This window comes from Enterobacter sp. 200527-13 (assembly GCF_027924865.1).
Taxonomy (GTDB): Bacteria; Pseudomonadota; Gammaproteobacteria; order Enterobacterales; family Enterobacteriaceae; genus Enterobacter; species Enterobacter ludwigii.
The window spans coordinates 56,661-114,331 of record NZ_BSCM01000008.1 but is presented as its reverse complement, the minus strand read 5'-3'; the positions used below and the strand labels follow the sequence as shown (position 1 = coordinate 114,331).

General features: G+C 52.4%; 40 protein-coding genes (2 of these 40 cut by a window edge). 10 read left to right on the top strand and 30 right to left on the bottom strand.

Translation table 11 applies throughout. The features are described from left to right. Positions 1-230 carry the 5' end (the start) of a CoA-acylating methylmalonate-semialdehyde dehydrogenase gene (locus QMG44_RS20300; RefSeq protein WP_086532218.1) on the bottom strand. Its footprint begins 1,276 nt before the window's first position, so only the first 230 of its 1,506 coding nucleotides appear in the window; its start codon is at positions 228-230; its stop codon lies beyond the left edge, outside the window. A gap of 278 nt (positions 231-508) precedes the next feature. Between QMG44_RS20300 and QMG44_RS20295 the strand changes: the two genes are divergently transcribed. Beyond that, positions 509-1,339, top strand: coding sequence for a MurR/RpiR family transcriptional regulator (locus QMG44_RS20295; protein WP_020883041.1), 831 nt, complete (start codon positions 509-511; stop codon positions 1,337-1,339). Positions 1,340-2,005: 666 nt separating this feature from the next. Here the strand turns inward: QMG44_RS20295 and QMG44_RS20290 are convergent. Continuing rightward, a complete protein-coding gene (locus tag QMG44_RS20290; RefSeq protein WP_281853267.1) occupies positions 2,006-5,878 on the bottom strand; it encodes a hypothetical protein in 3,873 nt (1,290 codons plus the stop codon). A 784-nt stretch (positions 5,879-6,662) separates the two neighbouring features. Between QMG44_RS20290 and QMG44_RS20285 the strand changes: the two genes are divergently transcribed. Next, on the top strand, positions 6,663-7,559 hold the full coding sequence (locus tag QMG44_RS20285; RefSeq protein ID WP_097752539.1) for a hypothetical protein: 897 nt from the start codon (positions 6,663-6,665) through the stop codon (positions 7,557-7,559). Positions 7,560-7,621: 62 nt separating this feature from the next. After that, complete coding sequence (locus tag QMG44_RS20280; RefSeq protein ID WP_281853266.1) at positions 7,622-7,756, top strand: hypothetical protein; 135 nt, start codon at positions 7,622-7,624, stop codon at positions 7,754-7,756. A gap of 292 nt (positions 7,757-8,048) precedes the next feature. Here QMG44_RS20280 and QMG44_RS20275 read toward each other — a convergent pair whose 3' ends face one another. The 11 genes from QMG44_RS20275 to QMG44_RS20225 all read right to left on the bottom strand — a co-directional run bounded on the left by QMG44_RS20275 (position 8,049) and on the right by QMG44_RS20225 (position 23,959). Further along, positions 8,049-12,359, bottom strand: a complete 4,311-nt coding sequence (locus tag QMG44_RS20275; protein ID WP_214282137.1) for a hypothetical protein — start codon at positions 12,357-12,359, stop codon at positions 8,049-8,051. A gap of 336 nt (positions 12,360-12,695) precedes the next feature. Further along, positions 12,696-16,793: a HigA family addiction module antitoxin gene (locus tag QMG44_RS20270; protein ID WP_149858134.1), complete on the bottom strand. Its 4,098-nt coding sequence runs from the start codon at positions 16,791-16,793 to the stop codon at positions 12,696-12,698. Between the two features lie 162 nt (positions 16,794-16,955). Next, a complete protein-coding gene (locus QMG44_RS20265; protein WP_244589700.1) occupies positions 16,956-17,951 on the bottom strand; it encodes a PIN domain-containing protein in 996 nt (331 codons plus the stop codon). Positions 17,952-18,108: 157 nt separating this feature from the next. Then, positions 18,109-18,543, bottom strand: coding sequence for a HigA family addiction module antitoxin (locus QMG44_RS20260; RefSeq protein WP_281853265.1), 435 nt, complete (start codon positions 18,541-18,543; stop codon positions 18,109-18,111). Positions 18,544-18,623: 80 nt separating this feature from the next. Then, positions 18,624-20,015, bottom strand: a complete 1,392-nt coding sequence (gene trbL, locus QMG44_RS20255; protein WP_281853264.1) for a P-type conjugative transfer protein TrbL — start codon at positions 20,013-20,015, stop codon at positions 18,624-18,626. Positions 20,016-20,017: 2 nt separating this feature from the next. Then, positions 20,018-20,191, bottom strand: a complete 174-nt coding sequence (locus QMG44_RS20250; protein WP_172946387.1) for a hypothetical protein — start codon at positions 20,189-20,191, stop codon at positions 20,018-20,020. Positions 20,192-20,202: 11 nt separating this feature from the next. Next, a complete protein-coding gene (gene trbJ / locus QMG44_RS20245) occupies positions 20,203-20,997 on the bottom strand; it encodes a P-type conjugative transfer protein TrbJ (RefSeq protein WP_097752544.1) in 795 nt (264 codons plus the stop codon). Between the two features lie 81 nt (positions 20,998-21,078). Next, on the bottom strand, positions 21,079-21,432 hold the full coding sequence (gene traJ, locus QMG44_RS20240; protein WP_001588179.1) for a conjugal transfer transcriptional regulator TraJ: 354 nt from the start codon (positions 21,430-21,432) through the stop codon (positions 21,079-21,081). Between the two features lie 685 nt (positions 21,433-22,117). After that, entirely contained in the window at positions 22,118-22,879 is a 762-nt protein-coding gene (locus QMG44_RS20235; RefSeq protein WP_097752545.1) for an ABC transporter ATPase, read from the bottom strand. Then, on the bottom strand, positions 22,866-23,723 hold the full coding sequence (locus QMG44_RS20230) for a helicase RepA family protein (RefSeq protein ID WP_149858136.1): 858 nt from the start codon (positions 23,721-23,723) through the stop codon (positions 22,866-22,868). Before QMG44_RS20230 ends, QMG44_RS20235 begins: the two co-directional genes overlap by 14 nt. A 5-nt stretch (positions 23,724-23,728) precedes the next feature. Beyond that, the gene (locus tag QMG44_RS20225; protein ID WP_023308174.1) at positions 23,729-23,959 is read right to left on the bottom strand and encodes an AlpA family transcriptional regulator; all 231 of its coding nucleotides are present in this window, start codon (positions 23,957-23,959) and stop codon (positions 23,729-23,731) included. 77 nt (positions 23,960-24,036) lie between these two features. Between QMG44_RS20225 and QMG44_RS20220 the strand changes: the two genes are divergently transcribed. Further along, positions 24,037-25,008, top strand: a complete 972-nt coding sequence (locus QMG44_RS20220) for a LuxR family transcriptional regulator (protein ID WP_404997244.1) — start codon at positions 24,037-24,039, stop codon at positions 25,006-25,008. A gap of 577 nt (positions 25,009-25,585) precedes the next feature. Here the strand turns inward: QMG44_RS20220 and QMG44_RS20215 are convergent. The 4 genes from QMG44_RS20215 to guaB form a co-directional block, all read right to left on the bottom strand. Beyond that, positions 25,586-26,215 carry a hypothetical protein gene (locus tag QMG44_RS20215; protein ID WP_097752548.1) on the bottom strand — a complete coding sequence of 210 codons (630 nt, stop codon included), beginning with the start codon at positions 26,213-26,215 and terminating at the stop codon, positions 25,586-25,588. Positions 26,216-26,338: 123 nt separating this feature from the next. After that, entirely contained in the window at positions 26,339-27,529 is a 1,191-nt protein-coding gene (locus QMG44_RS20210; RefSeq protein WP_097752549.1) for a site-specific integrase, read from the bottom strand. 307 nt (positions 27,530-27,836) lie between these two features. Beyond that, the gene (guaA, locus tag QMG44_RS20205) at positions 27,837-29,414 is read right to left on the bottom strand and encodes a glutamine-hydrolyzing GMP synthase (RefSeq protein WP_014171154.1); all 1,578 of its coding nucleotides are present in this window, start codon (positions 29,412-29,414) and stop codon (positions 27,837-27,839) included. Positions 29,415-29,481: 67 nt separating this feature from the next. After that, positions 29,482-30,948 (bottom strand): IMP dehydrogenase, encoded by a 1,467-nt coding sequence (guaB, locus tag QMG44_RS20200; protein WP_020883040.1) that lies wholly within the window; start codon positions 30,946-30,948, stop codon positions 29,482-29,484. 162 nt (positions 30,949-31,110) lie between these two features. Between guaB and xseA the strand changes: the two genes are divergently transcribed. The 3 genes from xseA to QMG44_RS20185 all read left to right on the top strand — a co-directional run bounded on the left by xseA (position 31,111) and on the right by QMG44_RS20185 (position 33,927). After that, the gene (xseA, locus tag QMG44_RS20195) at positions 31,111-32,484 is read left to right on the top strand and encodes an exodeoxyribonuclease VII large subunit (protein ID WP_047743070.1); all 1,374 of its coding nucleotides are present in this window, start codon (positions 31,111-31,113) and stop codon (positions 32,482-32,484) included. Positions 32,485-32,556: 72 nt separating this feature from the next. Beyond that, positions 32,557-33,576: a M4 family metallopeptidase gene (locus tag QMG44_RS20190; RefSeq protein WP_014171157.1), complete on the top strand. Its 1,020-nt coding sequence runs from the start codon at positions 32,557-32,559 to the stop codon at positions 33,574-33,576. Beyond that, positions 33,577-33,927, top strand: coding sequence for a protealysin inhibitor emfourin (locus QMG44_RS20185; protein ID WP_032678683.1), 351 nt, complete (start codon positions 33,577-33,579; stop codon positions 33,925-33,927). Here QMG44_RS20185 and QMG44_RS20180 read toward each other — a convergent pair. The 13 genes from QMG44_RS20180 to QMG44_RS20120 all read right to left on the bottom strand — a co-directional run bounded on the left by QMG44_RS20180 (position 33,924) and on the right by QMG44_RS20120 (position 53,561). After that, positions 33,924-34,145, bottom strand: coding sequence for a zinc ribbon domain-containing protein (locus tag QMG44_RS20180; RefSeq protein WP_025203470.1), 222 nt, complete (start codon positions 34,143-34,145; stop codon positions 33,924-33,926). The genes QMG44_RS20185 and QMG44_RS20180 overlap by 4 nt on opposite strands. A gap of 52 nt (positions 34,146-34,197) precedes the next feature. Then, positions 34,198-35,232, bottom strand: coding sequence for an oxidoreductase (locus tag QMG44_RS20175; protein WP_040018145.1), 1,035 nt, complete (start codon positions 35,230-35,232; stop codon positions 34,198-34,200). A gap of 65 nt (positions 35,233-35,297) precedes the next feature. After that, the gene (locus QMG44_RS20170) at positions 35,298-36,839 is read right to left on the bottom strand and encodes a peptide MFS transporter (RefSeq protein ID WP_025203468.1); all 1,542 of its coding nucleotides are present in this window, start codon (positions 36,837-36,839) and stop codon (positions 35,298-35,300) included. Between the two features lie 300 nt (positions 36,840-37,139). Then, the gene (gene der / locus QMG44_RS20165; protein ID WP_020883033.1) at positions 37,140-38,612 is read right to left on the bottom strand and encodes a ribosome biogenesis GTPase Der; all 1,473 of its coding nucleotides are present in this window, start codon (positions 38,610-38,612) and stop codon (positions 37,140-37,142) included. A 112-nt stretch (positions 38,613-38,724) separates the two neighbouring features. Then, entirely contained in the window at positions 38,725-39,903 is a 1,179-nt protein-coding gene (gene bamB, locus QMG44_RS20160; protein WP_014171163.1) for an outer membrane protein assembly factor BamB, read from the bottom strand. A gap of 10 nt (positions 39,904-39,913) precedes the next feature. Continuing rightward, on the bottom strand, positions 39,914-40,534 hold the full coding sequence (locus QMG44_RS20155) for a YfgM family protein (RefSeq protein ID WP_020883032.1): 621 nt from the start codon (positions 40,532-40,534) through the stop codon (positions 39,914-39,916). Positions 40,535-40,547: 13 nt separating this feature from the next. Further along, entirely contained in the window at positions 40,548-41,822 is a 1,275-nt protein-coding gene (hisS, locus tag QMG44_RS20150) for a histidine--tRNA ligase (protein ID WP_020883031.1), read from the bottom strand. A gap of 81 nt (positions 41,823-41,903) precedes the next feature. Next, positions 41,904-43,022 carry a flavodoxin-dependent (E)-4-hydroxy-3-methylbut-2-enyl-diphosphate synthase gene (ispG, locus tag QMG44_RS20145; RefSeq protein WP_281853263.1) on the bottom strand — a complete coding sequence of 373 codons (1,119 nt, stop codon included), beginning with the start codon at positions 43,020-43,022 and terminating at the stop codon, positions 41,904-41,906. Positions 43,023-43,048: 26 nt separating this feature from the next. Next, positions 43,049-44,065 carry a cytoskeleton protein RodZ gene (rodZ, locus tag QMG44_RS20140; RefSeq protein WP_049022480.1) on the bottom strand — a complete coding sequence of 339 codons (1,017 nt, stop codon included), beginning with the start codon at positions 44,063-44,065 and terminating at the stop codon, positions 43,049-43,051. A gap of 293 nt (positions 44,066-44,358) precedes the next feature. Further along, a complete protein-coding gene (locus QMG44_RS20135; protein ID WP_014171168.1) occupies positions 44,359-45,525 on the bottom strand; it encodes a bifunctional tRNA (adenosine(37)-C2)-methyltransferase TrmG/ribosomal RNA large subunit methyltransferase RlmN in 1,167 nt (388 codons plus the stop codon). Positions 45,526-45,694: 169 nt separating this feature from the next. Next, positions 45,695-46,126, bottom strand: a complete 432-nt coding sequence (gene ndk, locus QMG44_RS20130; RefSeq protein ID WP_003860625.1) for a nucleoside-diphosphate kinase — start codon at positions 46,124-46,126, stop codon at positions 45,695-45,697. 156 nt (positions 46,127-46,282) lie between these two features. Then, positions 46,283-48,607 carry a peptidoglycan glycosyltransferase PbpC gene (pbpC, locus tag QMG44_RS20125; protein WP_086532217.1) on the bottom strand — a complete coding sequence of 775 codons (2,325 nt, stop codon included), beginning with the start codon at positions 48,605-48,607 and terminating at the stop codon, positions 46,283-46,285. 1 nt (position 48,608) lies between these two features. After that, entirely contained in the window at positions 48,609-53,561 is a 4,953-nt protein-coding gene (locus QMG44_RS20120) for an alpha-2-macroglobulin (protein ID WP_086532216.1), read from the bottom strand. 285 nt (positions 53,562-53,846) lie between these two features. Here QMG44_RS20120 and QMG44_RS20115 point away from each other — a divergent pair, with 285 nt between their 5' ends. From QMG44_RS20115 to sseA, 3 genes are all read left to right on the top strand, one after another. Continuing rightward, positions 53,847-55,391 (top strand): PTS transporter subunit EIIC, encoded by a 1,545-nt coding sequence (locus QMG44_RS20115; protein ID WP_020883028.1) that lies wholly within the window; start codon positions 53,847-53,849, stop codon positions 55,389-55,391. Between the two features lie 12 nt (positions 55,392-55,403). Then, on the top strand, positions 55,404-56,771 hold the full coding sequence (locus QMG44_RS20110) for a 6-phospho-alpha-glucosidase (RefSeq protein WP_014171173.1): 1,368 nt from the start codon (positions 55,404-55,406) through the stop codon (positions 56,769-56,771). Between the two features lie 90 nt (positions 56,772-56,861). Beyond that, a protein-coding gene (gene sseA / locus QMG44_RS20105) for a 3-mercaptopyruvate sulfurtransferase (RefSeq protein ID WP_086532215.1) crosses the window boundary here: on the top strand, positions 56,862-57,671 show its 5' portion. It continues 39 nt past the right edge of the window; the window shows 810 of its 849 coding nt (coding positions 1-810); it begins with the start codon at positions 56,862-56,864; the stop codon falls past the right edge of the window.

The following is a 57,671-nucleotide window of genomic DNA, read 5'->3' as shown; positions in this document are numbered from 1 at the left end:
TCCAGCAGCGCTTTGAAGCGGAACATCACGCGTGCGCGTTTAAGTGGAGAATGACGCGCCCAGCCAGGAAAAGCCTGCTGTGCTGCGGCAATCGCCTGTTCGGTTTCCTGTGCCGTACTCATCACCACCTGGCGGATCTGCTCTCCGGTGGCCGGGTTGAAGATTGCCTGAACGCGCTGGCCTGAACCGGTGACACACTCGCCGTGAATAAAATTCGCTACCGTCTCCATCCTTAACCTCTCACTGTTGATAGGTGACTGTTACGTGAACACTATATATGAAACAAATATTCCATTTTAAGTTGAAATAAAATAAATGATGATTATTGTGATCAAGGATGGATTTTTATGTTAACAGCCACTATCACCGGTGCAGCCTGCGCTATTAAGGCATTTCAGGCGTTGAAATGCGTGAAGCTTCTGTTTCATTTTTGAGGCCAGATGGACGGCCGGCATTTAAAAGACGCGGTTTTGCGTTTAGAATCATAAAACTATGCATAGGGGGTAAAATGACCACAGCAACCAGCCTGAATGAGCTGCAGCAGCAAATCCGCGATCGCTACGATAGCCTGAGCAAGAGGCTGCAGCAGGTCTCCCGCTATGTGCTGGATAATACCAACAGCGTGGCCTTTGATACGGTCGCCGTCATTGCCGAGCGTGCCGATGTGCCGCCGTCAACGCTGATCCGTTTTGCCAATGCTTTTGACTTCACCGGCTTCAACGAGATGAAACAGCTGTTTCGCATGAACCTGGTGGAAGAGACCGCCAGCTACAGTGACCGCGCCCGGCTGTTTCGCGAAATGGAAAGTCAGGCCGTCCCGGAAACCCCGCTCGATATTCTGCAGGAGTTCGCCCGTTCAAATGCGCAGGCCCTCCAGCAGCTGGCCGCCCGCGCCGAGCCGGAGATGCTGGAACGCGCCGTACAACTGCTGGCCGACGCCGACACAATCTATATCGCCGGGTTACGCCGCTCGTTTAGCGTCGCCGCCTATCTGACCTACGCCCTGAGCCACCTGGAGTGCCGCCCTATTCTGCTCGACGGAATGGGGGGGATGCTGCGTGAGCAGATCAACCGCATCAAAGCGCAGGACATTGTGGTATCGATCAGCTTCTCGCCGTATGCGGAAGAGACGGTAATGGTCAGCGAAACCGCCGCCAGCGTCGGCGCGCGGCAGATTGTGATCACCGACAGCCAGATAAGCCCGCTGGCCACCTTCAGCGATCTCTGTTTTGTGGTGAAAGAGGCGCAGGTTGACGCGTTTCGCTCGCAGTCGGCGACGCTGTGCCTCGTGCAGTCGCTGGTGGTAGCGCTGGCATATCGGCTGGGCAGTGGGAAGTAACGGAGAATAAAAAACCCCCTGCGCAAGCAGAGGGTTTGGGGTGATATCAGGGGAAAATCATTCCCACTCAGTTGTAAACAATCATAAATAATCATTATACAACAACATATTGCAAATTAACTTCGATTCAATACCATTAAAAATACCATGCCAAGAAGAATCACATGAGCGCATGAGCGCATGAGCGCATGAGCAGCATCGTAACGGACCGCCGACCGCCTTATGGAGCCCAGTTTCACAATTTCACCAACGACGGGAACTCGGATCTAGGTCCGAATGTCTGGACTAGGCTGATTGCGGCCGTTCATTCAGGAGTCAACAACTGCTGTGATCGAAACCGGACTCTGCACTCATTCGAGCCTACCGCCGACATCTGCCCGACATAATGCGGCAACTAGGTGTGTCACTCGATCTGATTGGTCGATGTCAAACCTCGTGATAGCCAGCAATCGCGTCCGCAGGGATTATCGGCATCACGGCTACGCGGCAGAAAAACGTGAGGCCTGGGTCAGGCTGTAGAACGGATCGAGGGCTACTTGACGATAGAGCCTGCAGCGGCGCTTTCGCAGGCCGGAGTAGATCAGTCCCCATTCCATACAGCGAGCTTGCAAAGGACCCACTCACAAGGCCGGTTTTCATGCTGGTCGCGGTGGCTTCAAGGCCGACTCAGGAGCGACCCTCCCAGTTCTTCAGGGTCTGTCTTAGCCTTGATGGATGATCCTGGGACAGCTCGATAGCACGCGAGCGAAGCTCCTGTATCTTGCTCTTGAAGACGTCATCGGAGAACTTGCCTAGCACCATGAACTTAAGGACGATGTCATACGTCTGCCAGTGCTTCGGGGGATGTTTGTCGAGCATGGCTTCGATCAGCTTCAGCATTTGGAATTTTGCGGTGGCCAGTTCTTCGTCTTCGGCCTCATTCTCCTCGCCTGCATCATCTCCGTCTTGAAGGACGTGCAGCGCCCTGAGAAGGGTCACAGCAAACTTCTCCAGTGCACTGTCGCTTTCGAAATGCGATAGGAACTCTTCACGATGCGACTCGGGAATCCAGCTTTTGTGTTCGTCCAAGGAATCCAGGGCGCTGGGTGCGAGGGCCGCCATCCGGGCAAGCCAATCTGACTTCACGTCTTGACTCACGGGTAGTCCGAAGAGCACGGTCCAGACGTCCAGCATGTACTCGCCCGTCGTGTGCTGTTTGCGCGCGAGCAACAGACCGGCCAAGCGGTCTGCATGTGTGACACCCAGCGCACCTGCTACTTCCGCCAATTCCTCTTCCTGGTCCATTGATGCCACCCATTCCCATGCGACCTCGAACATACTGTGGTCTGGCATGCGCACGATCCTCCGGATCACCTCCTGCCAGTCGATGTTTCTTGATCCGTGTGCGCCAACATAATAGATGATGGGATGGTCGCCAGTGAAGACATGCACACACGCTTCGAGAAGCGAGTCCTGCATCCCAGAGATGATCCCCTCTGGTGCTGAGGCCAATGTGAGCCCAGCAGGCAAAAGCGTCTTCTGGATTTCAGATGGAACGTCACGACGTGTCAACGCTGATGCTTGCAGCCAGATGACATCAAGGTCCGCTGTCGTCAAATGCTTGAGCAGACGCGAGCGTTCCACGTCCGTCAGGTCGTCCCAAGCATTGACCAGGTCCGAGACGACACGAATCCGACTTGCTGTGCCTGGCACTGCAAGCAGGCGTTCGATTCGTGCTCCCCTCTCGCCGGTGTCGCTCGGCACACCTGACATAAGGATGTCCGTGACGCCGAGGATGTAGTCACTTGGGGTGCCAGACAACGCGTACTGATGGACCAACTCTATCCAACGATCAATGATTTCCAGAAGGCTCTGAGTGGAGATGTTCCCGATGGCGTCATCCATCACGTGGTATAGCCGCTCATCCCTGAATGAGGCGCCCAGCGGCAGTTGGCGAAGAACCTCTGGCATCAAAGCTTCAAACAACGGCCAAGGTGTAGTTGCGCCTCCATACTCTTTGCGAGCAATGAGTACTAGACTGTCGATGAGGACCGCGGCGGCGATCGGGGAGTCAGCCATAACCTGCAGTCCTCTTATGAGTGCGGCGCGGCGCGCCTCACCGCAGTCTGGCCACACTTCAAGAACGCCTTGGTATGCGGCCTTGATGACGGATGGGTGCTGCTCATTGAAGATGCGCTGCAGCAGCAGGTGGTCATCGTCCCGAGGGGAACCGAGCCAGAGATGCGCAACTGGCGCACGGATCATAGAGATGTCAAAGCTAAGAAGACGAGACGCCATCTGAAGCGTCAGCTGCCCCGGTGACTGCTGAAGGAACATCACAGCTCTTGCCGCATTGTGTGCGGAGAGAGTGTGCGGCCGCTCACTGTCGAAGAGGGCTAACGCATCCGCCACCTCAGCATGAGAAACCGATACTGGGAAGGCATCGACTTCCAGGAAGTCTCCAAAATTGGCCGACGGGATGCGTGGCTGACCGTCCGCTGTCCATTCGACGGAAGAGAGCTCCATGACGGTCACGCTGCGTACCCATTCAGGCATCTTTTCCTGCTCTTCCACTGACAACGATGTAAGCCTGCGCGCGAGAAACTCGAAACACAGATCACGTACCGCCGGGAAGACCGAACGCAACCCGCGAACCGCTATGTTGATGACGCCTTGCCAACCTTCCTCTGTGTTCAGATTTCGGTACACCCATCCGAGATTGGTGGCCGCCGCACGTGAGGTATCAGAATCGAGCGTGAAGAGCGCCCGCTCCAAAGCGGACAGCGCCGACTCCATTGACCGGGTCGTGGCTGCATCCACAAGCGACTCGGCACTAGCCCGGTAGAACGGGTGGCTGAAGGTGTAACGTCTAGATGCCCGGCTCACCATCCTTCGAAGCTCAAGGCGATCTAAATCACCGATCTGCTGAGCAGATAAAGCCGGGAGTGGTACGTAGCTTAGCGGCGGCGGCGTAGCCGAGACTAATCTAGGCCAAGAGGACATGGTGCCCTTGACGTTAGACTCCCCGGGCCGGTCGCTGCGCTTGTCGTCCAGCACAAACGCCAGCTCCAACTCGGCGCTTCGAAGGGAAGGTGTCGATGCGATCGCGAGCGCGCTCATTAGAGGTGCGAGTTGCTCCTCGCGCAGCGCGTCACCCAAAGATCTCGAGTCCTGACGCGCATGGCTGATAATGTCGGCAAGCTGAGCGTCCGCGCCGACACGGTCGTGGTTGGCCGCAAGGTAGACCAGGCAGCCAGATTCCAAGTCAAGTTGCCCGGTCTCGATGGCCTCTGCAACCAACGTCCCCAGAGCTGGCGGGACGGAATAGTCAGCGGTCAGTGCGCTCCAGAGGCCGCTCAGGAAGTCGTTGGTACCAATGCTCATCTCCACCCAGGGCAAGTTGCCCGTACGGACGGCGGAGACTGACTGGCATCGAGAGATTTGTAGGAGGCGCTCCTGCGCTTGAGAGACGATAAGCCTCCTGCCGTTGGCAAGTTTAGGGATCAAGGCGCCCAGTAGCATTAGCTCACGTGCCGCATTCTCCGCCGCGTGCGCACCTCCAAGTGGGTCGTCGACGAGAGCGGCCCGGTTACCAGTGACAGGTTCGGTCAGATAGCGCTCTGCTTCTGAAATGTCGTTACAGATTCGAACGCTGTAGCCCTGGCTTTGTAGCGAGTACGCCAGGTTGCGAGCGCAGCTCGTCTTTCCTACGCGAGGAGCGCCAGTGAGGAGGAGCGCAGAGTCCAGCGACAGCCGGTCCAGCAAGACGTCCTCCTCCCCTCTGGAAATATATGACGCCGCCACCAACGGGTCTACCGCCGAGCCCCAAGAGATGACCCTGCCCACCTGTGGCAGTACGTCCACCCCAGTCTTTTTCTCCGTCACGACGATCTCTGTGATGCGTCTCGTGGCCTCCTCTACCCGATCTGGAACCACACGGTGAACAGCTTCGAGAGTGTCTCGAATGCGTCTTAAAACCTCGGTCTCGTCGAGTCGTTCAGTGATCACAACCCTTTGAAGTGCTGCCTGCAGTGAAGCAGCTGGTGTGGCAACAAGCCATGCCCCGATGTTCGCCCGACGTCGTTTAGTCAACTTCGAGTCAGTCGATGAAGTGCCGGTCTCGTAGTTATGAAGGCTCTCCCGCATTCCGCACTCCGTGGCGGTTGTCACACTCCCCTTAGGTGTGTGTGTTGTGTGGACCGACAGGGGCACCGCATGGGGGACGACTGCGTCATTGCAGCGGCCGCTGGCAACAAAGAGCACTGATCTGCTGGAGTCGCTCGAAATCCGCTCTAGCAGCGATCCGCTGTCACCGTAGGCTGGATAGTGTGCAAGCCAATCCGCCAATACGTCATGAGTGATGGCGTTGTTTGCGCCCTTCACCTGCACCTCTACCGTTCTGGCAACGCCGCCTTCTGTGGTTTGTAGAAGTGCATCTTCACCATCCTTGGGCTCGATCTGCAGCGAAGCCCCTGGGTTCCCAGAAGAGAGCACAGCCAGAAGTGCGCATACGTGGTCCTGAAAGCGGTACTTCTGTTGACCGATGATTTCTATTGACATGGCTCTTCGTCGAAACGAAGCCTCCTTCTCTGCTATATGGTTGGATGGTTCGAGTATCCATCGGAATGCGCCGCCATGGCAGCCTGCTCACACGAGGACGTCGCGGGTCCAGAGAAGCGCTGCGCGGCCAGGTGATGTACGTCATGAGCCCACTGCAGCTCAGTGCGACGTACAAGTCTGCACCAACCAACTTCGATGTCATGGGCGGCCCCGAAGGTGGAGCCATCGTCAGAGGCAAGCCGATGAACTCGCCTGTCTTCCCGGCCGACTCGCACCACCTTCCGCCAGCGATGAACGACGTTGGCATTAATACCAAGCCAGTTGTGGGATGTGTCCTTGGTATCAGCGCCACCCGACTTGTAACATCTTACTCAACATCATAAAAAATGCCATTGATAAGACAATACGCACCATCAACGGCGCGTGAAATATTATTCCAAAATCAGTTGGTTATAAAAAACCAATTCCCAATCGAATATCAATGAGTGGATATTACCCATAAAAACAGTCAGTTATAATCAAGAGCTTTCTCAATACCACTGCTTATACCATGCACATTATTTTTTTGCTGCTCATCAACGTTTTAGTTAGACTTTGGCACAAGTTGAAGATTCCGTCATCTTGACTCGATACTGTTGTCATTAGTTGACAGGCCTACTTTATGTTATGGCTAACTATGCGCCTAGTATACTATGATATGTTGTGCAGGAAGTGTTTGTATTTTGTGATTCGGTAGCTACAAACCAGCTTGTCTATCAATCGTTTGGCATCACAAGGAGCGAGGATGAAGTTTGAATTTGGAGATCTATATAAATTTATAGTATCTCTGGGTGTAGTATTGATAACTCTATCTATTTTGGCTCCTTGGATGTTTCTTAGGGAGCCTTTCGATCTATTTCGACCAGAATCAGAGATAAACGCACTGTCAGATGTGGCTAAGGCTGTGGTAATTAAAAGGCAGTCCGCAGTTTCGTTTATAGTTAGCTTTATTCCATGGTTCTCCTCTATCGGCTCTGCGGTAGGAATGATATTTATTTTCATTGGTCTGAAAAACTGGAGAAAAAATCAGCTTCATCTTGACGAGCAAACAAGGCTCGATGTCGAAATTAAGAAGCAATCACTTCGCGATGCAACCAAAGATGAAATAGAAGAGAAACAAATATCAGAATACGAGAGTCTTCACGTTGCAGAGTCTAGAAATTCGGATGCCTACATTGTTAATTCTTTTAGATCGCAATACTCAGAAGTAGAAGAACTTGTCTACCGCAAGTTATCGAATGTGTATGGGAATAAGTTTGACGTTAGTCGTAACAAAATGGTGGCCAACGTTGAACTGGATATATTACTTCGTGGTAAAGCATTGTTAACAAAGGACTATATAGTTGAAGTTAAATATATAAGAAAAGGATTTAACTTCGGCTGGCTTCGCGAAGTATATTTAAAAAACATATATGCGAAGAGCGTATATTCTCAAGTTACAAACAGATTACCGAATACACTGCTCCTCATCGTTATTGATTCGGAGGCTTACAAGGAAGAAAAGTACAATCAGTTAATAAATAGACTGTCTGGAGAGACTGAAGGTCGAAAGGGAAAAGACCTAGTTCGCATAATTACGAAACAGGAGCTTATGGGTATTGATGATCAAGCTATTCAAGAAAGGTTGGCTATCCATGCCTAATAAATGTAATCATGCGTAATAATTTCCCGGTACTGCGGGTGTTAACACTCAGGAGTAAATGGATGTTTATTGCAGTATATGCATTAGAAAATAAAAAAAGAAGAGAGGTATCTTTTCGCGAAGCGTGCAAAGCGATTTATCAACATTGCGGTTGTTTTGGTTCTCGATTACACACAACAGATAAATCTAATATTTAAGTTGGTCACGCTCAATGGCCCACTGCCAAAAAAAATAAAAGGCCAGCATGACAATTAACATCACTGCGAAGAAACCAAATACCTCGGCAGCTTTTTGGGGAGAGGGAAGTGAAAATCCATAAAAAAAACCAGTCAGGAACTGACCGGCTTTTCATCTATTTTATAACTTAGCCTACTCCCACTCTGTTTTCATTAGATATAAAAACAAAAAAGTAAAAGGCCATAAAAAACTCCACGTACGGAAATCACCAACTTAAGCAATAAATTTGGTACTCGGAATCTATTTTAGTATTCAAGGCTTTGCCTGGGACTCAATGGGCAACCTAGGACGCAAATCAAGAAGATGTACATGTATATAGGCTCCGCCTCCCAAAGCCTGTTGCACTCTGTCAGCCTCTGCACTCAGCAGCAGTAGTAACTCATCTACTTTGATCATGTGCTTTCCATCTGGATGTTGCCATTGACGGTCTTTTGCAAGAGTCACCAGCAAAGCTCCAGCTTTATTGTATTCTGATGCCATATATTTCCTAACAAGCTGATTTTCTATAGTATCTCGCAAGTCTGTTGCTGTACGCCCATCACCAAGTTTTAGTTCAATCACAGCTTCATGTTTAGAAATAACAGAGCGCAAACGTATATCAGTTTCCTTTTCGTCAGCTGTCACAGCTTCCTGATCCACAGTGTATATCGAGTTCGCGGCATGGCACAGTTCACGCGCAATTTCTCGACGCATGACCCTCTCGTCTGATATTCCTGCCCAAGCCTCTCGCGGTGACGCATCACGGAGAAGAAGGTCGTTTAGATCAGACAGTCTGTCCTTCAAAATCGCAAACATGGCTTCGTTCGTTGAGGCTGGCGCTTCTCCGCTTCGATCAAGCGCCACTGCTTGGGCCTCATCAAATACCTCAGCATCAATCTCTTGCGCCCAACTCTCTTCTGCCATAGTCAAAATGCGATCCTTGAAATGAGCGCACAGGGGATCTGCGGCCATCTCGAGCTTGGCAGCCAAACCCTCCTCGCCTTTCGCGTTGAGTAATGCTGTGACAATGCTATTGCGGGCCTGTTCCGCTTTGTCTCGAGTGTCCGGTGAATAGGATTCTTCGTGGTGAGCATCGTCTTGTATTCGAACATGGCGATAGGCCAAACGAAGAAGCCTCAGTAGTAGTTGCGGCGTGAATCTTTCGTCACCCAAACCAATTCCGTCTTGGCGATCACCAAAGAGGCTGGCCAGCCATGTCACAGCGTCTGATCGCTCAGATGGTTCAACTATCTCAATCTGATCCGCCAGCTTTTCGACACTCATCTGTGGATCTATTCGCATTAAGGTCGACAACCAAACCAGACGCAGCGGAAACGGCAATTGTTGTTCTAATCTTTGTAGTGCCTGTCCTTGAAGTCTCTCAATTTCCGCAGCATCGCCATGCTTCAAGATAACCCGTGTGACTTGCCGAACCCTTTCGGTCATTCCGGTCGTGTTATCGACGCCATTAATAAGGTCCCCACCGTCATCTAGCCAAGATTCCAGTCGGGGCAAAAATAAACTGGCAACCCTCTCAGGCGCATAATCAATTCCTTGAAGTAGGCTCGAATGTCCACGCTCATCTGACGGTTGGTTCAGCTCCCACGACAATTCATTTCCAAGCGTCCGGTCCACTGCGTTTGGATGCGTGTCTACGAGACTCTCAATCCACTGAGGCAAACCGTTCAGTTCAATCGGAGCGTACCTCGCGGCTAGCTCAGCTTCAGCATTGCTGAGTTTTTCTGCCCAGTCGGGAGCCTCTGCTTCGGCATAGATCGCGGCCAGACCAAGTTGCCAACGTACAAGAAACGTATTACGCTCGCCTTCAGGCCTTTCGCTGGCAAAAGTTGGGTGGTCATCACGCCAGATCTTCATCAGCACCCGGCGAAGCTTATCGGCGGTTTCTTGATTAAATTGCTCTTCAATGAATCGCCGGTTCCAGCCTGACGATCGACTGTCAGCACCATAATGACTCATGGCGCGCCACAAGTTCCAAGCAGTGCTCCAACTTTGCTCCGTCGAAAAAGCGTTTTCAGGCTGATTGGCAACTTCTCGCCAGAACAGAATCCAGCTCGCGCGGTTCTTGGCCTTTCGCCGCTCTTCTTGCTTCTTTCTTTCAGCCTGCGTCTTTTCCCAACGATGATGCTCTTTGTCGTGCTTCGATGGCTTCATCCAGTCGTCAAGTCTTTGCACTAATGAAGGTTCATCGACTATGAGAGGCCTAAGTCCCTCAACGTGTTCTTTCGATGTATGACGATCTGGAGGCAGGCGGATTGCTGCCTCCAATAGCATTGCGCGTTCACCCACATCTCGGTTCGTGTCACCAAGAGCTTCATTCACCCATGTAAGATCCCTGTCCGGTCTTAACTGAACAGGTCCATCATGAATAATGATTTCTGCGAGCCGCATCCAGGGATCTTCGATCTCATGGAGCGACTGTAGCAAAGCGTTTTCGATCCAGAAAAGACGCTCATTTTCCACTGCTTTCAGATTGAGCAGCCGTTCACGAAGTGACTTAATTGGCTCTTGGTCGTAATGGTCTACGTGGTGTAATCTCAATGCGATTACACCACCATACAGCCACTGGTCGCCTTGGTTTATATCGAGGCCACGTTCACATGTTGCTGCTAGTATTCCACTGAGATGTGGCCTATCACTCGTTATATGTGGGAACTCATTTCTCCATTTAAGCCCCTCTGATACTAACGTAAGGAGGCCATCACGAAGTTCCTCAAGAACATGGGGAGCAAGGGACGCTGTTGCTATCAGACGTGCAAGTTGCCAATTAAGATTGCCTATGTTCCGCTTCTCTTGTTTTAACCATCGAAGAGTCCGACAAAGCTGCTCAACCGACATGTATTTTGGGAAAAGACTTAGTATGGCACCATGTACTACTCTGCCAAGCCATAGATCATCAGCATCTGCTATGCTGGCAGAAATTATTCCTAATCTCTCGTCAGCAAGGGCTACTAACGCCTCAATAGCCATTATGCGCTCGGTCTCAGTAGCGTCACTGTCTTGAGTGATGTCGAATATGATGTCTGCACATGCTCCTATGCGACCCGCCTCTATAAGACTGATGAGGACTTCCCGCACATCTGGATTTTCAATTCCACTGCGCCAAACCCTGACAATTTCTTCTGCCAACTCGTTCGATGCAAATCGATGGACTTGAATATGAGGCACTTGAAGGCCTCTCCACCCACCAGTGCCGTAACACTCAACATAAGCGCGAAGGGCTTGATTTCGCTGTGTTTGAGTTAGCGACTCTGGGTCGCCCTCATCCAGCAACACAGCAGGCTCATTGTCACGCAAGAGCTCAAATATCCCGTCGTCTTGCAAGGCCAGCCAACCCGCGATAGGTCGCTTGGACGGGCGAACGATTGTTTTACCTTTGGTCTCCGCAAAGATAAGGCGTTTAAGGGCTCGAAACGGCATGCCTTTTCTTCGAAGAGCTATTAGCCGATCCGCAGCAAGAAACTCCGCAACTGAACGATGATGGAAGCGCACCCTGCCATATGAAGCGAAGCCAAATAGCGGACGCTCCAGCAATGCTTTTCTTTCGTTCGGTCGCCAATCTGACAGAATGATCGCGGGATCGAGGGCAGCCTCTCCGCCAATATCGTCGGATGCAGCATTGTGGCGGATGGTTAGGCGACGAGTCATCTGAACGGCAAGGGCTAGTCGGCTAGCTCCTTCGATCGCTTTGTCCAGGGACAATTCCGCTGGCTCAAGTCTGTCCTCGCTCGGAAGCAGTTTCACGCGAACATTCGTAGCAACCTGCTCGCGATGCGTTCGAATGCGCTTGTGCTCACGCCAATCGGCGCATAACTCAATGAGGTCCTGAGGTCTACGTGCGAACTCCAAGGCATTACGACGTCTTAAATCCTCAAAAATAAACTCTGGATCGCTAACGCCTTGATTCCGACAAAAATTAACAATTTGCTCGTCCGATAAAGGCATCAAAGCTACCGACAGCCAATCGGGTGATTGTTTCTTATTTCTATTACCTTGTTGCTCCCGAGACTCACGCATTGCTATGTTCGCAAATATCTCTTCATCAGATTCATTGGATGGTACCGGTGGCACAGGTAGTACGTTTCGGACCACCTTTTCGTCAAAGGGTATCGGCCGTGTTGTGATGACGACCCGCACTCGGTGAAGCTGATTTCCAATACACTTTCTCAATCGTTTGAGCGCGCGCTCGAATGAACCTAACGTCAATTTCAGCTCATCAATTGAGTCTAAGAAAAATGTCGCTACCTCAGACTGCGAGGCAATCCAAGCGTCCAGTCGTGCTTCTTCATCCACATCCAGTAGGCTGCGAAGTTCGTCAGTCGCGAGCGCGGTCAATTCAATAAAGAATGCGGGTTCTCCCGCCGCCCAAAGACGCTTCGACTGTTCACGGCATTCATAGGTTTTCCCCGCACCCGCTTCAGAAATTATCAGTACTCGTTTTGAATGTAGTAAATCATCCCATGTATATCCTCGCGCCCAACCCATACTGACCAAATAAGGTTGTTGACCGGCATCACTAATCTTTCCATCAGGGATGTCTCTAAATGTCCTTGCTATCATTGTCACCAATGCCACCTATAAAACAGATATGGATTAGACTCGAACCAAGCAGTGCTGCTTCGTTACAACCGCTACTTTTTTAGATACAACCTAAATCACCAAGGGCTTAACAGGCACCTCAATACCATTTTTAAAGCTATTAAACAGCCCAAGAATGTCGTCTGAAATGTTATAGATGCCTACAGAGCGTCTGCACCATCCAAGCTCGGGCGCGGAGTTTCGAGTTAAGATTCTTACTCCATTATTAGTAATAACGTCATTTTTATTTAATATAAATAATTGGAAAATACCCAACATCATAGCAAATGTTATGAAGCGCAGATGTTTGCAACATTCTCTCATTCAATGCCTTAATCGACGTCGTATCCCGGCTTCGGTATCCTGTTGTTCGGCTTCCCCTTCATACGTATTGACCATCGACATCAGCAACGATGACGAAACAAAGGGATGCGTGAATTGCAAGGCTTCGGCCCAAGCGCGATACTTGTCTGCAAGCTCTCGCTCTTGACCACCACCTTCCCCACGCCAATGGGCACCGCGCGCGTTGTACAACCCGGTATGTGCCCCGCTGCTGATATCCTCAGACCGCAAGTCCTCCATCACATCGCGAACGGCTTCGTTCGGCCACACGCCATCCTCGCCAGCCGGTGCGTTAGAAAATAGCTTTCCAATGCACACATCCGCAATCTCCGCGCGGTCGAATTCAGCACAAGACCGCCTTATCGTTGCAACCCATTCCGAGAGCTTTTCATGTTGTTCCTCTTTAGTTGCCTTGTCTTGACCAGGGATACGCTCAATGGCTTCAAGGAGACGGTACCCGCGCAGTGCCAAATGCTCGCGACCTTCGGTAACGCGATACTCGGTGGGGTCTTCGCCATGGTCTTTGCGCTTATAGGCCCACACTGCAGCCTGCACGAACAGCTCAGGATGTTCCTCAATGTAGCGCTCAAGGTTAGGAATCTGCTGCTGGTCTTCCCCTCGGAAAGAGCGAGCCAAAACCTCTAAATATGCGAACTCCAGTCCAGCTTTTTCCTCTAGTGTGAGGTCCGCGTTGCGATTGATAAGCTGGAAGGCACGCTGCACATCGTAGTCGTGCAGCTGATACTCTCCAGCTTTATCCTTACTATTTTTCGCCATGGCAGATAGCGTCTTCACAAGGAGGGGCGGGTGTATTTCTTCTAGCTTGAAATGCATCGATAAGAAGGCTGCCCTAGGACGTTCGACTTCAAGCAGGCGGCGAACGCTCTCGTTGTTTTCCTCAGATGAGTCAAAAACATATTGCGGAACCACTTCAACCCAGTACCGATTGCGAGCTTCAGCCGAAAGTTGATCCACAAGCTCCCAGGTAGAAGCCCGGTAAGGAGAAAGGAGCAAGAGATGGAGCGCTTCCTCTTCGGCAACTTTGTCCCGCAGGCTCGCATATATGGCCTTTCTCCTGCCCTCGTCCAACGTCCAGAGCGCCCCTGCGACAATACCGTCACGAATCGAATCTTTTTCTGCCGGACCTAGGCTTTGCAAGATCAAATCTTCAATCTGCTCGTCGGTAAGTATGCCTGACACTAGGTGAGCGCCGATTTGGCGTTGAGACTTTCCTTTTTCAGAAAGCGCGAGAATGCCCGGTATACCTCGTTCTTGCGCAATGTATGTCAGAGCTTCAACGCGGAGCTTTTCTATGCGTTGCTCACGAGCTCGGAAGTCCATCTCGTCTCCTGTGAGTTCGTCCACCGACTCCTCAACCCATCCCTGCCGAAATAGCCACTCATACTTGTTCACAATGTCCTTGGGCTGCAGCTTGGAATAGACCTCCTTGGCTTTTTCCGTCAGGCTCGCTTGCCCCTCCTCATTGACCTTTTTACGCCCCCGGCGAGAGAGGACAGTCACACGAATTTTCTCGCGTATCTTCGCAACCTCCTCGTCAAGAGCGCCCGCGTTGAGCCACTCCTCGATGATCTCCCATACGCGCACTTGGTCCTCCGAAGCGAGTGCATGTAGCCTTGACACAAGGTCACATAACATCTCGACCGTATAGGACGGCCTGCTTAGCGCGACTTTCACCATCTCTCTGACGAATGCATGGATCGGTCCCCATGTTTTGAAGGGCTCCCCGACCCCGTACCCGTCCGGACGCCACTTCGGCTTATGACTATAGCCGCCGACGTGGCTCCCGTAATCACCGAACTGCTGGAGACAAACCCTCCACCCGACCGTCGGATGCTTATCCAAAAGCATACTGACCGCCTTCAGGCGCATCTCGTGATTTGCAGCCGTCTGCGGCATCCATGAACGAAGTATGGAACCAAGCGATTCAATAGGCTTATTTGCCCAGTTATCGTTAATCTCAATCTCAGAAAGCTGCCCCAGAATCTTTACTACCCGCGGAAAGGTAGTCGGATTCCAAGCAAGTCCTTCTAGCGCCCAAAGCAGTCCAGTGCGCGGACATGAACCAAATAGCCCCGTATCGACAGGTCTCAGCAAGCCCATGACTTCGGACTTTTCTGCTCGCAGGTCACGCTCAATGATATCAAGGAACTCGGCAGGAGCCGCTTCTGCATAAAGTGGAAGGTCACGCCCGTTAGCTTCTAACTTTCTAGTCGTTACAGGCACAAGAAGATCACGCACGATTTTCGCAGCTTCAAGTTCCCCATCAAAGCCAAGGTGCTTCCCGAAGAGATTCTTGCCATACACAGCCAGCAAAACCAAAGTCTCGGAAATGCCTTCTCGCACAGCCCCGGAGAACTCTCGTCTTTTGCCATGCATGGCCGCCGCCCAACGCTCTTCCTCAGGCAAGTCGAGGGCAGGATCATCTTCACCTAGTACAGTCCGCGCAACGTCAAGAAAGCGGTCAAGGTCGGCCTTGGAAACCGTACCAGCAATTGCGAAGAGGGAGTCGATTTTTGAAATCAACCCCCGGTACCCACCAATTGACCAAACTGGAGAGTCGTTGAGCCGCAACAAATCAAGAATGCGCTTTTCCAGTACTTCAAAAGGAGCCTCAGCCAGATGGGACAGGATAGTTCGATCCGCCTTGTTCTGGGTGTCCCATGCGCCGATAAGCACGAGCGGAACAAGCCCCGATGCGATTTTTGGGTCTTCAGCCCAAGCAGGTGTATGGATTGCCGGTATATTCGAGAGTTGACGTCGAAGAACCGTCAACGAACGCCCGGAGGCGTTCGTTAGTTTCGCTATGTCATCACGCGATTTGCCCATCGTTTCCAGAGCTTTAGTGAATGGCTCGAATCCAAGCGGCTCCAACACGACATGAGGCTCCACGCTAGTAGCATTGCGGGGATAAACAACAATGGTTTGTAGCGATGAGCTGTAGGGCCCAAGCTCACGTTCCACTTCCCGTGTATGGGCTACTGCAATGAACTCGGTAGTGCCTTGGGCGAGTTTCGGCAGTACTCCTGCCCTGTCAAACACCAACACCCGATCCCTATACTGTTCAAGCTCGGGGGTTGCCAGGACCTGACTTAAAAACGCAAGCACCTCTTCAACGGAGTCAGCCGCTATTACTAAGGGGTTCGCATCGTCTTTCGCAAGGAAGGATTTGATCCTGTCGTTCCACACCTCGTTCGCAGTAGCAAAAAGAGAAGGATGAAGCGCGGGGGCCGCTACGTTTGCCCAATCGCTCCAGCAACGCTCCAGCGTTCTGACACCATTAGAGGGACGATCCGTCTGGTTCGCAAACCAGGTCTGGGCCGCTAGTGATTGCTCCATCCACTGCTCAAGATCACTGGCGTCATATGCACGAATGTCTTTCCAGAGCTTTTTGCCCTTCATTTCCGCGACCCAGGCAACCTTACCCGGCCACCGCCTTGGAGTGACAAAGACAAACGTAATATTTGCCCTTTCAGCGCTCTTGAGAGCTTGGACGCTTTTTGCAAAATCCCCGTCTGCCTTGGCTTTAGTGTCCGCTGTGACACCGAACTCCCACCCAGAAACACCAGAGGGTATCCAAGGTGTGCCGGAACTGGCCTCAATGAAGCCGTCCCAGCCAGCACGTTCAGCATCGTCGTTACCGGGGAAGTCCACTTTCTGAAGATCGCGTCCTGTTGAGTGAATGAGCGTTCTCAGGAGTACCGAGAATTTAGTGCGTGCAAGAATTGTCGTTGTGAACCAATTTACGAGATCGTTGGCCTGGACATTAAGAAAAGGAGGCACGTAAGTGCGCGCCTTTTGAGCTGCACCTGCCGTTTTATCAGCTTGCGCGTCATATGCTGTCTGCATATCGAGAATGGCCTTGGCGGAAATACCGAAAGTACGCTCAAGACGTGCAGCCATATCGGGCGTTGTAGATACCTTTCCATTGAGAAAATTCGAAACGCTCGGGCGGCTAACACCGATCAACTTCGCCACCTCAGTAACCGTGAGCCCGCGAGGATCAAGAACATTTTTACGAACATAGGAACCCGGATGAAGGGGGACGGAATTACCGGTCATGGTTGTCGCCTCACTGTAAGGTGTAACGCTACACCTTACACCTTAGTGTCGAAGACGATCCATTGCAATGTCATTGCGCAGCCCTTCCTGCAGTATTCCGCCAAAACAGCGAGTCGCCAGCATGGCTTTTGCCCATTCGATAAGAAGTAATATAATCCTTACTTAAGTATCAAGCATGTCCCACTCATCACCCAAAACCCATCGCAGGGCAGAGAGCTTCCCATTGAGCATCCCCCATTCAAAGTCGCTCCAAGGCCCAGTATCTTCATATTTATCCCTGACCCGTTGAGCTGCAATCTTTGCTTGGTCGAGGATATCTTCGTGAATCACATCATTGCCGTGGCGTTTTGTGCCAGCAGGTACTACCTCTATATCACCATTATCTAGGTGATACATCATGTTCATATGCCGGTTGTACCAAACTTTATCGAAGAGCTCGTCCATCGCAGACATGATTTCCTGAAGCCCACGAGTTTCGTCCTCCCAAGCAAAGCTATTCTCATAGTGAAATTCTTCAAGATCGAGCAGATCCTCGATGGCAGAGCTTGTGGCGTTAAAGAATAAAGAGCTGTTGCCGTCAAAAATATCTGCGAAATCGTCGTGTGGCTGCCTGTGGTCTTTGCCGGAAAAATCCGTCACATTGTGAGTGACAAATCTAAAGGTTTCGTACTCACTTATGTGCGACAGCCGAAACTCCTGGAAAGTCTCTGCTAACATTGCATCAGCCACACTATTCTTCTGCTTATGGAACGGTGCCTTCTTAGCGATAGCCCGCTCTGCCGCTCTGATTTTTGCGGTATCAGAGATTATAACTTCGTGGGCCATGTCAAAAAGTTTGGTAACACGATTTACTGTATTTTGATTAACTTCGGAAAGGATAGGTAATCTGTGATTAACATCATCCAAGGTACTGAGCGCAGTATCTTTACCATCACCGCCAAAAGACTCAACTACCCCTTTAATTACTCGGAATTCACTGGAAAGTCGTTTGCACGTAGCCTCAATAACCCTATCTTTATTTCGTTCGAACTCGGCACGTATCAGATCGGGCAGGAGTATTTTGATACTCCCATCCTCTACCAGATGTTCGATGGCAGTAAGCATTGGCAATTCAGCTTTTTTAGAGGAAATATCAAGCCAAACACATGTATCGAGCATTATTAGATGCATTAAAACTCCCAGAAGTTATGAAAGTCAAAGACCTTTATTCTATAAGATCGTTACCTAATAATCTAAGGTGTTTCAAGATGCTATGACTTGAAGAACTACTTTCAGACACTTGAGGGGCTGCGCAGATATTATGGCATATGAGTTATTATTTCTGCCGTCGTTCCTTCCGATCTTGCAACATCTGCAGATTGCTCCAAAAATCCTCGTCAGTACCAAATATGACAGCAAGAACGCGAGCCTCATCATCCGTAAGACGACGCAAACCGCAGATAATATCGTCAATATACTGCTTGCAGATACCCATAGCTTCCGCCAATTCATCATGAGACATGTTCAGCGGTTTCAAAAATTCCTCTACCAGCATCTCTCCCACTGTCACAGGCCCGACGTTATCTGATTTTGTGTAGTGCGCAAAAATCTCAGAACGCCCCTGCTCATACGTCAGCTCACCTGAAATAATACGTGCCTTAATGGACTCATAGAGCGCAGTACCACTGGGGTCCATTCCTTCAAGTCTCAGGGAAGCCTCTGCTTTGCGAAAGCCCTTAATACGTAACTGCGAATCGGGAGCCCTGGACATTTTTTCCTTTTATTTCCGTTAGTTATGCTCGCTCAGTGAAAGCGTCAGCTCACGCTACCTCGTTAACTGACGCGCGTGATTCAAGATTTATTATTGCCGGATAAGCTATCTCCGGCAAAATCATCATGTTCGCGGTTATCCCGACGAGTAGCTGTTTGTTTACGTATCTGAGTCGCCAACTCCCCTCCAAAAGTCTGTTGAGCTCGGGAAGAATTGCTACTTCGCTTCATTTTCTGGTACTCAGCAGCTCCGTTGGCCATGATGCTTCCCATATGACTTGCCATGCGGCCAGCTCGTGAGAATGAAGCAAACCCCTTACTTCCTCCGCTGGCGCTAACTGAACTGCTCCCTGCTGACGAACCACCGAAACTGCCTGAGGGTTGGCCTCCAGAAGTATCTACAGAACCAGTATCTTCCCCGCTGCCAAATCCTCCACCGGAACTGCCTCCACCGCCTGAACCAGATTCCTCGGCCATGGCAGCTTGCGCAGACTCGAACGCTGCCTTTAATGCAGAGGCTCCGCCGCTGACTTGAGCTGATGCCCCCATTGCCATTGCTCCAGCGCCGCTGATGGAAGTAGCGGCAGCGCCGGTAAACATACCCGCCCCAAATCCACCAATCCCTTGTAAAGAAGCCCCTCCTACAACACCTGATAACAACAGTGGTAGCTTATTCGTTAATACTAACAGGACAATTGACGCCAGAAGCAAAACGATAAGACTATTAAGATCAGGAACATCATCTTTAATAAGAGAAAAATATTGATCTATAAATGATTGTCCAATCCCAATAATTAATGTCATCGAGAATAATTGAATACCAATCGATAAAACAGTTCGTAAGTAATTAATTGCTATATCAGAGGTCCATTTCGAACCACCAAATCCAAGCAATATAACTCCTGCATAACATAACACCCATGCAGAAACCAACATGATTAGCATATTTATCGCTATAAGGGACATCACTACCAAAACGATTATCGCGACTGTTATCATAATGGTGGATATCATTGGCGACCAAATTGATGCGGCTGAACTGACCTTTGTTAATATCGCAAACGCCATATCAACTATGCTTGAGGGCGAAATACCAGTACTTATTCCTAAAGCGTTTGCTGCAAGTTGTCTCATTGAATTAATTATGGATTGCGATATGGATGGGCCGTTGATTAAAAGATAATAAAAAAAACCAATGACGGCAAAAAAGCGAACTATTTCAGCAAGTACGCCTGTCAACCCTTCCCCTTGCATCGCCATCATACCAAATGTCCAAACCATACTTATTAATACCAGCCCCCAGAAGAGCCAATTTGCATAGTCAGCAATTACTGTTGTCCATGTACTGGCTACTTGTTGAAACTTATCTAATAAAGAATCAAGTAGCCCGCTACTATCTAATTGACCAGCATAGGCATTTATAGAAAAGAAAAGTATGATACCTAAAAAGGTGAGCTTACTTACTATTTTCATGATTACCATTCTCGTTTAGGGCTTGGTTTATTATTACTCCGTAGAGCACATTTATCGTATTTATTTTCATCAAATTTATTATCTGGCGTCGATAAACAATCTTTATCATTTTTATCGCAAGAACATATAGCCAATAAACTGATCAGAATAAATACAATCAAAAGATTACCTTTCATTCTGCGTTCCCTCACCAATTTCGCTTGGGGCTTGGTGTATTCTCTCCAGCTAACGCTTTTTCATCAGCGGCTATCTGTTGTGATTCTTTATCTGCCTGAGCCTGTGCCAGTGTTGCTGCAGCGTTTTGCTGGGCTACCAGAAGTGAGCGGATTTGCAGTAACTGATTTGTCTGTGCACTGGCAAGCTGGTTTGCCGCCTGAATAGCTTCCATTTGCCCTTGTGCGCCGCTTGCCTGAGTTTGTAATTCGGCAAGATTATCAGCATCGCTCTGCAGGGTGTTCTGCTGTTCGTCAATTACCTTAAATACTGCGTCATTGGCCTTTTTACGCGCCCCTGAGCTGTTCTGTTCAGCTTCACGCAGTGCACTAATTTCAGACGAGGTACATTCAACATTGCTGTTAAAGCAAGGTGATGTCCTGTAGTAGTTAACATCCTGATATCGTTTCAGGTACGCATCGAGACTCCCGGCCTGATTCTTGTAGTAATTAAGGGTATCCTGCACCTGCAACAATTTATTAATTGTTGAATTTGCCTGGTCCCAGATATAGGCCGCAGGAGCTACGGTGTTCTGCAGCATGTTTTCATACTGCTGCAGCTGCGTCTGGTACTGCTGGATTTGTTTAGCCACAGCCTGAACGTTGTTAACTGCGCTGATTGTGGTCTGAACCACATTGGTGCCATCAATAACGGGAATTCCGGCCTTCACCGGTAATGCCATGACGGACGCCACGAAAGGAACTATTAAAGCTTTTTTAGCGGCTAAAATCCCTCTTTGTGATGAAACCACTCGGAACATTAAATTCATTTTCTCACCTCTTATTCAACAGATTAGTAATCTTTAACACTCTGTCTGTTAACAGACGCAGGTATATAGGAAACCGCACATTTATTTATCCAAGATTTTATCCATAATGTTCCTTAGTTCTTGCCGAGTTGATTCTATTTTCGCAAGCAAGGTTCTTATCAGTGTGGGTGAAAAATCAACTGTTCGAGGATCATTTGCGAGCCATAATTTAAGTAATCCTCCAAGTCTTCCAAGGTCAGCGTTTACTCGGCTAAGTTCATTAACCTGTTTTATATCTACGATAGAATCAACCTGATAACCCATTGCAACTCTACGAACAAAACAGGCAACACTTAATCCAGATGCTTCTGCATTTTCTTGGATGAGAATTTTTTCTTCGGGTAAACAATAAACTTTTATTGGCGTACTATTTTTTCTAGTCTGAGTAACTTTCATATAGCTCTCCATACAGGCGGTAGCCTGGCAGCCTCGCAGAGCAGGACGCCCTTGAGCCGCGATGCGGCGAATAGGGAGTGGTAAAGTTGGAACACCGTAGCGGTGGGCCTACTTTACATGTCCTGCCATACAATTGCCGTTGTATATCTGTGCACGGCAATGTGTATTTCAGTGTACAGGATGTGTTTTCTTAGCGTATTAATATAGGATTACTCGAGTAAAGATCTGCAGCAAATGTGTTTTTTGCAAGGAAACTATATTTCTCCCTTTTGAAAATGACCTTTAGTAGTTATAAATGGACGTCCACACTGTATTTATGTTTCGATATATCGTAAGAAGTTTTTTATTTTCTAATGCACTTTTTTACTTACCTTGTCTGAGCATGTGCATTGCAGATTTTAGCGGCTAAAATCTGCCTCACTATGCATAAAGCCAAGGGTGTACCTCATATGTCATAAAATCTACCTCAAGTGTTAATATGCCAAGCGTGTAAGTAATCTCTTCTTCTGGCGTACAACCATCGGCCTTTGGCCGATTCTAGATTTGAAAGCGCCTGCTCAGGCAGGTGATTTCAAAGCCTGAATATACTGATTGATCCTGAATAACCTGCAAAGGAGTTAAAAAATCAGGCCTCTGTAGCACACTGGCGGGCCGTTACAGCACATCGCCGGGCCGTAACGACACGCTACCGGGCCGTTGTAGCTCGTTTTATCCTAGAATTTTGTATCTCAATGCCAATCGCTAGAAATTGTTTGCTATCTTCTTTTAATCTCCTCCGATAGTTACGTAATGTCATATTATTAGTACCTTCACCACTGACAGCTAAAATTAATGTATCAATATGCCAGCCGCCTTTAGGATCGTGCTTATGTGTTAATATATGACGTGCAACTGCTTGGCTAATACCATGCTGGAGACGAGCAATAGGACCCGGATCATGATGAAAATGCAAATCTCGCTTCAACAACATTACCAATGCAACACCCAAGCGTACTCTCCATAGGTTACGTTCACCACCAGTTAGAGGATTACGCCTGGTCATCGGTGAGGGTACGACATGGTCAATTAAACCGCCTAGAATGCAATAACCGTTTTTTTCTAAATCTGGTGTTACTATTTCAACAGTTGCCACTCGTAGATCAACGAGTAGTTTTTTAATTCGATCATAACTGTATTGTGCATCGGATAGAGTTCGGCGTACTTTCGCTGGATCTACTAATAACTCGATTCCTCCATCAGAAATTTCTCGACGTTTCTCGGCCACATAGAGCATTGTTTCCACAATATCCGCATGACGTTGTCCTAGTCTTCCGGTAACTCGACAACGACCAAAACTAGTCTCCATCCACTGCCCCTTCAGCGTCAAGGGACGTTGACTTGGTTGGTACAGAATGACTCTAGCCTGCAGAGCTGTACTAGTAGGTGTAACTTTATTACCAGTTATCATTTTCTGCACCACTCCATGAAGACATACATTCTTTTGCTATTTGTTTTTTATTCTTCGATTTGAGTTGCGTTATCCTTAATACTCCCCCCTCATGTCTCTGTAACCAACGATCTGGCGCACGTTCTCCATAATTTGCTTTATTTATTCCAAATCTAACAAATTGACCTCGAACATCATCAGAAATACCATACGTCTTCGCTTCTAAGGCGGTCATGCCCGCCAGATAAGATTGCCACCGTATATTATCAACCAGGACGCTACTCCCCCTGCTTGCCTGCTGTATATCACCAACACCCATCGTGGCAGCGCCTTTGTTTGAATGGTGTAGAAATATAATCGAACATCCAGTATCAGCAGCAATACCTTCTAGCTTTCCAATGACTTTGGACATTGCTGCGCTATTATTCTCATCCTCCTGGTGGAAACGGCGAAGAGTATCCAAAATTATTAAACGTCTACCTTTTGAAACTTCATTGATCAAGTTTCTCCAATCCGGCAAGAAAATATTTGGACACTTCCCGACCAAAGGTTCGACCAGTAGCTTATCAGCTACAATCTGCTGCTGACGTGCTGTTAGATATTTTCCCAAAGCATATAAACGATGGTGAACGATGGTTTCAGAGTCCTCCACAGGTAAATATGCCACCAACCCAGTCGGATATTCACCAAAATTTAAAAGATCTACACCACAAGTAATCTGCACAGCCAATTGTAATGCCAGCATTGACTTTCCAACACCTCCCGGAGAAACAATCGCTCCGATAGTACCAATAGCCAAATTAGGCAAGACGTAATCAATTGGTTGCGGCTTAGCTTCAAATGCTTCCATTATGTTCAATGACATTGCTGTTACCTACCTAAAACAACACCGGGTCTGGCCGCTTTAAACATTGCTGATTTACGATCCGCAATCCACTGTTCTACTTCGGATAACTGCCATGCAACATTTCGGCTAGTAAGTGCTATACGGCGAGGAAACTCGCCTCGCTGTTCAAGGTTATAAATAGTGCGGGCTGACAATGGGATCATTTCCAGAAGTGTTTTTCTGTTAATGAGCGTGCTATGTGCCTTTGTTTGCATCTGCCTTCCTCCTGTTTCCAATCAGGCCTATACAATGCCAAGCATTACCACTTGCTAAAACCTATTCATTGGCTAAAATGGTTGACATGAAAATTACTATCTGGGAAGGCTGTGACCTCACAGTTGCAGCTGCAATTAAATTATTTGTAGAGCGTAGTTCTCCGTACTCGATATTTTCACGGAGGTATCCAATACTGCGTCTCATACAGGAAGTTATTGATCCAGCAGTAGCTGCTTATGTAAATTCCCTGCCACCAAGTCATAAAGACTACATTTCTGGAGTAAATCTAGGATTTAGTGAAGTACTTAAAAAAGTGGGTTTAAACGTCGTAGTACAGGCACAAAGACTTCTTTTGCGTAATTTCGTTCTGACTTTAGATCAACAAACTTCTCTTGATAAATGCTTTACCGCTACGATTGAGTCTCTTATTGAATTAGTCAGTGAGTGCGCATCCAAGCGGCCGAAGAAATCCTCTCCTGCAAAAGGAGTAACTATAAATTCACAGCGTAAGCTCGGTTATTGCGAGTTCTGCGGTAATCTAACCGAATTTTCCAAGTTGATCAGTGAGATATCAGAATTTGTTGCTAACGATAATGAGTTCCCCATTCATGAAAAACAGGTCCTTAGTCATCGATATTGTTCTGAACATAGGCCCAAACTCATCAATGGTCTATGGAATCCCAAATACAGACAAGGAAAGCGGTCTCTCGAACAGTTCAATAAAGAATTAATAAGGCTTAGACGGCAATGTGCTAAACCTCATAAAGTTAACGCAAACACAGGGGATATATTGATTGATACATATTTTCATGAGTGGATGCAGGGTCAAACTTTAACCCCAGCAGATCTAGATAAACTTAGGAATATCGCCAGACGAATGGTTGACTCCAAATTCACTGATACTAAGAAAAAAATAATCATATTAAAACACCAAGGTTTTAACCAGTTTGAAACCGCACGGGTTTTAGAAAAAAATCACTACACAACTATGACAAAGCAGGCTGTGTCCAAAGCCTTAGCGTCTGTGAGGAAAGAATTTTATATTTAAAATAGTATATCCACTAGCTATTATGGTGGCAGTTTAAGTCTTAATATCATCCACTTTATTGAATTATAACCAGCCACTTACGAGGGTTTTTCGCGATTACCCTGTTTCAAATTGATGATTTTGAAAATACAGTATTATAGTTTATTGTTTGTAGCGCAGCTGTAAGCGTTATGCAAAACGGATCACAGTGATACTACCTCACCAGTAAATCACTGAAGCCGATCTGTAATGACATAGAACGAATTGGTTTTATGGTTATGCAATGGCTCATCCCCTTACTTGTCCCTGACCATAAAAAGCATTCGCTTTCCTGAAAGCAAGTCTAAGCCAAGGGGCGTTTACAGTTGTCTTATCTTGACTCATTAGGTACTGGCTTAATTATTAGAATCATGTCGATGGCATTTAGGTCCTAATATGCCCAAAATTTTAGCAGCTAAAATTCGTCTTCTCATGTAGGGTCAAGAAGCTTATGACTTAACCTATTGATTATGCGAATTACCTTGTGAGTAATACTCGTAGGATGGAATCTTCCAAAACTCTGACAATTCACTCTGAATGCATGGTAACAAAGAACAGTTTAAACCATGGTCTGTTCAGCGTTAAATTTCTCAAGATAGACTTCCATTTCGCGAGTCCACCTAGGGGTAGGTACCGAGGTGATCATTAGCCACGGAAACCACCATACAAGCATGAAGAGTAACATAAGCGGTGCGATCATTTCGGCCGAAGAATGAGAAACTATATACATAATGAATAATATTAGTAGAACTGTGTTTGCAATTTGACCTGCCTGAAAAAGACGCCAGCGAAAACAATGCCATTTCCTGTTGAACACAATCCGTCCATCCCGTTCTTCGAGCCAGTTACGCCACGGCTTGAGATAACCAGCCCGTAACCCATAACGATCACACATTATTACAGCCAAATCTTGCAGCCGATAATTATACAAGCCTGTGAGCCGATAAAGGCTGCGCTGACGAAGCTCACGCTTTGCCAGACGGACCGCATTTTTATTCAAATATGGCTGTGTCAGCATTTGCTCTAGCCGGCGCTTCCTAAGATTGAGTAGTCCACGAAATACACTTCCAGATTCAGCATTAATTAGTCTGTGACGAACTACACCGAGTGCAATATAGATACACAGCAATAGCCAGCCGGTCTTAGGGTATTGATTCATCCATTGTATAATTACAGACAACTCAGGCACTCTTATTTTTCCTTTTTATGCAATCCAGATAAAACCAGTAAAGATTCAGTAAATTTTAGCGGCTAAAATTGCTCTCCTAGCGTAGATAAAAGAAGCATATCCACTTAACTTACTGATTGTTAACTACTTACTAGTCCATTCATCAATCATATTCGCCCAATCTTGTAGCATCTCAGCCCTCTGCTCACGATATTCAGCCTTGTTATAAACAGCTCGTACCCCTTTTTGTTCATGGGCAAGGCTCTTCTCAATCCAGTCAGTATTGTACCCGGCCTCATGTAGCAAGGTGCTGGCTGTACGCCGTAAGTCATGGGGACCAAACTTAGGCAACAACTCCCCTTCTTTCTGAGCCAGGCGATACGTCAGTGTCAAAACCCGGTTTAAAGTAGCGCTACTCATTGGCGCATCGGAATCGTACCGCGAAGGAAGGATAAAATCAGAGCTACCGGCAAAGGTTTTGAGAGCAATCATAATATCCATTGCCTGTCTGGAAAGAAAAACCAAATGTGGATTACGTCGTTTCATCCTCTCCTTTGGTATCGTCCATAATGCCTCACTAAAATTGATCTCGTTCCAGGTTGCGTTAGTAAGCTCACTTTTACGTACCATCGTTAACAGCAAAAGTTTAACCGCTGCTCTGATTGATGGCGTCGTTCCTACCCGTTCCATGTACCGATACATCAGACCAATTTCAATTGGCGTCAATGCCCTGTCTCGAGGCTCAAATTTCGCTATGCTTGCAGGCCGTACCAGATCAGCAGGATTCTCCACCTTCTGACCGCGCTCAATAGCCCAGCGATAGACTTGCAATACAATCTCTCTGGCGTGTACAGCTGTCGCCGGTGCCCCTCTCTCGACAATGTTATCGGTTAATGCGCGTAAGTCTTCATGTGTAATCTCACTAAGTTTCTGCTGGGCAAATTTTGACTTCAACTCCCTTTGATATACCGAACGCCGCATATCACGCGTCGATTCAGCCATTTGATAACCGCGTAACCATTTCTCAGCCCACGCACCAAAAGTCTCCGCATCTTTGATACGCGCTTTATCTCTGGCTTTTTCCCTCGCAGGCGATCTTCCACTGGCAACCATTTTTTTGGCTTCATTGAGCCGTTCACGCGCTTCTGCAAGCGTGATCCCTCCAACACCATAGCGGCCAAAAGTAACGGTCTCCTGTCTTCCGTTTATTGAATAGTTATAACGAAATGAAATAGTTCCAGCCGGAGTGACCGCAACATACAGACCATCACGGTCATTAACTTTATAGAGTTTCTCCTTCGGCTTAAAGTGACGCAGCCTGGTGTCAGTCAACATGGTTTATTGTTTTCCTTTATCAAAAAATACCATGTTGTAATAAATTCAGAAAAGTCGTTTAACTATCTGTTTTTAATCGAGTTATAAAAAACAAATACCATAACTCAACCGAAATTTATCACATGGTACTTTTTCAAACCTGAATTCGAAATCAGAGAGTACCATCAAAAATTCCATTGAAAAAACCGTGCTTCCCGTTGCTAACAGCTGCCAGAAAGTGCCAGACATAAAAACAAAAAAGCCCGCAGTTACGCGGACTTAGAGGTACTTTACTGCTTTTACGTGCAGGCTGTTGCCAGACGCGAAATCATTCCCACTCAATCGTAGCCGGTGGCTTACCGCTGATGTCATACACCACACGGGAGATACCGTTCACTTCGTTGATAATGCGGTTAGAGACGCGGCCCAGGAAGTCGTACGGCAGGTGCGCCCAGTGCGCGGTCATGAAGTCGATGGTTTCTACCGCACGCAGGGAAACAACCCAGTCGTACTTACGGCCATCGCCCATCACGCCGACAGAGCGCACCGGCAGGAACACGGTGAACGCCTGGCTCACTTTATTGTACAGGTCAGCTTTGTGCAGCTCTTCAATGAAGATAGCGTCCGCACGACGCAGCAGGTCGCAGTACTCTTTCTTCACTTCGCCCAGCACACGCACGCCCAGACCTGGACCCGGGAACGGGTGACGGTAGAGCATGTCGTATGGCAGACCCAGTTCCAGGCCGATCTTACGTACTTCATCTTTGAACAGCTCACGCAGCGGTTCAACCAGGCCCATCTTCATCTCTTTCGGCAGGCCGCCCACGTTGTGGTGAGATTTGATAACGTGTGCTTTACCGGTTGCGGAAGCCGCAGATTCAATCACGTCAGGGTAGATGGTGCCCTGCGCCAGCCATTTAACGTCTTCCAGCTTCAGCGCTTCTTCATCGAACACTTCAACGAAGACGCGACCGATGATTTTACGTTTCGCTTCCGGATCGTTCTCGCCGGCCAGCGCGTCGAGGAAGCGCTTCTCGCCTTCCACGTGAATGATGTTCAGACCGAAGTGGTCGCCGAACATATCCATAACCTGCTGCGCTTCATTCAGACGCAGCAGACCGTTGTCCACGAATACACAGGTCAGGTTTTTGCCGATTGCGCGGTGCAGCAGCATCGCGGTGACAGAGGAGTCAACACCGCCGGACAGGCCGAGGATCACTTTGTCATTGCCAACCTGCTGGCGGATACGCTCAACGGCGTCGTCGATGATTTTTGCTGGCGTCCACAGTGCTTCACACTGGCAGATATCACGCACGAAGCGTTCCAGCATGCGCATACCCTGACGGGTGTGGGTCACTTCCGGGTGGAACTGCACACCGTAGAAGCGTTTTTCTTCGTTCGCCATAATCGCAAACGGGCAGTTATCGGTGCTGGCAACGGTCACAAAGTCAGACGGGATGGCGGTGACTTTGTCGCCGTGGCTCATCCACACGTCCAGCAGCGGTTTGCCGTCTGCGGTCAGGGAGTCTTCGATACCGCGAACCAGCGCGCTGTCGGTGACGACTTCAACCTGCGCGTAGCCAAACTCACGCTCGTTAGACCCTTCTACGTGGCCGCCCAGCTGCATGGCCATGGTCTGCATACCGTAGCAAACGCCGAATACCGGCACGCCCGCTTCAAACACGTACTGCGGTGCGCGTGGGCTGTTCTCTTCGGTGGTGCTTTCCGGGCCGCCGGACAGGATGATGCCGCTTGGATTGAATTCGCGAATCTGTGCTTCCGTGACATCCCATGCCCACAGTTCACAGTAAACGCCCAGTTCACGTACGCGACGCGCCACCAGTTGAGTGTACTGAGAACCAAAGTCCAGGATGAGAATGCGATGTTTATGAATGTTTTCCGTCATTGACGCTAATTCCGAGGCAAGTGAAACAAATACAGAGCGCCCGGCATGAGCCGGGCGCGGAAATTTATCAGGAGCCCAGACGGTAGTTCGGGGACTCTTTGGTGATCGTCACGTCGTGAACGTGGCTCTCCTGGATACCCGCACCGCTGATGCGTACGAATTCCGCTTTAGTACGCAGCAGGTCGATGGTACCACAGCCGGTCAGACCCATACAGGAGCGCAGGCCGCCCATCTGCTGGTGAATGATCTCTTTCAGGCGGCCTTTATAGGCAACGCGGCCTTCGATACCTTCCGGCACCAGTTTGTCAGCGGCGTTATCGCTCTGGAAGTAACGGTCGGAAGAGCCTTTGGACATCGCGCCCAGGGAGCCCATACCACGGTATGATTTGTAAGAACGGCCCTGGTAGAGTTCGATTTCGCCCGGGGATTCTTCAGTACCGGCCAGCATGGAGCCAACCATGACGGCTGCAGCACCTGCAGCGATCGCTTTCGCGATGTCGCCAGAGAAGCGGATACCGCCGTCAGCGATAACCGGAATACCGGTACCTTCCAGCGCTTCAACCGCGTCGGATACCGCGGTGATCTGCGGAACGCCTACGCCAGTCACGATACGGGTGGTACAAATAGAGCCAGGACCGATACCGACTTTCACCGCGCTGCAGCCTGCTTCAGCCAGTGCGCGAGCGCCTGCGCCCGTTGCAACGTTACCGCCGATGATCTGCAGGTCTGGGTATTTCGCACGGGTTTCACGAATACGTTGCAGAACGCCTTCGGAGTGGCCGTGAGAGGAGTCAATCAGCAGTACGTCAACGCCCGCAGCCACCAGCGCGTCAACACGCTCTTCGTTACCTGCACCCGCACCAACGGCAGCACCTACGCGCAGACGGCCATGCTCGTCTTTACAGGCGTTAGGCTTACGTTCTGCTTTCTGGAAATCTTTAACGGTGATCATGCCCAGCAGGTGGAAGTTCGCGTCCACAACCAGTGCTTTCTCAACGCGCTTCTCGTGCATTTTAGCCAGCACGACGTCACGGGTTTCGCCTTCACGGACGGTTACCAGACGCTCTTTCGGGGTCATGTATACGCTGACAGGCTGGTTCAGGTCAGTCACGAAACGCACGTCACGGCCGGTGATGATGCCCACCAGTTCGTTATCTTCGGTGACAACCGGGTAACCGGCGAAACCGTTACGTTCGGTCAGGGCTTTCACTTCGTGCAGGGTGGTGGTTGGCAGAACGGTCTGTGGGTCAGACACGATGCCGGATTCATGTTTCTTCACGCGGCGAACTTCTTCAGCCTGACGCTCGATAGACATGTTTTTATGAATAAAGCCGATGCCACCTTCCTGTGCCAGGGCGATAGCCAGGCGCGCTTCAGTCACGGTGTCCATTGCCGCAGAGAGCATAGGAATGTTCAGGCGAATCGTTTTCGTCAACTGCGTGCTGAGATCGGCAGTATTCGGCAGAACGGTGGAATGAGCGGGAACGAGGAGGACGTCGTCAAACGTCAGTGCTTCTTTAGCGATACGTAGCATGGGCAATATCTCTGACCTGGTGGGTGGTTAAATATTGCCGTGGCATTATACAGAGCGTAACCGATTGCATCCACACTTTTTTATAAAAAAACCTTGCACTCCCCTCTCAGCAGGTTACTATCGACTGAATAACTTGCTGATTTAGAATTTGATCCCGCTCACATGTTATCCACTCAATCCCCCTCAATTTTTACTGTCAGCCGCCTTAATCAGACGGTTCGTTTGCTGCTTGAGCAGGAAATGGGGCAGGTCTGGATCAGCGGTGAAATCTCTAACTTCACGCAGCCTTCATCTGGTCACTGGTACTTCACGTTAAAAGACGACACCGCTCAGGTGCGCTGTGCAATGTTCCGCAACAGCAACCGCCGCGTGACGTTTCGCCCTCAGCATGGTCAGCAGGTTCTGGTTCGTGCCAATATCACCCTGTATGAGCCGCGCGGCGATTACCAAATCATCGTCGAAAGTATGCAGCCTGCGGGCGAAGGTGTGTTGCAGCAGAAGTACGAGCAGCTAAAAGACAAACTCTCGCAAGAGGGTCTGTTCGATCAGCAGTTCAAAAAACCGCTCCCTTCACCTGCCCACTGCGTTGGGGTGATTACGTCAAAAACCGGGGCGGCACTGCACGACATACTTCATGTCCTCAAACGCCGCGACCCGTCCCTGCCCGTTATCATCTACCCGACCGCTGTTCAGGGTGATGACGCACCGGGTCAGATTGTCCGCGCCATTGAACTTGCAAACGCACGTCAGGAATGCGACGTGCTGATTGTCGGGCGTGGCGGCGGTTCGCTGGAAGACCTGTGGAGCTTTAACGACGAACGCGTGGCACGGGCCATTTTCGCAAGCCAGATCCCGGTCGTCAGCGCCGTCGGCCACGAAACGGACGTGACGATAGCTGATTTTGTGGCGGATTTACGCGCGCCAACGCCCTCCGCAGCCGCGGAAGTGGTGAGCCGCAATCAGCTGGAGCTGCTGCGTCAGCTGCAGAATGGTCGGCAACGTCTGGAAATGGCGATGGACTATTTCCTGGCCAACCGGACGCGCCGGTTTACCCAGCTTCATCATCGCCTGCAACAGCAGCATCCGCAATTGCGGCTGGCCCGTCAGCAAACCGTGCTGGAGCGTCTGCGTCAGCGAATGAACGTCGCACTGGATATTCAGCTCAAGCGCGCGGTCTCGCGCCAGCAGCGTATTACTCAGCGCCTGAACCAGCAGAACCCACAGCCAAAGATTTATCGCGCGCAAACGCGTATCCAACAGCTTGAGTATCGACTGGCAGACACTATCCGCGCACGTCTTAGCACCACACGTGAACGCTTTGGCAACGCCGTGACCCACCTCGAGGCGGTCAGCCCGCTCTCGACGCTGGCACGAGGCTATAGCGTAACGACCGCCACCGACGGTAAAGTGCTGAAGCAAACGAAGCAGGTGAAAGCCGGAGATGTTCTCACCACCCGTCTGTCAGACGGCTGGGTGGAGAGCGAAGTGAAAGAGATTAAACCGGTGAAAAAAACGCGCCAGCGAAAAACCGGATAATTCTTCGTCGGTTACAAACTATACTGCTGCTATTCCCTTTTATCTGGCCTTGCCCGAACTAAGGAGAGCAGCATGTCTTATCTTCACAGCGTCATTCCCCCCTATATTCTTCGTCGCATTATCGAAAGTGGCTCTGAGCCGCAGCAGCGCTGCGCCCGTCAGACATTAACGCATGTGCAAACGCTCATGGCGCATATGCCGGGCAAACCCGCCGCGCCGCACGTCAATAAAGCCGGTCAACTGGAGCGTGATATTTACGATGCCAGACAGACGCAGGAGCTGCCGGGTACCCAGGTGCGTTATGAGGGCCAGCCGTCAAATGGCGATGTGGCCGTTGATGAAGCCTACAATTATTTGGGGGTCACCCATGATTTCTTCTGGAAAATGTATCAGCGCGATTCGCTTGATAATAAAGGCCTGATCCTGACCGGTACCGTGCACTATGGCCGGGAATATCAGAACGCCTTCTGGAATGGTCAGCAGATGGTCTTTGGTGATGGCGACGGCGAAATATTTAACCGCTTTACTATTGCCATTGACGTCGTGGCCCACGAGCTAAGCCACGGTGTCACCGAGACCGAAGCCGGGCTTATCTATTTTGAGCAGTCTGGCGCGCTAAATGAATCATTGTCAGATGTATTTGGCTCGCTGGTCAAACAGTACCACCTCAAACAGACCGCCGATGAAGCCGACTGGCTGATTGGTGAGGGGCTGCTGGCAGACGGTATTAACGGCAAAGGGCTGCGCTCCATGTCAGCGCCCGGCACCGCCTATGACGATCCTCTGCTCGGTAAAGACCCGCAGCCTGGGCACATGAAAGACTTTATCAAAACGCGCGAAGACAACGGCGGCGTACACCTGAATTCAGGTATTCCCAACCGGGCGTTTTATCTGGCCGCGAAGGCGATTGGGGGTCATGCCTGGGAAAAAGCGGGATATGCCTGGTACGACACAGTTTGCGACCGTCACCTGGCGCAAGATGCCGATTTTGAGGCCTTCGCAAAACTGACGGTTGCCCACGGCGAGAAACGGTCCGGTGGCGACGTGGCGGCTGCGATAAAACAAGCCTGGGAACAGGTGGGAGTGCTGTAAATGCAGGTTCCGGAACTCACAGATGACGCCGTCGTTGAGCTGGCCCGGGAAGGCGGCGTCGCTTTTATTCCTAAGCTAAGCGGCCAACGCACCATTACGCTTTCGTCACTCAACGAGGCCCAGCGTCAGCGCGTGGTAAACATCCTGGAGCAGGCATTTCCACGCGGCCAGCCGCCGGGTGAACCCACCTCGCCAGGGAGTGGCGATCAGCGTTATTTTCGCATCCAGATAATCTGGACTCAGCACAATCAGGCCCAGTACACCGATATGATTGTGCTGGTGCCTGAGCAGGAAGCCCCTGAGTCGCTGGTCGAGCTGTGGCAGAAAGGCGAAGGCTGCGTGTGTGATTAAGCCTCAGCCGGGACAAACTCCACGCGCTTTTTCGAAATCAGGCCGTGGCCGTTCTGGCAGAAATAATCCACCGCACCGCAGGCTTTTAAGACCTGGAGTGGCTGATGACACTCCGGGCAGCGGGCTTCGAGCGCGATATCCTTATCGCAGTGCTCACAGTGGGCGACGCCATTTTGCACTTCAAGCTCTGCGTGGCAATCCGGGCAGGTAATCGACATGATGACTCCTTTGCTGGGCATTCTGTAATACGTTGATATTAACACGCAGCACTCAGTGCGGGCCACGCAGCTGTTGCTGTAAGGTCAGCAGCAGTTCTACTTCCGCCATTCGACGGCGTGTCGTCCGGCTCACTTCTTCCGGGTCACATTCGAACAGACTTTTCTGCCCCAGAATGCGCTCTGCCAGGCAGTGCGTATAAATCGTGCCTGGAATATGCCAGCGCTGAACCCGATCGCCGTCCGTCAGCACGAGCACATCTTCTGCTCCGTGACGATCGTGGCTTATGACGCGCCCGTCATGCAGATACAGCCGTAACCCTTTTTGCCCGCCTGACGGTCCCGCATATTTGTTGAGCCAAATCTCCACCGGAATGCCACTAAGCTGCCCGCGAAGATGAGCGCTGCCCTCTGCCGTGGTGAGATCGCCCTGTTTGATCTCACGCCCAAGCCGGTCAGTAGCGGCCACCACCTGCAGCGTCATATCATCCCCGCCCCCCAGATAACGCACCGTTTCACGCAGCATCGCCAGCACATGCGTGCCGATGTCCAGGATAACGCCGTCAGGATGGCGAAGCGTGCGGGTGTCCACTTCACCCGTCGCGAAGTTAAGCGCGACAGGTTCTCCTTTTGCGTTAAACCCGCTCGGTTCCTGCAAAAAACCGTCAATTCTGGCGATATCAGCAAAAGTCCCGATCAGCCCAAGCTGAACCGTTGCGAGGCGCGCCATCCAGTGGTCAAGTGCGAGCACACGGGACGCCGCACCGGGCAACGCCAGCAGTCTGTTCAGTTTTTCGAGCTGCGAGAGCGTGGCGACGATGGGTTTTTCAACCACGATCCGCGCCACAGGAGACGCCAGGGCGTACTCCAGCACCTCAAGATGCTGCAGAGAAACCGTGGTAATAAACAGGGTATCAAGAGGATGCGAGAGAAGTTCGGTGAGAGAGGCGCAGCGCGTTACGCCTTCAGGGTGCCTGCCAGGCTGAACATCAAAACCCAGGCAGTGCAGTGAATCGCCATACAGATTGTGTAGTGCGGGTAAATAAGCGGTTTCCACCACCGCGCCAAGCCCAACAAACCCTAACAGCATCTTCTACCTCGTCGAGTAAATTACCGGGGCAAACGCCTGCCCCGGTATCGACGAGCGAGGCGTTATCAGGCGTTAGCGGCCGGTTTAGTCTGCGCATTTTCCAGCATGCGACGTACCGGAACAATGAGGACGATCAGCACCGCAGCACAAATCAGCAGCGCGATGGAGCAACGTGCGAAGAGATCCGGCAGCATATCTAGCTGGTCGGCCTTCACGTGACCGCCAATCAGACCTGCCGCCAGGTTGCCCAGCGCACTTGCGCAGAACCACAGGCCCATCATCTGCCCACGCATTCTTTCCGGTGCCAGCAGCGTCATGGTCGCCAGACCAATCGGGCTCAGGCACAGTTCCCCCAGCGTCAGCATCAAAATGCTCCCCACCAGCCAGAATGGCGACACGCCCGCGCCACCGTTATTCAGTACGTTCTGCGCAGCCAGCATCATCAGACCAAAGCCTGCGGCGGCACACAAAATACCAATAACAAACTTGGTGATACTGCTCGGACGAATGTTCATGCTGGCAAGTTTCGGCCAGGCCCAGCTGAATACCGGCGCCAGCAGGATGATGAACAGGGCGTTAATCGACTGGAACCATACCGCCGGGATTTCGAAGTCACCGATCATGCGGTTAGTGTAGTCGTTGGCAAAGAGGTTGAATGACGTTGGCTTCTGCTCGAAGGCGGACCAGAAGAACGCAGCGGAGACCAGCAGAATAAAACAGACCAGAAGTCTGGCACGCTCTTTACGATTCAGGCCCGCAAAAAGGAACAGGTAGATAAAGTAAAGGGCAACGGACGCCGCAATCACGTAAACCAGCACGCTGGCTACCGCAACCGGGTTAATCACAATCACACCCTGCGCGATCAGCGTAACGATAACAGCTACACCCACAGCCAGCGCCAGCAACCATGCGCCCACGCCGTTTCTTTTCACCACCGGGCTATTCCAGGTCGAGTCCAGCCCCACTTCGCTGTCATAGCGTTTCATTGCCGGAACGGCAAACACGCGGAAGATGATCAGGGCAACCAGCATCCCGATGCCACCAATGCCGAAGCCCCAGTGCCAGCCGTGAGATTTAATCAGCCAGCCGGAAATCAGCGGCGCGATAAACGAGCCCATGTTGATGCCCATGTAGAACAGCGAGAAACCGCCGTCACGACGCGCATCGCCTTTTTTGTACAGCGTCCCCACCATGACCGAGATACAGGTTTTAAACAGACCAGAACCGAGCACGATGAACATCAGGCCGATAAAGAACAGGTTATCGCCCATGATGGCCGAAAGCGCAATCGACAGGTGGCCGAGCGCAATCAGGATGGATCCGTACCAGACGGCTTTCTGCTGGCCGAGCCAGTTATCCGCCAGCCACCCACCCGGCAGTGCGGCCAGGTACATGGTGCCGGCAAAGATGCCCACAATTGCCGACGCGTTTTCACGTGCCAGCCCCATCCCGCCGTCATACACGGTGGCGGCCATAAACAGGATCAGTAATGGGCGAATGCCGTAAAACGAGAAACGTTCCCACATCTCGGTAAAGAACAGCGAACCGAGCGGATAAGGGTGGCCGAAGAACGTTCGGCTTTCTTTTTGATTAACAGAGGATTGCATAATTCTCCCAGGAAGGTATGTGTCGTGCTTGTAAACACCAGCATGTACGCCGGCCAGTTACGTATCTGACCGATTTTTTACATGCAGCGAAAAGTTAGTTAACCATTTGATAACCAGTCGCTAGTTTTGTCTAGTACCGGACCCTGGACTTTAAGATGAAAATTCGATGATTGTCTACTTTCTTAGATTTAAACTTGGTTAAAAGTGAATAGTGATTGACATCACACAGAGTGGACTGGCGGTATGAGCGGGCGAAAAAAAGCCCGCGATCAACGCGGGCTTCAGAAAGAACGGCAACGCTTATTTGCTTTTCTTAATGTGCTTAATCAAACGCTTACGCTTACGCATCTGGTTTGGCGTCAGGGTATTGCGCTTGTTGGCGAACGGGTTCTCCCCTTCCTTGAACTGGATGCGGATTGGCGTGCCCATTACGTCCAGTGATTTACGGAAGTAGTTCATCAGATAGCGCTTGTAGGAATCCGGCAGGTCTTTAACCTGGTTGCCGTGAATCACCACGATTGGTGGGTTATAACCACCGGCGTGAGCATATTTCAGCTTCACGCGACGACCACGCACCAGCGGCGGCTGATGGTCTTCTGCTGCCATGTTCATGATACGGGTCAGCATGGCGGTGCTCTGACGACGGGTGGAGCTGTCGTACGCTTCACGCACGGACTCAAACAGATTACCTACACCGCTGCCGTGTAACGCAGAGATAAAGTGCACGCGAGCAAAGTCGATAAAGCCCAGACGGAAGTCGAGCGTCTCTTTCACCTGCTCTCTCACCTCATTACTCAGGCCATCCCATTTGTTGACCACGATAACGAGTGAGCGCCCACTATTCAGAATGAAGCCGAGCAGAGAAAGGTCCTGATCGGAGATACCTTCACGCGCATCGATGACCAGCATGACCACGTTGGCATCTTCAATCGCCTGCAGGGTCTTGATAACGGAGAATTTTTCAACCACATCGGTGATTTTCCCGCGCTTACGTACGCCTGCGGTGTCAATGAGCACATACTCACGCTCATCGCGCTGCATCGGGATATAAATACTGTCGCGGGTGGTGCCCGGCATGTCGTAAACGACCACACGCTCTTCGCCGAGGATACGGTTAGTAAGTGTAGACTTACCTACGTTTGGACGGCCCACGATGGCCAGTTTGATCGGCAGATCCTGCGGGTTGAAGTCGTCTTCAGGCTCTTCCTCGCCCGCTTCGCCGTCTTCGAACTGCGCCCAATATTCGGCGTCTTCATCGATCTCTTCCGGCGGGTTAACTTCATCAACCCACGGCAGCAAAACGGTTTCCAGCAGGCTGGTCACGCCACGGCCATGAGATGCCGCGATCGGGTAGATTTCGCCCAGACCTAAGGACCAGAAATCCGCAACCGCCTGGTCTGCATCAATACCGTCAGTTTTGTTCGCCACCAGGAAAGTGGGTTTTTCACGCGAGCGCAGATGTTTCGCAATAGCGGAGTCCGCCGGCATCAGGCCTGCGCGAGCGTCCACCATAAACAGAACCACGTCAGCTTCTTCAATCGCCAGCAGCGACTGTTCCGCCATACGGGTTTCAACACCATCTTCTGTCCCGTCAATACCACCGGTATCAATACAGATGAACTCGCGTCCTTCTACTTCTGCACGACCGTACTTACGGTCACGCGTCAGCCCCGGGAAATCCGCAACCAGCGCATCACGGGTGCGTGTTAAACGGTTAAAAAGAGTGGATTTTCCAACGTTAGGGCGCCCGACAAGCGCGACCACAGGTACCATGTTTGAAGCCTCATAAAATTCAAATAAACGTCGCATTTGCGGCGTTTTTAAAAATGTCAAAACGGCTCCTGAGTGAACAGGAGCCGTTTAGTATACTACAACCGCTGGGTAATTAACGCGTGATCGCGTACAGCGTGCCGTCTTTTGCCTGAATCAGCAGTTTGCCGTCAGCCACGACCGGTTCCGTCAGGAAACCTGAGCTGTCGACTTTTTGCTGAGCAACAAAACGACCGTTGTCCGGGTCAATCCAGTGCATATACCCTTCGCTATCACCCACCACCAGGCTACCGTTATACAGTGCTGGTGCGGTCAGCAGACGGTGCAGCAGATCGCTTTGCGTCCACAGCGTAACACCACCTTCGGTGCTGAGCGCCAGCAGACGGTCGTTCTGATCAACCATATAGATACGGTTGCCATCAACCACGAAATCATTTACCGAGCCCAGTTCACGTTTCCACATGACCTGGCCGCTGCGCAGATCCAGCGCGGTCAGGTTACCGTTATAGGCCAGTGCGTAAACCACACCGTCTACGATAACCGGGGTCGTGTCGACATCGCTCAGACGATCGATTTCCGTTGAGCCTGTCGCCTGGGAAATACGCTGCTGCCAGATCATCTGGCCTTGCTGCATCAGTACCGCGCTTACACGACCGTTGTCACCGCCAACAATGGCAGCACCAAAGGCGGTAGCCGGCGCAGATTCACCGCGCAGGGACAAGGAAGGCATATCCAGGTTCACGGTCCATTTCACCAGACCATCGGCTTCGTTCAGCGCCTGCAGCTGGCCGTTGCTGGTGTGGATCAGTACCATGCCGTCGCTCACGACCGGACGAGACAGAGACTCACCGGCCACGGAGGTTTGCCATGCAACAGAACCATCGCTGGTGTTGAGAGCATAGACCTGGGCTTTTTCGCTACCCACGTACACATGCCCACCGGCAACGGTCAGACCGCCAGAAAGCAGTGCCGGTTTACGAGAGAACCAGCCGTCTTTTTCCGCCAGGTTAACCGACCACACTTCTTTCCCGTCATCGGCATTAACCGCCTTCACGGTACCTTTGCGGTCAGCCGCATAGATAACGCTGTCGGCAAAAGCCGGGTGCAGGTTGGAATAAAAATCACCAATACCATCGCCCACGGAGGTGCTCCACGCGGTGGACGGGGTAAACTGGTTTTCAACAGTCGGCAGTGGGGACATTTTCACAACGTCTTCTTCGCCACTGAACAGTGAACAGCCACTCAATAACGTAACAGAAAGCAGTCCTGGCAGAAGTAATTTACGCAATTGCATCGGGTCCCTCTCAGACGGACAAATTATTTATTTTCATCTGCATCATTTCGCTCAGCGCAGGTGAAGCTTTGCTCTCTACGCCAGCTTGCCACGCTTTACGCGCGCCCGCTTTGTCACCTTTGCTCAGCAGTGCTTCACCGCGCAGATCGGCAACAATGGCAGCAAAACCTTCACCTTTGATGGTATCGAGCGTTTTCAGCGCATCGTCAGCTTTTTTCTGCTGAACCTGAATACGAGCCAGGCGCAGATTGATTACCGCTTTCAGATTTTCATCACTGGCGGCGGTTAGCCCTTGTGACAGCAGGCTAGCGGCTTTATCCAGCTCGTTCTTATCAACGTACTGCTGCGCCACTTCCAGTGCGGCCAGCGCACCGTAGGTGTTTTTGTTGTCAGCGGCAAATTTCTCTGCCGCCGTCAGCGTTTGCGGCTGATCGGCACGGATTGCGCTAACGGTATTTTCATACGACAGCGACGCGTCACGCGCGGAGTCCGCCTGATGACTGTTCCAGTAACGCCAGCCTACCAGCGCACCGACACCTAAAATAACCCCAACAACCAGCGCCTTGCCGTTTTCGACAAAGAAGCGTTTAATCGCGTCGACCTGATCGTGTTCGTTCTCGTAAATTTCCACGCAGTCCTTCTCCTTAGCCCAATAGAGTGCGCAAGTGCGCCGCAACGCCGTCCTGCGTTACCGTTGTCTGCTCACCCGAGCGCAGGTCTTTCACAACCACTTCGCCGTTAGCCACTTCGGACTCGCCCAGCACCAGTGCAATACTTGCGCCCCATTTATCGGCACGAGCAAACTGTTTTTTGAAGTTGCCGCCGCCATGGTTGGTCATCAGCTTCACGTCCGGCAGTGCATCACGCACGCGTTCCGCAAGCTGCATTGCCGCAGGCTGCGTTTCCGCGCCTGAGGCTACCAGGTATATATCGACAACGGAATCTGCTTTAAATTCCGGATTAACTGCCTGAACCAGCAAAACAAGTCGCTCAAGGCCCATGGCGAAGCCAACGCCAGGGGCTGGACGACCACCAAGCTGCTCAACCAGACCGTCATAACGACCGCCGGCACACACGGTGCCCTGGGAACCGAGGCTGGATGTCACCCACTCGAACACGGTGCGGTTGTAGTAGTCCAGACCGCGCACCAGACGCTGGTTCACGGTATAAGCAATGCCCGCGGCTTCCAGCAGTTTGCACAGACCCGCAAAGTGCTCACGCGACGCTTCGTCCAGGTAGTCGCCCAATGCAGGTGCATCGTTCAACAGCGCCTGTACGTCAGGGTTTTTGGAATCCAGCACGCGCAGTGGGTTGCTGTACATACGACGTTTGCAGTCTTCGTCCAGCTTCTCTTTGTGCTGCTCCAGGAACGCAACCAGTGCGTCACGGTAGTTCGCGCGTGCTTCCAGAGAACCGATGGAGTTCAGTTCCAGTGAGACGTGCTCAGCAATGCCGAGCGCACGCCACCAGCGGGCAGTCAACATAATCAGTTCGGCGTCAATGTCCGGGCCCTGCAGGCCAAAGACTTCCACACCCAACTGGTTGAACTGGCGATAACGACCTTTCTGTGGACGTTCGTGGCGGAACATCGGGCCGATATACCACAGGCGCTGCTCCTGATTGTACAGGAGACCATGTTCGATGCCGGCGCGTACGCAGCCCGCCGTACCTTCCGGACGCAGTGTCAGGCTGTCGCCGTTGCGGTCCTCAAAGGTGTACATCTCTTTTTCAACCACGTCGGTCACTTCGCCGATCGCGCGTTTGAATAACGGGGTCTGCTCTACAATCGGCAAACGGATTTCGCTGTAACCGTAGCTGCCGAGCACCTGTTTGAGTGTGCCTTCAATGCGCTGCCAGATGGCGGTTTCGCCAGGCAGATAATCGTTCATGCCGCGGATGGCTTGAATGTTTTTTGCCACGTTTATTCTCTTTCTATATACAAAAAAGAACCCAAAGAATGGGTTCAATCATACATGGGAAGCGCCACGCTTCCCATCACGTTATTTTTCAACCTGCTGAACGCTGATGCGCTGCGCTTCATCCATCATTGTTGCTTTGGCACGGATGCGGGCTTCAAGCTGGTCGATCATGTCACTATTATCCAGACGATCTTTACGCACGCCATCTTCATAGAGACCACTTTTCTTGTTACCGCCGGTGACGCCGAGCGTTGACACCAGGGCTTCACCCGGACCGTTTACCACGCACCCGATGATGGAGACGTCCATCGGGTTGATGATATCTTCCAGACGTTGCTCAAGCGCATTCACCGTGCCAATCACGTCAAATTCCTGACGTGAACAGGTTGGGCAGGCAATGAAGTTGATCCCACGTGCGCGGATACGCAGTGATTTGAGGATATCGAAACCGACTTTGATCTCTTCTACCGGATCGGCCGCCAGCGAAACGCGCAGGGTGTCACCGATCCCTTCCGAGAGCAGCAGCCCCAGACCGATCGCCGATTTAACGGAACCGCTACGAAGGCCACCGGCTTCCGTAATCCCGAGGTGCAAAGGCTGATCGATCTGTTTTGCCAGCAGGCGATAAGACTCTACTGCCAGGAACACATCTGAGGCTTTTACGCTGACTTTGAACTGATCAAAGTTCAGACGATCAAGATGATCAACGTGACGCATCGCGGATTCAAGCAGCGCCTGCGGCGTTGGCTCACCGTATTTTTCCTGCAGATCTTTTTCCAGGGAACCGGCGTTAACGCCGATACGGATAGGAATATTTTTATCGCGGGCGCAATCCACCACCATGCGGATACGCTCTTCGTTACCGATATTGCCCGGGTTAATACGCAGGCAGTCGACGCCATATTCAGCAACTTTCAGCGCAATGCGGTAATCGAAGTGGATATCAGCAACCAGCGGAACGCTGACCTGCTGTTTGATCAGTTTGAACGCCTCAGCGGCATCCATTGTCGGCACGGAGACGCGAACAATGTCCGCGCCTACACGTTCTAACGCTTTGATCTGATTGACCGTCGCTTCCACGTCTGTGGTGCGCGTGTTGGTCATCGACTGGACGGCGATAGGAGCCCCATCGCCGATTGGCACATTACCAACGTAAATCCGTTTCGATTTTCTACGTTGAATCGGAGCCTGGTTATGCATGAAAAATCTCCCGCGTTGCCCGTCTGTTACTGTGCTGCTGATTGTTCGGCATTAACGGTAAGACGCGCAACCTGGTTAGTTCTGATAAAGCGGCTCAGGTCGACAGGTTTTCCTTGATACTGGATCTGTACTGCTGCCGGAGCGCCGATTTTAAGTTTATACGGTGCCTGGCCGGTTAGGTTTAACGTGCCATCTTTACGCTGCAGACCACTGAACAGTTTTTTACCTGTTGCATCGGTCACTTCCAGCCAGCAGTCAGCAGAGAAGTTCATCACCAGCGCATTTGGGTCCGCCGCCGGCGCAGCCGTTCCGGCCGGGTTGGTTGGCAGTGACGCAGCACCGTTGTCCGCAGGCTGAGTGGCCGCTGGCGCGTTGGTCGCGGTATCCACGTTTGCCTGAGAAGGGGCAACCACCGCGTTTTGATCCTGAGCCTGAGGCGCAGGAGTATTAGCCGTTGCGGCGGGTGCCTGCCCGGCATCGGTTGCAGGCGCATCGGTCGCGGCAGTCTGCGGCTCGCTGGAGGTGGCAGCACCTTCGGTATTCAGCGGCACGCTCTGAGCGTTGTCATTGCCGGACTGATTGAGCTCGGCGGAGGATTGATCGGCCATGGTGGTGATCTCTTCCTGCTGCGCCTTGTGGTTTTGCCACCACCATGCGCCCGTCAGGCCGATCACCACAAACAGCACCAGCCAGGTAAAGCTCATCAGCCAGCCATCACGTTTTTTACGACGTTTTCCCAGGGAGAAGGTCTGCATCGGCGCAACTTTTGCTGCGCGGACCGGTGCCTGCTTCTCCATCATTGGCAGTAATTCTTCTTCAGGGATATGCACCAGTTTTGCATAAGAGCGGATGTAACCACGCAGAAATGTTGAAGCCAGATCGGCCGGAGCCTTATCTTCTTCAATATCGCGAACCGTGGAAACCTTCAGACATAAGCGTTCTGCAACGGCTTGCTGGCTGAGTCCGAGTTGTTCACGGGCGTTGCGAAGACGAACGCCAGTGGAGAGTGCTTCATGTTGGTCGTGAGTGGCTTCAGTATTCATTCGCTACAACTACTGGTACGTGAAAAAAAAGGGTTCAGGTGCCGGTAAGTCACAATGCCACCCGCACCGCGAAAGTTCTGATCAGTTAACCTTGAACAGACAGTATAAGACTGTCAGCCCGGAGATGACAGCACAGCCCTGCCCGTCAGGATAAACTGTTGTTACGTCGTTACATACTGCCCGAAAGTCGGATGAAACGCACCGTAATTATTGATCAGTCATCACGAATCTGACTGATTATTCAGTAAGATTATGCTTCACGGCGCAAATAATGCGCCGTGAGTGCATAAGAATCAAACAGCTTTGACCGCAATCGTCTCGCCCTGCATACGTTTACGCAGGGTACGTTTGGTACGGTCAATCACATCACCTGCCAGCTGTCCGCATGCAGCATCGATATCATCACCACGGGTTTTACGCACGATAGTGGTGAAACCATACTCCATCAGCACCTTGGAGAAACGGTCGATACGGCTGTTCGAGCTACGGCCATAAGGCGCACCCGGGAACGGGTTCCATGGAATCAGGTTGATTTTGCACGGCGTATCTTTCAGCAGTTCAGCCAGCTGATGCGCATGCTCGGTACCGTCGTTTACGTGATCGAGCATGACATACTCGATCGTCACGCGGCCCTGGTTCGCGTTGGATTTCTCCAGGTAGCGACGCACGGCGGCGAGGAAAGTTTCGATATTGTACTTTTTGTTGATGGGTACAATTTCGTCACGGATTTCGTCGTTTGGTGCATGCAGGGAGATCGCCAGCGCAACGTCAATCATGTCGCCCAGCTTGTCCAGTGCAGGCACTACGCCTGACGTCGACAGCGTTACGCGACGCTTGGACAGACCGAAGCCGAAGTCATCCAGCATGATTTCCATCGCCGGAACGACGTTGGTCAGGTTCAGCAGTGGCTCGCCCATGCCCATCATCACTACGTTGGTGATTGGACGGGTCCCGGTCACTTTCGCCGCACCGACGATTTTCGCCGCACGCCACACCTGGCCGATAATTTCAGACACGCGCAGGTTACGGTTGAATCCTTGCTGAGCGGTTGAGCAGAACTTGCACTCCAGCGCACAGCCTACCTGAGAGGAGACGCACAGCGTGGCGCGGTCTTCTTCCGGGATGTAGACGGTTTCAACGCGCTGATCGCCAACGGCAATCGCCCATTTGATGGTGCCATCGGCAGAGCGCTGCTCCTCCACCACTTCTGGTGCACGGATTTCAGCCACTTCTTTGAGCTTATTGCGCAGCACTTTGTTGATGTCAGTCATGTCATCAAAGTTGTCGCTGCAATAGTGGTACATCCATTTCATGACCTGATCGGCACGAAACGGCTTCTCGCCCATCTCTTTAAAGAACTCGCGCATCTGCTGACGGTTCAGATCCAGCAGGTTAATTTTTCCATTTTTATTTGGAACCGCAGGAATGGCGACTTCGGAGGTATTCACTAATTCAGACATAATTTTTTCCGGCCTCGTTGTTACACGTTATGGCCCATGGAGGGTTGAAAAGAAACGCCCCGGAAAGCAGTCTGCTCGTCCGGGGCGTTGCATTGTACAAAGTCTGGCGCAGGGATGCCACGTCTGCACGCGGCATTTACGAAAATAATGTGTAAACGAAACCGTTAAATTAACGGGTACGTGGACACACTTCGCCTTCAGCGAAGAAGAACGCGATTTCACGAGCGGCAGATTCAACAGAATCGGAACCGTGGGTGCCGTTCTCGGTGAAGCTGTCTGCATAGTCAGCGCGCAGGGTACCAGCCAGTGCGTTATCCGGGTTGGTCGCACCCAGCAGGTCACGGTGACGCTGTACTGCGTTTTCGCCTTCCAGTACGGATACAACGATCGGGCCAGAAGTCATGAACTCAACCAGACCGTCGAAGAATGGACGACCTTCGTGCTCAGCGTAGAAACCGCGAGCCTGCTCAACGGTCAGGTGCAGCATTTTGGTGCCAACGATTTTGAACCCTGCTGATTCAAAGCGAGCAAAGATGCTGCCAATAACGTTTTTTGCCACCGCGTTTGGTTTGATGATGGAAAAAGTACGTTCAATAGCCATGATAACCTCTGTAAATGTTCTGTTGTTTTTCATACCTGAGTATGGTGTGGCGCGGATTATAATGAGCAATAGCGCCATTGCCTATGGATTCAGGTAACATTTTTTTAAAATGAGACGAAGATTAGCAACAGCTCACAGCAGAAGAGACGTTTAACGCTACTGCAGCGTGAAATTCACCGTCGCCACCTGCCCCGCTTCATCCATCACCAGCACCTGATAATCGCCTGATTTATCAAGCTGCAAGGTGTAAACCCGGCTTTTCACCGCCAGCGGTTCGCCATTCAAAAACCACCAGCGTTCACCGCTATTGCCGGTTGCCTGTAGCGGTAACGAGACGCGGGATTCCCCCGGCAGACGCTTGATAACCGCGCCTTCACGCACGCCAGTCAACATCAGCGGTGCAGGTGAGTCCTGCGACAAGGGCGGACAGGTAGCCGATGGCGAAGGGATCCGTGCTGAGCGCCGCTCGGCTGCAGGGAGCCAGGGTTCCAGCGGCAGCGGCCAGACATCCAGAACTTTCTCGGTCGCATCCGGGCAGTCTGCCGCCACGCGTTTGCTCTCTTTATCCAGCCAGACCGGGAAGCGGATCCCGCGAATACCTTCCTGTTCCGGTAAGAGCAACGTCGGCGGCTCGCTGCCGTCCAGCAGCCAGGTCGCCAGGCGACGACGGCAATTTTCGCTCCCTTCCGGCAGCGACTGGCCGCCCGGCCAACAGATGACGCCGCGTCCCACACCGTCAGGACGCGGGTCGCGTGGCAGACGCGCCTGATCGAGCGTTGAACCAGACTGCAGTACATTATTCACCTGGTTAAGCAGAGGTACCGCGCTCGCAAACCCAAACTGACCCGCCACAGGCGTGCCGTCCGGTCGTCCGGTCCAGATCCCAATAACGTAACGGGCATTCAGCCCTACCGCCCATGCGTCACGGTAGCCATAGCTGGTTCCCGTTTTCCATGCCAGAGGTACCACCTGAGGCAGCGCATTGTCCGGCAGCGGCTGCGCCTCATTGGCCAGAATACGGCGAATGATCCACGCCGAGCCCTGGGATAACAACGGCCGCTCTGACAAGGGATCGCCTGGCTGTAAGCGCAGCCGGCCCGCTTTACCGTGTCGGGCGAACGCGCTATAGGCCGCGGTGATATCGGCCAGCCGCGCCCCTGCCCCGCCCAGGATCAGCGATAAATTCGGCTGTGCGCCAGCAGGTAAAATCAGCGGCAAACCTGCATTACTCAACATCGCAGCAAAACGTTTTGGTCCGTATGCCTCGAGCACCTGCACGGCGGGCAGATTAAGGGAACGTACCAGCGCTTCACTCATACTCACCGGCCCATGAAACCCACTGTCGAAATTACCCGGGCGATAATCCCCCGTTTTTCTTGGAACATCCTGGAGCAGCGATGCCGGGTGGATCAAACCGTCGTCCAGCGCCATACCGTAGATAAAGGGTTTGAGCACCGATCCCGGCGATCGGATCGCATTCACCATATCCACATGGCTAAACCGGGTGTCATCGTTAATGTCGACCGATCCCACCCAGCCACGCACTTTCATATCCGTGTGATCGACGACGATCATTGCCAGCGAACTGCGTGCTGGCAGGCGGGATTTCCAGTTCATCGCCAGTTCTTCAAGCTGCCTCTGCAGGGACGCATCTAAGGTAGTCACAATTTTAGTATCGCGACTTTTACTGAGCATCATGCGCGAAAAGAGCGGTGCCAACTGCGGCATTTGCCGGGGCGCCAGCCATACCGCTTCTTCACGGGACTCCTTAACCTGGCTTGCCGACCAGACGCCCTGCGTCACCATCCGGTCGAGCACTTTGTTGCGTGCCGCTTCTGCACGTTCCGGCCAGCGGTCAGGACGCAACCGGCTTGGCGCCTGCGGCAATACGGCGAGCAGCGCCGCTTCGGAATAGCTGAGTTGCGAAGGCGGTTTGCCGAGATAGGTCCAGCTTGCCGCACCAATCCCCTGCAGCGTACCGCCAAACGGGGCACGGTTAAGATAAAGCGTGAGGATGTCGCGCTTAGATAGGTGCCACTCAAGCTGCATGGCTCGCCAGAGCTGACGAATTTTGCCACCAAAAGTGCGCGGATGCGGATCCAGCAGGCGCGCCACCTGCATAGTGAGCGTGCTGCCGCCTGAGACAACCCTCCCGGAGGTAAGATCCTGCCAGGCTGCGCGCAGTACAGAGAACGGATTCACGCCTGGATGGTCCCAGAACCAGCGATCTTCATACTGGATCAAGGCTTCAAGATAGCGGGGAGAAACCTCTTCGAGAGTGACCGGATAGCGCCAGATCCCTTCGCTGTCGGCAAAACGCCAGAGCGGCGTGCCCTTTTCGTCCACCACCACCCGTGCGGGGTTGACCTCTTTCAGAGGCAACGGCCACAGGCGATCAGCGGCCAGGATCAGCCCCCATAAAACGAGAAGCGCTCCCGCCAGCCACAGCCAGCGGGAGCGTATCAGACGTACAAGGCGCATATTACGGTACAACAATCAGCGGGCCACTGGCCGCACCTGTTGCCCGCCACTGCGGAACATACATGGACTCCACCATCGGGACCGGCACCTCATAGGTTCCCGGCGTCACGGCGCGCGCCAGATAAACCAGCGTGACCGGCTGCCCTTCGTTAACCGGCACCGCCGCCACAAAGCGATCGTCGCGGAATTCCATATGCTGAATATCCGCCTGCTGCATCTGACTGAGCAGGTTCTGCACTTCGCTGCCGCTGTCCTGCAGGCTGGCGCTGCTGCTCGCCAGGTTCTGGTTTTCCAGTTCCAGTCCCGCCGGGAGGAGATCGACAACCAGCGCATCCGGCACGTTCTGGCTGGCCTTCACTTCAAGCCATACCAGCACCAGCTCGCCGCTCTTCAGTGACGTGAGCGACTTTGTGCTACCGTCGGTTGCCAGAATATGGCGCTCAATCTGCAGCACGTTAGACGATGGCTGAGGTGCAGATGCCGGATAACCGGTGCCATCAAGGCGTACCCACAGCGGTGTGCTACCGGTATTGGTCACCTGCAACGCGCCAAGCTGGTCGCCGTTCACGTTCTGTACCAGGGCTTTATCACCACCTGATGCGGTATCCGCCAGAGACGTTTGCGCCTGCCATGCACCGGACAAAGTTTGCAGCGAGCGTCCGGCCAGGAACAGGGCGTTACTCTCCTGGGTCGAGAGCCAGCGCTGGCTGAAAGCTTGTTCCGACAAGGCGTTCAGCAGCGTATTTTGCGCATCCGGCAGAAGCTTGTACTCCTCAAGCAGAGAGAGCATCAGCGCATTATCACGAAGCGCACTGCCATAATCGGCCATCCAATTCTTGCTGTCGCTACGCGGCGTTTTGATGGCCAGACCCAGCGCCTGCTGGCTGCGCGGTGCGTCGCCCATCAATTTAAGCGCCATCCCCAGCTGCATCAGCGGCAGCCCGGAAGCGGCCTGTCCGTGACGTTCCCAGATTTCACGCAACGCACCAAGCGGGGCTTTTTGCTGGCGAGCCAGCACCAGCGCGGCATAGGCCTGCACCGCAAATTTACTGGCCTGGGTATCATCGCTGTAGCGAATGGACATCATGCCCGGGTCCTGCAGGTAACGCAGCAAGCGGCTGTTGGCGTTGTTAACCGCCTCAGCAGGCACGCTGTAGCCCTGCTCGCCTGCACGAACCAGGAAGTCAGTGACATAGGCGGTGAGCCAGTACTCCTCCGGACCGTTTTTATCCCAAAGCGCGAAACCTCCGTCATCACGCTGCATCTGCAGCAGACGGGAGATCCCGATATCAATGGCCGCACGGCGCTTGTCATCCGTATCCCCTTTGATGCCAAGCGCGGTCAACTGCGCCGCGTTGGTGTAGAGCGACGGGAACAGACCACTGGTGGTTTGCTCCAGACAGCCATACGGGTATGCCTGCAGCTCACGAATATAGCGCGCCAGATTCAGAGGCGGTTTCCCGCTCAGCAGCAATTGTCCCTGTAGCGTGGCAGGAGAGAAGCCATTAAGGTGCTGCGCCGGTGCACTCCACGACTCACCAGGATTCAGCATGGCACCGGTGTTAACGGTCTGCGCCGGGAATGCCGGACGAACGCCGATTTTCCAGCTCTTCTGTTGTGCAGCGAAAGTCTCGCCCGGCAGCTGCAGGCCGGTCACCTGAGCGGTCACTTCACCATCACCGTAGCCATCCAGCGCACGTACCGGTATAAACAGGGTGCTGCGCGCGCCCGGCGGTAACTTCACGGGCTGCGGCTGTGCGCCCTCAAGCGACAGCTTGCCGGTAGCGGTAAAGGCAACGTTCAGCGTTTGCGGCTGGTCCGTCAGGTTGGTCACATCCAGCGTCAGGCGTGAGGTATCGCCACTTGCCAGGAAGCGCGGCGTGTTCAGTTCGGTAATGATTGGGGCGGCGACAATCACTTTACCTTCGCTGCTGCCGAAATCATCTTCCGTCCAGGCCTGCGCCATCAGACGCAGCTCGCCGTTGAAGTCTCCAATGGGCAGCGTCACGGTCCCTTCACCGTTAGCATCGAGCTCGACCGGCTGCGCCTGCTGGGCAATGATAGTCACGTGGTTCACCGGTGGTTTACCGCCGCGCTTAAGCTCATCGCCGTCACCACCAAAGCGCAGTGCAGCCATGCCGCCCTGCCCTTCAATGACCTGACCGTAAATATCGTAGATATCCGCGCCGTAGCGCTTCTGACCGAAGAACGCTTCCCACGGATCCGGGGTAACGTAATCGGTGATGTTCAACACGCCGCTGTCCACTGCCGAGATCAGCACATTCACTTTCTGCGGAACGGCGCCGTCTTTGACGCTGGCCTTCACCTTCACGGACAGCGTCTGGTTTGGCCGCATTTTCTGCGGATTTTCCAGCGCGACATTCAGGCGGCGATTCTCATCGCCCATCGGCAGATGCAGTAACCCGACGGCACGTTTCGGCGTCGCTGATTTGGATTTATCGCCAGGGCGTACCACCAGCGTGCTGAGATAGAGATCGTGACGTTTCCAGGCCTTATCCACCGGGATTGAGAGATCGAGCCCGTTGGCCGGTACGTCGATCTCTTTCCACCACAGCGGCCCTTCGCTGGACTCGATCATCGCATAGCCTTTACCCGCCGCCGGAGCAGCGATATGCAGCTGGATGGTATCTCCCGGCTGATAGGAAGGCTTGTCCAGTTTCATGGTCACACGGTCGGGGCGAGCGGCACCGGTGCCGTCGCTATTATCCTGCCAGCTGTAGCCGGCCCAGAAGCGCACGCTGCTGACCATGTCGTCCGGCGCTTTGACCTCCAGACGGTACGAGCCCCACTCCACCGGGAAGGTCACTTTACCGGTTTCATCGGCCTTGAGGGTCAGCTCCTGCTCGCCCTCCACCAGGTCTTTCTGATCAAACTGTGACTGCCAGCCATCGCTCTCTGACCAGTTCCAGTAGTAGTCACGGCGCTCACGGATCAGGCGAACCTGTAACCCGGAAACCGCCTTTTTTGCCCCGCTGGCATCGGCATAGACGATATCAAAGCTGGCATTGCCGTTTTCATCCACGATCGGCTGGTTGACGGTGGTGTCAGTGCGGTAGTCATAAACGGCCTTACTGGCAAACTGAGGACGGATACCCGGCAGATCAGCCGCCGGCCAGATGGCCTGCTCAGCACGGCGCGTCACCGGGCGACCGCCCGATTCCAGAAGGCTGGCCTGCAGGATCAGCTGCAGCGGTGAATGCGCCTCTTTCCACTGGCTTTCGGTCGAGACCTGTCCGCGCCCCTGTTCATCAAGGGTTAGCTGAACTTCATCCAGGCTGCGGCTCAGGTTCTCTTCGGCGATATCACCAAACTGGAAGCCCGGCAGTGCAGCGACGGCTTCGCGCAGCGGTCGCAGGAAAAGCTGGCCTTGCAGGGAATTTCCGTTGGCAGGTGCGCCATACAGGTAATAACCCGCAATGTTAAAGTCGACGTTATCCTCGGTGGAAACCGGCGCTTTTTGTCCCGTCAGATTAAGCGCCATACGCTCCGGCATAAAATCTTCAACGTGGAAATCCCACAGGCGCTGTTGGTTATCGCCGGTATTGGCGCGGATATGCCACATACCGGTCTGCGCCCCGCCGTCCAGGGAATAATTGAAGCGATAGAGGCCGTTCTCAGGCTGGACGACAACCGTGCGCGCCACCTGTCCGTCCGGGCGCAGTACGTCGAGTTTAACCGGCTGGGCAGGAAGCGGTTTACCGTCGCTGTCGCGCAGCAAACCATTGAGGATCACCGTTTCGCCAGGGCGATAGAGATCGCGCGGGCCAAACATAAAGAATTGCTTGCTGTAGCCAGGGCTACCTGCGATATCAAACTCCGCCAGATCGAGGGCCGGAAGCTTGAGGTCAAGCAGCGTGGTCTGTCCGTCTTTGCTGGCCAGAATCAGCGCGGCTTCTTTGTCAGTCTCAAGTTTTGCGTGGCCGTCAGCATCGCTGTTCGCTTCGGCAAGCGTCTGCCCTTTATCATTCAACAGGGTGACGGTAACGCCGGATTGCGCCGCGCCATCTTCCAGGCTCTGGGTGAAAATATCCAGACGATTATGATAACGGTGAGCGGACAACCCAATATCACTTAAGGTAAAGAGCGTCGCGGCATTGCTGTAGTTATAGTGCCCGGCCTGATTCATGACCGCGATGTACACGCCTGACTGCTGGAGCGGCTTAATATCCCGCAGCGGCAACAGCAGTTTTTCACGGGTGTTGCGTGCCGGATTGAGGTCAAACCGGCCGGTATACACCAGGTCCGCCATTTTGAGCAGATTATCGGACTCCCAATTGGTCAGGGAGTTACGGTACTCCCACTGGCTGACAAAGGAGGCCAGGGATTCAGGCTTCACGCGGTAGAAATTCACGTCAACATTGTTGACGTTGAGCGCCATTACCGGCAGACCTTCCACCACCTTGCCCGGCAGCAGCGAGCCACGGCTGGCAAAACCGACCGTCGGTTCAACATCCCGGGTAGTCAGGGCTTTTTCGTAATCGATACCAAATGTCGCTTTGTTCAGCGCCTGCAAATCACGTTCAACGGTGACAACCAGATTGCGGTTGGGCTCCAGATGGCGCAGGCGTAGCTCTTTCAGGTTAGGTGCGAGTTCCCACGCCCCGTCAACCTTGCCGCTTTTTTTATCCACCACATGCACTGTTTTGGCGAAATCCTGATCGGGATTGAGCGGAACAGAGAAGGTCAGCACCAGCGTGGCCGCGCCATCAAGCTGCACCTCTGAGGTATCCAGCAGGGTGAGCGCTTTGCCCTGACTCTGTGCCGCCAGCGTTGCCAGCTTTTCAGCGTCCGGCTTTTCCGGTGCTTTCGGTGTCGTTGCTGTGGATGCTGCGGGAGCCGCAACCTGAGAGTTATCGTCGCTGTTATCACAGCCGACAAGCGAAAATGTGGTAAGCAGCGCGAGAGAAATCGCGGCTAAGCGAAACGGTGTCATCCTTTGTCCCTGGCCCATGGAGCCTGTTGGTCGTCTTCCGGATAAGTATTATCCGCAAGTTTCATTAATACAAAAAGTCTAATTTTAGAATCTGGAAAGCACCTCGCAGAGCGACGACGCCTTTACTCAGGCACTGCTATGCCGATCACAGTCGCAAACGTCACATGTTACCTTTTACGTCATTTGTTTTTAAAACAAGAAGATAGCTGGATTACCTCGCCTTTAGCCTGCTAGCTTTAAGCTCAAGACGCACCCCGAGTGCGCGGTTCACTAAGAGAGACAGTCATGAAACGAGCCGTGAACGCCCTACAAAATTTCGGAAAATCGTTGTACGGACCGGTACTTATCTTACCGATCGTCGGTCTGTTTATCGCATTCGGTAACGTCCTGGGGAACGGTAACCTCGCAGAGTATGTGCCGTTTCTCGGCCATCCGCTGATTCAGCATGTTGGTCAGCTTATCGCGAAATCGGCCGTGTCAGTACTGGTTAACCTGGCGCTGGTGTTTGCCGTCGGGATACCGATTGGCCTGGCCACGCGTGATAAAGGCTATGCGGCCCTGATCGGCCTGGTGACCTTTGTTGTTTTCATTAACGCGATGAACGTTACGCTGCAGCTCCAGGGCGAACTGGCTCCCGCTGACCAGATGAAAGCCGCCGGGCAAAGTATGGTGCTGGGCGTGCAGGTGCTGGAGATGGGCGTTTTCGCCGGGATCCTGACCGGGGCGCTGTCCGGATACTTGTACAACAAGTACTCCGGCGTACAGTTTAACGGCGCGATGGCCATCTATTCCGGCCACTGTTTCGTCGCCATCGTCATGCTTCCTGTCTCAATGCTGCTCGGCGTCGTGATGAGCGAACTGTGGCCATTTGCCCAGCATGGCATCAGCGCACTGGCGCTGGCGATCAAAGGTTCCGGGCCTTTTGGGGTGGCCATTTACGGCTTCCTGGAACGCATTCTGGTGCCGACCGGCTTGCATCATCTGGTCTATACCCCCTTCCTGTATACCGAACTTGGGGGTACGCAAGAGGTATGCGGCACGGTTTATCAGGGCGCACGCAATATCTATTTCGCCGAAATGGCTTGCCCGGAAGTGAAGCAGTTGAGCAGCACGGTAGTGTGGGACGCGCGCGGCATCAGCAAAATGTTTGGCCTGCCCGCGGCGGCGCTGGCGATGTACATGACCGCCAGGCCGGAGCGCAAAGCGGCAGCCAAAGCCATCCTGATCCCGGCAGCGTTAACCTCTCTGCTGGTGGGCGTTACCGAGCCGATTGAGTTTTCGTTCCTGTTCGTCGCTCCACTGCTGTTTGTGGTACATGCAGTGCTGACCGGCATCGGCATGATGCTTTTCTCCCTGTTCGGTGTTCATGCCATCGGCGCTAACGGAATTATCGATTTTATTCTTTATAACCTGCCGCTCGGCACGGAGAAGTCCAACTGGCCGATGTACATCGTGGTCGGGCTCATCATGTTCGCGCTCTATTTTGTGGTTTTCCGCTTCCTGATCCTGCGCTTCAACATGAAGACGCCGGGACGCGAGGATGACGATCAGGAGACGCGCCTGTACAGCAAACAGGAGTATCAGGCGAAGGGGAACAATGACGGGCTGGGTGAATCCATCGTGGTGGGACTGGGAGGCCGGGAAAACATTGAGGTAGTGGATAACTGCTACACCCGCTTACGCGTCACGGTGAAGGATGTCTCCATCATCGACGAGCCGCGCCTGAAAGCGACCGGCGCGAAAGGGATTATCAAACAAGGTAACAACGTTCAGGTGGTCTACGGGCTGCATGTCAAAAAAATGCGAGAAGCCGTTGAGACGTTTCTCTGAGAGGAGCTAAAGATGTTTACACCCCCTTTTATTCTGTCGATTGCCGGTGGCGGCAGCACCTATACGCCAGGTATCGTGAAAAGCCTGATGGTACGCCTGCAGGACTTCCCGCTGGCCGAGATTCGCCTCTACGATATCGACGAAGCACGCCAGAACACCATTGCACCGGTGGTGGAGAAGGTCATTCGCGACCATAGCCAGAGCATTACCTTCACCGTGACCACAGACCCGGAAGTCGCGTTCAGCGGGGCGCACTTTGTCTTCGCCCAGATGCGTGTCGGCCAGTACAGAATGCGTGAGCAGGATGAGAAGATCCCGCTGCGCCACGGCGTGGTGGGCCAGGAAACCTGCGGTCCTGGCGGACTGGCATACGGCCTGCGCACGATCCTGCCAATGGTCGAGCTGATCGATCTGGTGGATCGCTACGCGCATGAAAAAGCCTGGATCGTGAACTATTCCAACCCGGCAGCGATCGTTGCGGAAGGGGTGCGCCGCCTGCGACCGGATGCCCGCGTGCTTAATATCTGCGATATGCCAGTGGCGGCGATGCGTAACATGGGGGCCATTTTGGGTGTGGACCGCCACAAGCTGGAGGTGGACTACTTTGGACTGAACCACTTCGGCTGGTTTACCCGCGTGCGGGTGGACGGCGAGGACAAGCTGCCGGAACTGCGTCGGCATATCGCGAGGTTCGGCCTGCTGACGGAAGATGCGGCCAAAACCGACCCGCAGCACTCGGATCCGTCGTGGGTGAAAACCTGGCGCAACATCAAGCCCATCATGGATAACTTCCCGGAATATCTGCCAAACCCCTATCTGCAGTACTACCTGATGCCAAACCAGATTGTGGAGCATCAGAACCCGGACTATACCCGCGCGAACGAAGTGATGAACGGGCGTGAGAAAAAGCTGTTTGCCGCCGCAGAAGAGTATAAGCGTACCGGGATTTTACCGGATGCCTTCCACGTGGGCGTCCATGGCGAGTTTATTGTCGATGTCGCCTGCTCGCTGGCATTTAACCTGCGTCAGCGCCATCTGGTAATGGTGGAAAACCGCGGGGCGATAACCAATCTGCCGTACGACGCGGTGGTGGAAGTCCCGGCCTACATCACCTCTGAAGGGCCAGAGCCTATCCGCGTGGGTCGGGTCCCGCTGTTCCATCAGACGCTGCTACAGCAGCAGCTCGCCTCTGAACAGTTGCTGGTGGAAGCGACCATTGAAGGCAGCTACGAAAAAGCGCTGCAGGCGTTCACCCTGAACCGCACCGTGCCCACCATGGAGCACGCAAAAGCGATTCTTGATGACATGATTGACGCCAACCGTGACTACTGGCCTGCGCTGCAAAAAGCCTGGCAGAACGGTGAAGCGGTGAAAAAATAGGGTCGTGCTCGCGAGTTGAACGTGGTTTGCTTGTCGGTGTCAGAAAAAACACCGACAATCCTTTTTTACGGAAAAGACTGGAGGCAACCCATGTCCACCTCATATTTTGTCGCCGCCGACTGGCTGATTGAGCACGGTGACGATCCGGAAGTACAGATTATTGACGCGCGTATGGCACCTGCCGGGCAGGAACACCTTCGCGATATGGTCGCAGAATACCGCGCAGGGCATTTGCCGGGCGCGGTATTTTTTGATATTGAAGCCCTGTCCGACCATAACTCCCCTCTCCCGCACATGCTGCCGCGACCGGAAGCGTTCTCCGTGGCGATGCGCGAACTTGGCGTCAATCGTGACAAACACCTCGTGGTTTACGATGAAGGTAACCTCTTCTCCGCACCGCGCGCCTGGTGGATGCTGAAAAACTTTGGCGTGGAGAAAGTCTCAATTCTTGCAGGCGGCCTCGCGGGCTGGAAGCGTGATGAACTGCCATTGCAGCAGGGCAACGTGACGCTGCCGGAAGGCGAGTTCGACGCGACGTTTGATGCGCATCAGGTAAAACGTCTGACCGACGTGCTGGTGGTCAGCCATGAAAAAACGGCGCAAATTGTCGATGCCCGCCCTGCAGCGCGCTTTAACGCCCAGGCGGATGAACCGCGTCCGGGGCTGAAGCGCGGCCATATTCCCGGCGCGTTGAATGTGCCGTGGGGCGATCTGGTGTTTGAAGGTGAATTAAAAACGACCGATGAGCTGCGCGCCATTTTTGATCGTCAGGGCGTGGATTTGCATCGTCCCATTATTGCCAGTTGCGGGTCCGGCGTCACGGCCTGCGTGGTGATTCTGGCGCTCGCCACACTCGGTGTAAACGACGTGACGCTCTATGATGGCGCCTGGAGTGAATGG

What these genes read in the sequence shown, in the direction of transcription:
- QMG44_RS20295 (WP_020883041.1), top strand. Translation starts at nt 509, where the DNA reads ATGACCACAGCAACCAGCCTGAATGAGCTGCAGCAGCAAATCCGCGAT.
- QMG44_RS20290 (WP_281853267.1), bottom strand. Translation starts at nt 5,878, where the DNA reads ATGTCAATAGAAATCATCGGTCAACAGAAGTACCGCTTTCAGGACCAC.
- QMG44_RS20285 (WP_097752539.1), top strand. Translation starts at nt 6,663, where the DNA reads ATGAAGTTTGAATTTGGAGATCTATATAAATTTATAGTATCTCTGGGT.
- QMG44_RS20280 (WP_281853266.1), top strand. Translation starts at nt 7,622, where the DNA reads ATGTTTATTGCAGTATATGCATTAGAAAATAAAAAAAGAAGAGAGGTA.
- QMG44_RS20270 (WP_149858134.1), bottom strand. Translation starts at nt 16,793, where the DNA reads ATGACCGGTAATTCCGTCCCCCTTCATCCGGGTTCCTATGTTCGTAAA.
- QMG44_RS20265 (WP_244589700.1), bottom strand. Translation starts at nt 17,951, where the DNA reads ATGCTCGATACATGTGTTTGGCTTGATATTTCCTCTAAAAAAGCTGAA.
- QMG44_RS20260 (WP_281853265.1), bottom strand. Translation starts at nt 18,543, where the DNA reads ATGTCCAGGGCTCCCGATTCGCAGTTACGTATTAAGGGCTTTCGCAAA.
- trbL (WP_281853264.1), bottom strand. Translation starts at nt 20,015, where the DNA reads ATGAAAATAGTAAGTAAGCTCACCTTTTTAGGTATCATACTTTTCTTT.
- QMG44_RS20250 (WP_172946387.1), bottom strand. Translation starts at nt 20,191, where the DNA reads ATGAAAGGTAATCTTTTGATTGTATTTATTCTGATCAGTTTATTGGCT.
- trbJ (WP_097752544.1), bottom strand. Translation starts at nt 20,997, where the DNA reads ATGAATTTAATGTTCCGAGTGGTTTCATCACAAAGAGGGATTTTAGCC.
- traJ (WP_001588179.1), bottom strand. Translation starts at nt 21,432, where the DNA reads ATGAAAGTTACTCAGACTAGAAAAAATAGTACGCCAATAAAAGTTTAT.
- QMG44_RS20235 (WP_097752545.1), bottom strand. Translation starts at nt 22,879, where the DNA reads ATGATAACTGGTAATAAAGTTACACCTACTAGTACAGCTCTGCAGGCT.
- QMG44_RS20230 (WP_149858136.1), bottom strand. Translation starts at nt 23,723, where the DNA reads ATGTCATTGAACATAATGGAAGCATTTGAAGCTAAGCCGCAACCAATT.
- QMG44_RS20225 (WP_023308174.1), bottom strand. Translation starts at nt 23,959, where the DNA reads ATGCAAACAAAGGCACATAGCACGCTCATTAACAGAAAAACACTTCTG.
- QMG44_RS20220 (WP_404997244.1), top strand. Translation starts at nt 24,037, where the DNA reads ATGGTTGACATGAAAATTACTATCTGGGAAGGCTGTGACCTCACAGTT.
- QMG44_RS20210 (WP_097752549.1), bottom strand. Translation starts at nt 27,529, where the DNA reads ATGTTGACTGACACCAGGCTGCGTCACTTTAAGCCGAAGGAGAAACTC.
- guaA (WP_014171154.1), bottom strand. Translation starts at nt 29,414, where the DNA reads ATGACGGAAAACATTCATAAACATCGCATTCTCATCCTGGACTTTGGT.
- guaB (WP_020883040.1), bottom strand. Translation starts at nt 30,948, where the DNA reads ATGCTACGTATCGCTAAAGAAGCACTGACGTTTGACGACGTCCTCCTC.
- xseA (WP_047743070.1), top strand. Translation starts at nt 31,111, where the DNA reads ATGTTATCCACTCAATCCCCCTCAATTTTTACTGTCAGCCGCCTTAAT.
- QMG44_RS20190 (WP_014171157.1), top strand. Translation starts at nt 32,557, where the DNA reads ATGTCTTATCTTCACAGCGTCATTCCCCCCTATATTCTTCGTCGCATT.
- QMG44_RS20185 (WP_032678683.1), top strand. Translation starts at nt 33,577, where the DNA reads ATGCAGGTTCCGGAACTCACAGATGACGCCGTCGTTGAGCTGGCCCGG.
- QMG44_RS20180 (WP_025203470.1), bottom strand. Translation starts at nt 34,145, where the DNA reads ATGTCGATTACCTGCCCGGATTGCCACGCAGAGCTTGAAGTGCAAAAT.
- QMG44_RS20175 (WP_040018145.1), bottom strand. Translation starts at nt 35,232, where the DNA reads ATGCTGTTAGGGTTTGTTGGGCTTGGCGCGGTGGTGGAAACCGCTTAT.
- QMG44_RS20170 (WP_025203468.1), bottom strand. Translation starts at nt 36,839, where the DNA reads ATGCAATCCTCTGTTAATCAAAAAGAAAGCCGAACGTTCTTCGGCCAC.
- der (WP_020883033.1), bottom strand. Translation starts at nt 38,612, where the DNA reads ATGGTACCTGTGGTCGCGCTTGTCGGGCGCCCTAACGTTGGAAAATCC.
- bamB (WP_014171163.1), bottom strand. Translation starts at nt 39,903, where the DNA reads ATGCAATTGCGTAAATTACTTCTGCCAGGACTGCTTTCTGTTACGTTA.
- ispG (WP_281853263.1), bottom strand. Translation starts at nt 43,022, where the DNA reads ATGCATAACCAGGCTCCGATTCAACGTAGAAAATCGAAACGGATTTAC.
- rodZ (WP_049022480.1), bottom strand. Translation starts at nt 44,065, where the DNA reads ATGAATACTGAAGCCACTCACGACCAACATGAAGCACTCTCCACTGGC.
- QMG44_RS20135 (WP_014171168.1), bottom strand. Translation starts at nt 45,525, where the DNA reads ATGTCTGAATTAGTGAATACCTCCGAAGTCGCCATTCCTGCGGTTCCA.
- ndk (WP_003860625.1), bottom strand. Translation starts at nt 46,126, where the DNA reads ATGGCTATTGAACGTACTTTTTCCATCATCAAACCAAACGCGGTGGCA.
- pbpC (WP_086532217.1), bottom strand. Translation starts at nt 48,607, where the DNA reads ATGCGCCTTGTACGTCTGATACGCTCCCGCTGGCTGTGGCTGGCGGGA.
- QMG44_RS20120 (WP_086532216.1), bottom strand. Translation starts at nt 53,561, where the DNA reads ATGACACCGTTTCGCTTAGCCGCGATTTCTCTCGCGCTGCTTACCACA.
- QMG44_RS20115 (WP_020883028.1), top strand. Translation starts at nt 53,847, where the DNA reads ATGAAACGAGCCGTGAACGCCCTACAAAATTTCGGAAAATCGTTGTAC.
- QMG44_RS20110 (WP_014171173.1), top strand. Translation starts at nt 55,404, where the DNA reads ATGTTTACACCCCCTTTTATTCTGTCGATTGCCGGTGGCGGCAGCACC.